The organism is Psychrobacter sp. UBA3483 (assembly GCF_002377905.1).
In the GTDB taxonomy this organism is placed as follows: domain Bacteria; phylum Pseudomonadota; class Gammaproteobacteria; order Pseudomonadales; family Moraxellaceae; genus Psychrobacter.
Genome location: NZ_DFQS01000043.1, coordinates 1 through 55,524, shown reverse-complemented (window position 1 = coordinate 55,524; position 55,524 = coordinate 1). Strand labels below are relative to the sequence as shown.

At 44.3% G+C, this 55,524-nt stretch carries 65 protein-coding genes, 2 tRNA genes and 2 pseudogenes (1 of these 69 only partly in view); 18 read left to right on the top strand and 51 right to left on the bottom strand.

All coding sequences use genetic code 11. The annotated features are described in order from the left end of the window. Positions 1–616, top strand: partial view of an L-threonylcarbamoyladenylate synthase gene (locus tag B2866_RS07490; protein ID WP_296192270.1) — the 3' portion only. 5 nt of this gene lie to the left of the window's left edge; only the last 616 of its 621 coding nucleotides appear in the window; its start codon lies off the left edge, out of view; its stop codon occupies positions 614–616. Between the two features lie 81 nt (positions 617–697). Here the strand turns inward: B2866_RS07490 and rplQ are convergent, their stop codons facing one another. The 34 genes and pseudogenes from rplQ to B2866_RS07320 all read right to left on the bottom strand — a co-directional run bounded on the left by rplQ (position 698) and on the right by B2866_RS07320 (position 21,042). Then, positions 698–1,057, bottom strand: a complete 360-nt coding sequence (rplQ, locus tag B2866_RS07485; RefSeq protein WP_068408443.1) for a 50S ribosomal protein L17 — start codon at positions 1,055–1,057, stop codon at positions 698–700. A 19-nt stretch (positions 1,058–1,076) separates the two neighbouring features. Then, a complete protein-coding gene (locus B2866_RS07480; RefSeq protein ID WP_068408445.1) occupies positions 1,077–2,084 on the bottom strand; it encodes a DNA-directed RNA polymerase subunit alpha in 1,008 nt (335 codons plus the stop codon). Positions 2,085–2,165: 81 nt separating this feature from the next. Continuing rightward, positions 2,166–2,807 (bottom strand): 30S ribosomal protein S4, encoded by a 642-nt coding sequence (rpsD, locus tag B2866_RS07475; RefSeq protein ID WP_068408447.1) that lies wholly within the window; start codon positions 2,805–2,807, stop codon positions 2,166–2,168. 48 nt (positions 2,808–2,855) lie between these two features. Then, positions 2,856–3,245 carry a 30S ribosomal protein S11 gene (gene rpsK / locus B2866_RS07470; protein ID WP_058368279.1) on the bottom strand — a complete coding sequence of 130 codons (390 nt, stop codon included), beginning with the start codon at positions 3,243–3,245 and terminating at the stop codon, positions 2,856–2,858. Between the two features lie 20 nt (positions 3,246–3,265). Beyond that, complete coding sequence (gene rpsM, locus B2866_RS07465; RefSeq protein WP_058025564.1) at positions 3,266–3,622, bottom strand: 30S ribosomal protein S13; 357 nt, start codon at positions 3,620–3,622, stop codon at positions 3,266–3,268. A 254-nt stretch (positions 3,623–3,876) separates the two neighbouring features. Further along, a complete protein-coding gene (rpmJ, locus tag B2866_RS07460) occupies positions 3,877–3,993 on the bottom strand; it encodes a 50S ribosomal protein L36 (RefSeq protein ID WP_011279805.1) in 117 nt (38 codons plus the stop codon). A 32-nt stretch (positions 3,994–4,025) separates the two neighbouring features. Then, a complete protein-coding gene (gene secY / locus B2866_RS07455) occupies positions 4,026–5,357 on the bottom strand; it encodes a preprotein translocase subunit SecY (RefSeq protein WP_197488912.1) in 1,332 nt (443 codons plus the stop codon). 19 nt (positions 5,358–5,376) lie between these two features. Continuing rightward, positions 5,377–5,817, bottom strand: coding sequence for a 50S ribosomal protein L15 (rplO, locus tag B2866_RS07450; protein WP_068408451.1), 441 nt, complete (start codon positions 5,815–5,817; stop codon positions 5,377–5,379). Further along, positions 5,817–5,996: a 50S ribosomal protein L30 gene (gene rpmD, locus B2866_RS07445; RefSeq protein WP_068408453.1), complete on the bottom strand. Its 180-nt coding sequence runs from the start codon at positions 5,994–5,996 to the stop codon at positions 5,817–5,819. Before rpmD ends, rplO begins: the two co-directional genes overlap by 1 nt. A 22-nt stretch (positions 5,997–6,018) precedes the next feature. Continuing rightward, positions 6,019–6,534, bottom strand: coding sequence for a 30S ribosomal protein S5 (gene rpsE, locus B2866_RS07440; protein WP_068408455.1), 516 nt, complete (start codon positions 6,532–6,534; stop codon positions 6,019–6,021). Positions 6,535–6,536: 2 nt separating this feature from the next. Continuing rightward, entirely contained in the window at positions 6,537–6,887 is a 351-nt protein-coding gene (gene rplR / locus B2866_RS07435) for a 50S ribosomal protein L18 (RefSeq protein ID WP_068408457.1), read from the bottom strand. Positions 6,888–6,898: 11 nt separating this feature from the next. After that, positions 6,899–7,432, bottom strand: a complete 534-nt coding sequence (gene rplF / locus B2866_RS07430; protein WP_068408459.1) for a 50S ribosomal protein L6 — start codon at positions 7,430–7,432, stop codon at positions 6,899–6,901. Between the two features lie 194 nt (positions 7,433–7,626). Further along, a complete protein-coding gene (rpsH, locus tag B2866_RS07425; protein WP_102077552.1) occupies positions 7,627–8,025 on the bottom strand; it encodes a 30S ribosomal protein S8 in 399 nt (132 codons plus the stop codon). Between the two features lie 11 nt (positions 8,026–8,036). After that, positions 8,037–8,342 (bottom strand): 30S ribosomal protein S14, encoded by a 306-nt coding sequence (rpsN, locus tag B2866_RS07420; protein WP_102077551.1) that lies wholly within the window; start codon positions 8,340–8,342, stop codon positions 8,037–8,039. Positions 8,343–8,354: 12 nt separating this feature from the next. Further along, positions 8,355–8,891 (bottom strand): 50S ribosomal protein L5, encoded by a 537-nt coding sequence (gene rplE, locus B2866_RS07415; protein WP_102077550.1) that lies wholly within the window; start codon positions 8,889–8,891, stop codon positions 8,355–8,357. Between the two features lie 21 nt (positions 8,892–8,912). Next, positions 8,913–9,230 carry a 50S ribosomal protein L24 gene (gene rplX, locus B2866_RS07410; protein WP_068408465.1) on the bottom strand — a complete coding sequence of 106 codons (318 nt, stop codon included), beginning with the start codon at positions 9,228–9,230 and terminating at the stop codon, positions 8,913–8,915. A gap of 8 nt (positions 9,231–9,238) precedes the next feature. After that, positions 9,239–9,607: a 50S ribosomal protein L14 gene (gene rplN, locus B2866_RS07405; RefSeq protein WP_010196702.1), complete on the bottom strand. Its 369-nt coding sequence runs from the start codon at positions 9,605–9,607 to the stop codon at positions 9,239–9,241. Between the two features lie 181 nt (positions 9,608–9,788). Beyond that, positions 9,789–10,061, bottom strand: coding sequence for a 30S ribosomal protein S17 (gene rpsQ, locus B2866_RS07400; RefSeq protein WP_068408467.1), 273 nt, complete (start codon positions 10,059–10,061; stop codon positions 9,789–9,791). Then, the gene (gene rpmC / locus B2866_RS07395) at positions 10,058–10,255 is read right to left on the bottom strand and encodes a 50S ribosomal protein L29 (protein ID WP_010196696.1); all 198 of its coding nucleotides are present in this window, start codon (positions 10,253–10,255) and stop codon (positions 10,058–10,060) included. Before rpmC ends, rpsQ begins: the two co-directional genes overlap by 4 nt. Further along, positions 10,255–10,668: a 50S ribosomal protein L16 gene (gene rplP, locus B2866_RS07390; RefSeq protein ID WP_068034608.1), complete on the bottom strand. Its 414-nt coding sequence runs from the start codon at positions 10,666–10,668 to the stop codon at positions 10,255–10,257. The genes rpmC and rplP overlap by 1 nt, the downstream gene beginning before the upstream one ends. Then, positions 10,566–11,400: pseudogene (rpsC, locus tag B2866_RS07385) on the bottom strand (30S ribosomal protein S3). Before rpsC ends, rplP begins: the two are co-directional and overlap by 103 nt. A gap of 3 nt (positions 11,401–11,403) precedes the next feature. Then, positions 11,404–11,733, bottom strand: a complete 330-nt coding sequence (rplV, locus tag B2866_RS07380) for a 50S ribosomal protein L22 (RefSeq protein ID WP_068408473.1) — start codon at positions 11,731–11,733, stop codon at positions 11,404–11,406. A gap of 10 nt (positions 11,734–11,743) precedes the next feature. Next, positions 11,744–12,019 carry a 30S ribosomal protein S19 gene (gene rpsS, locus B2866_RS07375; protein ID WP_010196682.1) on the bottom strand — a complete coding sequence of 92 codons (276 nt, stop codon included), beginning with the start codon at positions 12,017–12,019 and terminating at the stop codon, positions 11,744–11,746. Positions 12,020–12,031: 12 nt separating this feature from the next. Next, positions 12,032–12,859, bottom strand: a complete 828-nt coding sequence (rplB, locus tag B2866_RS07370) for a 50S ribosomal protein L2 (RefSeq protein ID WP_068408475.1) — start codon at positions 12,857–12,859, stop codon at positions 12,032–12,034. An 11-nt stretch (positions 12,860–12,870) separates the two neighbouring features. Continuing rightward, entirely contained in the window at positions 12,871–13,221 is a 351-nt protein-coding gene (gene rplW, locus B2866_RS07365; protein ID WP_068408477.1) for a 50S ribosomal protein L23, read from the bottom strand. After that, complete coding sequence (gene rplD, locus B2866_RS07360) at positions 13,218–13,820, bottom strand: 50S ribosomal protein L4 (RefSeq protein WP_068408479.1); 603 nt, start codon at positions 13,818–13,820, stop codon at positions 13,218–13,220. The genes rplW and rplD overlap by 4 nt, the downstream gene beginning before the upstream one ends. A gap of 14 nt (positions 13,821–13,834) precedes the next feature. Beyond that, the gene (gene rplC, locus B2866_RS07355) at positions 13,835–14,473 is read right to left on the bottom strand and encodes a 50S ribosomal protein L3 (protein ID WP_296192241.1); all 639 of its coding nucleotides are present in this window, start codon (positions 14,471–14,473) and stop codon (positions 13,835–13,837) included. 47 nt (positions 14,474–14,520) lie between these two features. Further along, positions 14,521–14,832 carry a 30S ribosomal protein S10 gene (rpsJ, locus tag B2866_RS07350; RefSeq protein WP_010196670.1) on the bottom strand — a complete coding sequence of 104 codons (312 nt, stop codon included), beginning with the start codon at positions 14,830–14,832 and terminating at the stop codon, positions 14,521–14,523. A 428-nt stretch (positions 14,833–15,260) separates the two neighbouring features. Further along, positions 15,261–16,853: an Rne/Rng family ribonuclease gene (locus B2866_RS07345; RefSeq protein ID WP_296192238.1), complete on the bottom strand. Its 1,593-nt coding sequence runs from the start codon at positions 16,851–16,853 to the stop codon at positions 15,261–15,263. Positions 16,854–17,079: 226 nt separating this feature from the next. After that, positions 17,080–17,766, bottom strand: coding sequence for a Maf family protein (locus B2866_RS07340; protein ID WP_296192235.1), 687 nt, complete (start codon positions 17,764–17,766; stop codon positions 17,080–17,082). A 100-nt stretch (positions 17,767–17,866) separates the two neighbouring features. Beyond that, the gene (gene mreD / locus B2866_RS07335; RefSeq protein WP_296192232.1) at positions 17,867–18,352 is read right to left on the bottom strand and encodes a rod shape-determining protein MreD; all 486 of its coding nucleotides are present in this window, start codon (positions 18,350–18,352) and stop codon (positions 17,867–17,869) included. A 180-nt stretch (positions 18,353–18,532) separates the two neighbouring features. Continuing rightward, the gene (mreC, locus tag B2866_RS07330; protein WP_296192227.1) at positions 18,533–19,393 is read right to left on the bottom strand and encodes a rod shape-determining protein MreC; all 861 of its coding nucleotides are present in this window, start codon (positions 19,391–19,393) and stop codon (positions 18,533–18,535) included. A gap of 244 nt (positions 19,394–19,637) precedes the next feature. After that, entirely contained in the window at positions 19,638–20,675 is a 1,038-nt protein-coding gene (locus B2866_RS07325; RefSeq protein ID WP_414706782.1) for a rod shape-determining protein, read from the bottom strand. Positions 20,676–20,898: 223 nt separating this feature from the next. Then, positions 20,899–21,042 (bottom strand): hypothetical protein, encoded by a 144-nt coding sequence (locus B2866_RS07320; RefSeq protein WP_296192223.1) that lies wholly within the window; start codon positions 21,040–21,042, stop codon positions 20,899–20,901. A gap of 335 nt (positions 21,043–21,377) precedes the next feature. Between B2866_RS07320 and gatC the strand changes: the two genes are divergently transcribed. From gatC to B2866_RS07260, 12 genes are all read left to right on the top strand, one after another. Then, positions 21,378–21,692 carry an Asp-tRNA(Asn)/Glu-tRNA(Gln) amidotransferase subunit GatC gene (gene gatC, locus B2866_RS07315; RefSeq protein ID WP_296192221.1) on the top strand — a complete coding sequence of 105 codons (315 nt, stop codon included), beginning with the start codon at positions 21,378–21,380 and terminating at the stop codon, positions 21,690–21,692. A 68-nt stretch (positions 21,693–21,760) separates the two neighbouring features. Then, positions 21,761–23,263: an Asp-tRNA(Asn)/Glu-tRNA(Gln) amidotransferase subunit GatA gene (gene gatA / locus B2866_RS07310; RefSeq protein WP_296192217.1), complete on the top strand. Its 1,503-nt coding sequence runs from the start codon at positions 21,761–21,763 to the stop codon at positions 23,261–23,263. Continuing rightward, a complete protein-coding gene (gatB, locus tag B2866_RS07305; protein ID WP_296192214.1) occupies positions 23,263–24,789 on the top strand; it encodes an Asp-tRNA(Asn)/Glu-tRNA(Gln) amidotransferase subunit GatB in 1,527 nt (508 codons plus the stop codon). The genes gatA and gatB overlap by 1 nt, the downstream gene beginning before the upstream one ends. Before the next feature lie 108 nt (positions 24,790–24,897). Further along, positions 24,898–24,974 (top strand) — tRNA-Pro (locus tag B2866_RS07300). Positions 24,975–25,137: 163 nt separating this feature from the next. After that, positions 25,138–26,379 (top strand): tyrosine-type recombinase/integrase, encoded by a 1,242-nt coding sequence (locus tag B2866_RS07295; RefSeq protein WP_296192210.1) that lies wholly within the window; start codon positions 25,138–25,140, stop codon positions 26,377–26,379. A gap of 116 nt (positions 26,380–26,495) precedes the next feature. Beyond that, a complete protein-coding gene (locus B2866_RS07290) occupies positions 26,496–27,308 on the top strand; it encodes a hypothetical protein (protein WP_296192208.1) in 813 nt (270 codons plus the stop codon). A 177-nt stretch (positions 27,309–27,485) separates the two neighbouring features. After that, the gene (locus B2866_RS07285) at positions 27,486–27,776 is read left to right on the top strand and encodes a helix-turn-helix transcriptional regulator (RefSeq protein WP_296192206.1); all 291 of its coding nucleotides are present in this window, start codon (positions 27,486–27,488) and stop codon (positions 27,774–27,776) included. 4 nt (positions 27,777–27,780) lie between these two features. Next, on the top strand, positions 27,781–28,068 hold the full coding sequence (locus tag B2866_RS07280; RefSeq protein WP_296192203.1) for a helix-turn-helix domain-containing protein: 288 nt from the start codon (positions 27,781–27,783) through the stop codon (positions 28,066–28,068). Continuing rightward, positions 28,069–28,359 (top strand): hypothetical protein, encoded by a 291-nt coding sequence (locus B2866_RS07275; RefSeq protein ID WP_296192200.1) that lies wholly within the window; start codon positions 28,069–28,071, stop codon positions 28,357–28,359. It abuts the gene before it with no gap. Beyond that, entirely contained in the window at positions 28,349–28,864 is a 516-nt protein-coding gene (locus tag B2866_RS07270) for a hypothetical protein (protein ID WP_296192199.1), read from the top strand. The genes B2866_RS07275 and B2866_RS07270 overlap by 11 nt, the downstream gene beginning before the upstream one ends. After that, on the top strand, positions 28,857–29,435 hold the full coding sequence (locus B2866_RS07265) for a hypothetical protein (RefSeq protein ID WP_296192196.1): 579 nt from the start codon (positions 28,857–28,859) through the stop codon (positions 29,433–29,435). Before B2866_RS07270 ends, B2866_RS07265 begins: the two co-directional genes overlap by 8 nt. A 109-nt stretch (positions 29,436–29,544) precedes the next feature. Next, the gene (locus tag B2866_RS07260) at positions 29,545–32,085 is read left to right on the top strand and encodes a DUF927 domain-containing protein (protein WP_296192193.1); all 2,541 of its coding nucleotides are present in this window, start codon (positions 29,545–29,547) and stop codon (positions 32,083–32,085) included. 1,633 nt (positions 32,086–33,718) lie between these two features. Here the strand turns inward: B2866_RS07260 and B2866_RS07255 are convergent. Continuing rightward, entirely contained in the window at positions 33,719–34,021 is a 303-nt protein-coding gene (locus tag B2866_RS07255) for a monooxygenase (RefSeq protein WP_296192190.1), read from the bottom strand. A gap of 142 nt (positions 34,022–34,163) precedes the next feature. Here B2866_RS07255 and B2866_RS07250 point away from each other — a divergent pair, with 142 nt between their 5' ends. After that, entirely contained in the window at positions 34,164–35,105 is a 942-nt protein-coding gene (locus B2866_RS07250) for a DUF1853 family protein (RefSeq protein WP_296192187.1), read from the top strand. A 15-nt stretch (positions 35,106–35,120) separates the two neighbouring features. Here the strand turns inward: B2866_RS07250 and B2866_RS07245 are convergent, their stop codons facing one another. From B2866_RS07245 to B2866_RS07210, 8 genes are all read right to left on the bottom strand, one after another. After that, the gene (locus tag B2866_RS07245) at positions 35,121–35,651 is read right to left on the bottom strand and encodes a DUF2726 domain-containing protein (RefSeq protein WP_296192184.1); all 531 of its coding nucleotides are present in this window, start codon (positions 35,649–35,651) and stop codon (positions 35,121–35,123) included. Positions 35,652–35,976: 325 nt separating this feature from the next. Next, positions 35,977–37,212, bottom strand: coding sequence for an SPOR domain-containing protein (locus tag B2866_RS07240; protein WP_296192181.1), 1,236 nt, complete (start codon positions 37,210–37,212; stop codon positions 35,977–35,979). A gap of 275 nt (positions 37,213–37,487) precedes the next feature. Next, a complete protein-coding gene (folC, locus tag B2866_RS07235) occupies positions 37,488–38,888 on the bottom strand; it encodes a bifunctional tetrahydrofolate synthase/dihydrofolate synthase (RefSeq protein ID WP_296192179.1) in 1,401 nt (466 codons plus the stop codon). Positions 38,889–39,058: 170 nt separating this feature from the next. Beyond that, positions 39,059–40,021, bottom strand: coding sequence for an acetyl-CoA carboxylase, carboxyltransferase subunit beta (gene accD / locus B2866_RS07230; protein WP_296192176.1), 963 nt, complete (start codon positions 40,019–40,021; stop codon positions 39,059–39,061). 287 nt (positions 40,022–40,308) lie between these two features. Continuing rightward, complete coding sequence (gene trpA / locus B2866_RS07225; protein WP_296192173.1) at positions 40,309–41,133, bottom strand: tryptophan synthase subunit alpha; 825 nt, start codon at positions 41,131–41,133, stop codon at positions 40,309–40,311. Positions 41,134–41,151: 18 nt separating this feature from the next. Then, positions 41,152–41,646 carry an HNH endonuclease gene (locus B2866_RS07220; protein ID WP_068408513.1) on the bottom strand — a complete coding sequence of 165 codons (495 nt, stop codon included), beginning with the start codon at positions 41,644–41,646 and terminating at the stop codon, positions 41,152–41,154. A 129-nt stretch (positions 41,647–41,775) separates the two neighbouring features. Then, positions 41,776–43,050: a tryptophan synthase subunit beta gene (trpB, locus tag B2866_RS07215; protein WP_227678716.1), complete on the bottom strand. Its 1,275-nt coding sequence runs from the start codon at positions 43,048–43,050 to the stop codon at positions 41,776–41,778. 99 nt (positions 43,051–43,149) lie between these two features. Further along, positions 43,150–43,833 (bottom strand): phosphoribosylanthranilate isomerase, encoded by a 684-nt coding sequence (locus B2866_RS07210; protein ID WP_296192162.1) that lies wholly within the window; start codon positions 43,831–43,833, stop codon positions 43,150–43,152. A gap of 226 nt (positions 43,834–44,059) precedes the next feature. Between B2866_RS07210 and B2866_RS07205 the strand changes: the two genes are divergently transcribed. Next, a complete protein-coding gene (locus B2866_RS07205) occupies positions 44,060–45,709 on the top strand; it encodes a cryptochrome/photolyase family protein (protein ID WP_296192160.1) in 1,650 nt (549 codons plus the stop codon). A 59-nt stretch (positions 45,710–45,768) separates the two neighbouring features. On the opposite strand, the gene B2866_RS07200 is transcribed toward B2866_RS07205, so the two are convergent. Both B2866_RS07200 and B2866_RS07195 read right to left on the bottom strand, forming a co-directional pair. Further along, positions 45,769–46,017 carry a hypothetical protein gene (locus B2866_RS07200; RefSeq protein ID WP_296192158.1) on the bottom strand — a complete coding sequence of 83 codons (249 nt, stop codon included), beginning with the start codon at positions 46,015–46,017 and terminating at the stop codon, positions 45,769–45,771. A gap of 163 nt (positions 46,018–46,180) precedes the next feature. Next, positions 46,181–46,921 carry a DUF4230 domain-containing protein gene (locus B2866_RS07195; protein ID WP_296192154.1) on the bottom strand — a complete coding sequence of 247 codons (741 nt, stop codon included), beginning with the start codon at positions 46,919–46,921 and terminating at the stop codon, positions 46,181–46,183. Between the two features lie 676 nt (positions 46,922–47,597). Here B2866_RS07195 and B2866_RS07190 point away from each other — a divergent pair. After that, the gene (locus tag B2866_RS07190) at positions 47,598–49,316 is read left to right on the top strand and encodes a proline--tRNA ligase (protein WP_296192152.1); all 1,719 of its coding nucleotides are present in this window, start codon (positions 47,598–47,600) and stop codon (positions 49,314–49,316) included. 102 nt (positions 49,317–49,418) lie between these two features. On the opposite strand, the gene queF is transcribed toward B2866_RS07190, so the two are convergent. The 4 genes from queF to B2866_RS07170 form a co-directional block, all read right to left on the bottom strand. Further along, entirely contained in the window at positions 49,419–50,306 is an 888-nt protein-coding gene (gene queF / locus B2866_RS07185; RefSeq protein ID WP_296192148.1) for an NADPH-dependent 7-cyano-7-deazaguanine reductase QueF, read from the bottom strand. Positions 50,307–50,371: 65 nt separating this feature from the next. Then, entirely contained in the window at positions 50,372–51,145 is a 774-nt protein-coding gene (locus B2866_RS07180) for an ABC transporter permease (protein WP_068408525.1), read from the bottom strand. Positions 51,146–51,277: 132 nt separating this feature from the next. Beyond that, positions 51,278–52,225, bottom strand: coding sequence for an ABC transporter ATP-binding protein (locus B2866_RS07175; RefSeq protein ID WP_296192139.1), 948 nt, complete (start codon positions 52,223–52,225; stop codon positions 51,278–51,280). Positions 52,226–52,614: 389 nt separating this feature from the next. After that, entirely contained in the window at positions 52,615–53,292 is a 678-nt protein-coding gene (locus B2866_RS07170; protein ID WP_296192136.1) for a c-type cytochrome, read from the bottom strand. Positions 53,293–53,662: 370 nt separating this feature from the next. Here B2866_RS07170 and B2866_RS07165 point away from each other — a divergent pair. Then, a tRNA-Arg gene (locus B2866_RS07165) sits at positions 53,663–53,739 on the top strand. 206 nt (positions 53,740–53,945) lie between these two features. Here B2866_RS07165 and B2866_RS07160 read toward each other — a convergent pair. Continuing rightward, on the bottom strand, positions 53,946–54,311 hold the full coding sequence (locus B2866_RS07160) for a hypothetical protein (protein WP_296192133.1): 366 nt from the start codon (positions 54,309–54,311) through the stop codon (positions 53,946–53,948). A gap of 35 nt (positions 54,312–54,346) precedes the next feature. On the opposite strand from B2866_RS07160, the gene B2866_RS07155 reads away from it, so the two are divergent. After that, positions 54,347–55,147: an SIR2 family NAD-dependent protein deacylase gene (locus B2866_RS07155; RefSeq protein ID WP_296192131.1), complete on the top strand. Its 801-nt coding sequence runs from the start codon at positions 54,347–54,349 to the stop codon at positions 55,145–55,147. 93 nt (positions 55,148–55,240) lie between these two features. Here B2866_RS07155 and B2866_RS07150 read toward each other — a convergent pair. Beyond that, a pseudogene (locus B2866_RS07150) lies at positions 55,241–55,524 on the bottom strand (adenosine deaminase); the annotation flags it as partial.

Sequence of the window (55,524 nt, the reverse complement as noted above, 5' to 3'; positions counted from 1 at the left end):
AGTATTTTACATTCATCCGGACAACCCACAACCGCGGCTTATCGAACAAGCGGCAGATTTATTACGTAACGACCAATTACTTATCTATCCTACCGATACCAGTTATGCGTTTGGCTGCCGCTTAGGCGCTAAAGATGCACTAGAAAAGCTTAAACACATCCGCGAGCTTGATGATAAGCATCAATTTACCTTGTTATGTCGCGATTTAAGTGAAATTGCCAACTATGCAACGGTGGACAATGTGCAATTTAAACAGCTAAAAGCGCTTACGCCGGCACCGATTACCTTTATTTTAAACGCCACCAAAGATGTACCTAAGAAGTTGGCGCATCCTAAGAAAAAAACCATTGGTATTCGCGTGCCCAGTAACCCTATTGCACAAGCACTTTTAGCAGCGATGGATGAGCCTATATTGACCAGTTCACTCATATTGCCGCACCGCGATGACATATTGGACGATCCCTTTGAAATCGAAGACTTGCTAGGTAGTCAATTAGATGGTCTAATCAATGCGGGTATTAAAACCACAAAATTGACTACCATCGTCGATATGACCAGCAATCAGCCTGAAATCATCAGACAAGGCGCGGCTGACGTCAGCTCACTAGTGCCATAAATAATAGCTTTTATAAATAAAAGGCATAAAAAAAGCTCCAAATTATTGGAGCTTTTTTAATTATACAATGAGCGTATAAAATTAGTCACGATCAACCAATTCTACATAAGCCATTGGCGCATTGTCACCATCACGGTAACCGCATTTTACGATACGCAAATAACCACCTGGACGAGTTTGGTAACGAGGACCTAACGTGCCAAATAGTTTGCCTACCATAGTTTTGCTACGCATACGGCTAAATGCCAAACGGCGATTAGCAACGCTGTCTTCTTTAGCCAAAGTGATTAATGGCTCAGCAACACGGCGCAATTCTTTTGCTTTTGGTAAAGTTGTTTTGATCAGTTCATGCTCAAATAATGAGTTAGTCATGTTCTGAAACATTGCCTTACGATGACTGCCGGTACGACCCAGCTTGACTCCACTCTTACGATGGCGCATAGTCAAAAATCCTTAAAGTTTAACGGCTACGATAAGAAAAGCGATCATCGACACGAAGGTCAGCTGGTGGCCAGTTGTCTAGGCGCATACCGAGCTCTAAATCTTTAGACGCTAATACGTCTTTGATTTCGGTCAATGATTTCTTACCAAGATTTGGGGTTTTTAGTAGTTCAGTCTCTGAACGCTGTACCAAATCACCGATATAGTAAATGTTTTCAGCTTTCAAGCAGTTGGCTGAGCGAACCGTTAGTTCAAGATCGTCCACAGGGCGTAATAGCACCGGATCAACCTCTTCTTTTTCTTTCACAGGCTCAGGCGCTTCTTCAGCTTCTAGGTCAACAAAGATAGAAATCTGTTGTTGTAAAATAGTGGCTGCTTTACGAATTGCTTCTTCTGGATCGATAGTGCCATTAGTTTCAAGCTCGATGATAAGACGATCAAGATCGGTACGTTGTTCTACACGTGCGTTCTCAACCTGATAAGCAACACGTAGTACTGGGCTAAAGCTTGCATCAAGCTTCAAGCGTCCAATCGCTTTAGTGTCACCATCTTCACGGCGCTGGTTTGCTGGCTCATATCCACGACCCATTACCACACGCAGACGCATCTTAAGATGGCCACGGTCGCTTAATGTACCCAATACCAATTCTGGATTGATAATGTCGACATTATGCGGCAACGTGATGTCTGCAGCAGTAATAGTGCCTGGACCTTGTTTATCCAAGGTCAAGAATACTTCATTTTGGTCATGAAGGGTAATTGCCAAGCCTTTTAAATTCAAAAGCAAGTCAAGTACGTCTTCTTGTAGTCCTTCAAGCGTTGAGTATTCATGGTCAACACCATCAATCTCCGCTTCAATGACTGCAGCACCAGGTAATGAAGATAACAAGATGCGACGTAAGGCATTCCCTAAGGTATGCCCAAAGCCGCGTTCTAACGGTTCGAGCGTGACTTTCGCAATCGTTTCATTAACCGTATCCACGTTAATGGCGTTCGGCGTTAGAAACTCAGTTGCACTTAGCATCATGATGTCACCTCGATTTATTAAACTGGTTTAATTAACGTCAATTGCTCAATGCTATTTTTATAACATCGAGCAGTACGTTACTTACTTAGAGTATAGCTCAACGATCAAGCTTTCGTTGATTTCAGCAGGTAGATCAATGCGATCAGGCGCTTGTTTAAACGTGCCTTGTAGTTTGCTGTGGTCAACATCTAGCCATTCTGGAATACCACGTTGTGTCGCTAGTTCAATAGCGTTTTTAATACGTAGTTGTTCGCGAGACTTCTCACGGATAGCGACGACATCACCATCTTGCAACTGAATTGATGGAATGTTCACACGAACAAACTCATCACGACCAGCTTTTTTAACCATCACAGTGCGATGGCTAACTAGCTGACGTGCTTCAGCGCGAGTTGAGCCAAAGCCCATGCGATAAACGACGTTATCAAGGCGACTCTCAAGCATTGCTAACAGGTTTTCACCAGTAGCGCCACGCTTACGAGCAGCTTCTTTATAGTAGTTAGCAAACTGGCGCTCTAGTACACCGTAGATACGCTTAACTTTTTGTTTTTCACGTAACTGTAGAGAGTATTCTGAGCTCTTATTACGACTGACACCATGTTGACCAGGTGGACGAGCCGCTTTTTTCGTTTTTACGTCATATGGTTTAACACCAGACTTAAGGCCTAAGTCTGTACCTTCACGACGTGATAATTTGAGTTTTGGTCCAATATAACGGGCCATTGTTATGTCTCCTATAAGCTCTTATGATAAAAAGCTTCGTCTTTAATATTAGACGCGGCGCTTTTTCGGCGCACGGCAACCATTGTGTGGGATTGGGGTTACATCAGAGATGCTGTTAACTTTATAACCCAATGCACCAAGTGCTCTTACCGCAGACTCACGACCCGGTCCTGGTCCTTTAACCAAAACGTCGATATTCTTAACACCATATTCTTGAGCCGCTTTACCAGCGACTTCAGCTGCAACCTGAGCGGCAAATGGTGTAGATTTACGTGAACCACGGAAGCCTTGTCCACCTGAAGTGGCCCAAGCCAGTGCATTACCTTGACGATCGGTAATCGTAACAATGGTGTTATTAAAAGACGCATGGATATGGGCAACGCCCTCCGATACTGAACGACGAGTCACTTTTTTGCGACTACGAGTGTCTTTAGCCATCTTTTAGCTTCCTAAGTTAATTATCTTTTGAGAGGGCGTGTCGGACCCTTACGAGTACGAGCGTTGTTCTTGGTGTTCTGACCTCTAACTGGTAGGTTACGGCGATGGCGGATGCCACGGTAACAACCAAGATCAACCAAGCGCTTGATATTCATTGACACTTCACGACGAAGATCACCTTCAGTCATGTAATTTGCAACTTGTGCACGGATAGCATCTAACTGTGTATCATCTAACTGGCTAACTTTAGTAGTAGGGGCAATGCCAACTGCTTCTAAGATTTTCTGAGCAGTGGTACGACCTATACCAAAGATATAAGTTAGTGAAATAACAGCATGCTTATTATCCGGAATGTTTACGCCGGCAATACGAGCCATTGATTTCTCTCCATTAAAGAAAAATATCCTTATTGTTTGAATAAGGGGGTATTCTTCAGATTTGTTGCTGTCGATACCAAAGCTTTTATAATTATTATCGCTGCTTCAACTTGATAACAAGCCTATTCATTGACCATTTTATAAAAGATTTTGCATAAACTACGGCAAGTGGCGGATGATATCGCATCCGCCGTCATTTTTCAAGTATTAATTGTATAAATCCAATAAGCGTGACGCTTTATGTCTTTAAAACATTAACCTTGACGTTGCTTGTGGCGAGGTTCTGCGGTACAAATAACATGTACACGGCCTTTACGGCGCACAACTTTACAGCTACCACAAATCTTCTTAACTGATGCTTGAACTTTCATAGCATACTCCTTTGAGATATCGTACCGCTCATTTAAGGTTGAGTGGGCGATTGAATTAACGTCTGATCATGATATTGATGGGTCATCAAATGCGCTTGGATTTGCGAAATGAAGTCCATTACCACAACCACCATAATCAGTAATGACGTACCACCGAGTTGAAACGGTACACCAAACGATGACTGCACGACCATTGGCATTAAACAAATAACCGTCATATACATCGCGCCAATAAAGGTCAGTCGGTTTAATACATGATCAAGGTAACGCTGAGTTTGTTGTCCGGGGCGAATACCTGGGATATACGCACCACTACGTTTAAGGTTTTCAGCAACTTCACGCGGACTAAATACCAATGCCGTGTAAAAGTAACAGAAGAAAATAATCATTGCGCCAAACAGAACCAAATACAGCGGCTGCCCTGGAGACAACACCAGTGCCATATTTTGTAATATCTTTTGTGTAAAAGTAGGATCAGCCGATTGACCAACCCACTGCCCCAAACTTGCTGGAAACAACAACAACGAGCTGGCAAAAATAGCGGGAATAACCCCTGCCATATTCAGCTTCAACGGCAAATGCGACTGCTGCTGAGCGTAAATTTTGCGACCTTGTTGTTGCTTCTGCGCATAGTTTACTGGGACACGGCGCTGGGCACGTTCAATATAAACGATACCAGCAGTCACTGCGATGCCTAGCAATACAAAGATAAAAAGCACAATCAAGTTCATCTGTCCTTGATTGACCTGTTCGATAGATTGCGAAATCATACCTGGCGTACCAGCCACAATACTCGCAAAGATGAGCATTGAGATACCATTACCCACGCCGCGTTCTGTAATCTGCTCACCGAGCCACATTAAGAACATAGCGCCTGCTACCAATGAGGTAACCGCTGGAATATAAAAAGTCAAACCAGTAGATAAGGTAAGATTCTGACTGATTAAGCCAGCACACATTCCTAATGACTGTACTAGTGCCAATGCAAGTGTCCCTTGACGGGTGTACTTGTTTAGCTTACGTCGTCCCGCTTCGCCTTCTTTTTTGAGGGCTTCAAGCGATGGCAATACCGCAGACATCATCTGAACGATAATAGATGCTGAAATATATGGCATGATGCCAAGTGCCATGATGGACATACGTTCTAGTGCACCACCTGAGAACATGTTAAACATGCTCAAAATGGTATTTTCGTTGCGCGAAAACAGATCAGCCAAGTTAACCGGATTGATACCCGGTACAGGGATATGTGACCCTAAACGATAAACAATCAATGCGCCGATTAAGAATAATAAACGCGTCCATAACTCATCATACTTGCGTATAAAGGCAAATGGATTGAGCGGTATACCAGTCGATGACATTGATTGTTTTGACACGTTACTACTCCTCGATGCTACCACCAGCAGCTTCGATTGCTTGCTTGGCGCCTTTAGTCACTTTGATACCTTTAAAAGTATAAGCTTTAGTGACTTCGCCTGACAACATAATACGAACGCGTTTCATGTCATGACGGATAACGTTAGCAGCTTTTAGTGTTTCAATGCTAACCACATCGCCTTCGACTTTGTTCAGTTCAGACAAACGAACTTCAGCAGTCGTCATTGCCATTTTACTGGTAAAGCCAAATTTTGGTAGGCGACGATATAAAGGCATTTGACCGCCTTCAAATCCTGAGCGAATGCTAGAACCTGAACGAGATTTCTGACCTTTTACACCGCGACCACCAGTTTTGCCAAGACCTGAACCGATACCACGACCACGACGTTGGGCAGTTTTTTTCGCGCCAACACCTGGTGATAATTCATTTAATCTAAGTCCCATTACGCTTCCTCCACTTTTACCATGTAGTTGACGCGATTGACCATACCGCGCGTTGAAGGAGTATCTTCTACTTCAACAGTATGACCAATACGGCGTAAACCCAATCCTTTCAAGCTCGCTTTGTGGCTCTTGAGGCGATGGGCACCCGATTTAAATTGAGTGACTTTCATTTTTTTCATCGTAACTCACCTAGTTTCTAAGTTAACCCAAGATTTCGTCTACAGATTTACCACGTTTTGCTGCCATCTTTTCTGGAGTTGACATATCACGTAAACCGTTGAATGTTGCACGTACAACGTTTGCAGTGTTGGTAGAACCATGAGATTTCGTTAAAACGTCTTTAACACCAGCAACTTCTAATACCGCACGCATTGCGCCACCGGCGATTACGCCAGTACCTTCAGATGCAGGCTGCATGTAGACTTTACTAGCACCATGACGTGCTTTGATCGGATGGAACAATGTTGCACCATCAAGCTCAACAGTAATCATGTTGCGCTTAGCAGCTTCAAGTGCTTTTTGAATAGCAGCTGGTACTTCACGTGCTTTACCACGACCAAAACCAACACGGCCATTGCCATCACCCACTACGGTTAGCGCAGTAAATGAGAAAATACGACCACCTTTAACCACTTTTGCAACGCGATCAACGGTAACTAAGCGTTCTACTAGACCGTCAGTCTGTTCATTTTTATCATTTTTATCATTTCTAGCCATGATTAAAACTCCAATCCGTTTTCGCGAGCAGCTTCAGCTAAAGCTTTTACTCGACCATGATATTTAAAACCACTACGGTCAAAGGCAACTTTAGTAATACCAGCTGCTTTTGCGCGTTCTGCGATCAATTGGCCCACAGACGTCGCTGCATCAACGTTACCAGTTGCACCTGAACGTAAGCTGCTGTCTAAGGTAGATGCCTGAGCAATCACTTCACCACCGTTTGGAGAGATAATTTGGGCATAAATATGTCTTGGGGTGCGGTTAACCGTTAAGCGATTTACGCCTAAAAAACGGATATGTGCACGGGTTTTCTTTGCTCGACGTAGACGAGCTGCTTTTTTATCAAACATTTCAACTCACCTTATTTTTTCTTGGCTTCTTTGCGAATCACATGCTCGTCACTATAACGAATACCTTTACCTTTATAAGGCTCTGGTGGGCGGAAACCGCGGATATTAGCCGCTGCTTGACCAAGCTGCTGCTTATCGTTTGATTTTAAAACGATTTCAGTTTGCGTTGGGGTTTCAGCTGATACACCTTCAGGTAGCGTATATTCTACTGGATGTGAGTAACCAACGTTTAGCGTTACTTTATTACCAGTAGCTTGAGCGCGATAACCAACACCAATAAGTTGAAGGCGTCTTTCAAAACCTTCATTTACGCCTATTACTAAATTGTTTAGTAAAGAGCGCATGGTGCCAGTATGCATCATGGCTTCTTTTGAATCGGCTGCAGGTGAGAGAAGAATTGCATCATCTTCCTGTTTTAGCTCGACCAATTCATGCAGGCGTAAAGACATATTGCCATTTTTGCCTTTAACTTCGACCTGCCGATCGTTCAAAGTAACACTTACGCCGCTAGGCAGTGCTACTGGGGCTTTAGCCACACGAGACATAGGAATATTCCTTAAAAAAATTAACTTGCTTTTATTAGCGAAAAAACTAACAGGCTAAAAAGCGTGTTAGTTTAGCATAATTGACTGCATTAGACACCTATCAATGTTAAAAAATATCTATTATAAAATTGATAAGTGCCTAACAACGATCAAGTAGACTTTATCGTCTCGTTACCGATAGCAATGATTGCTAATTAGGCAACGAATGCAACGATTTCACCACCGATACCAGCAGCGCGTGCAGCACGATCGCTCATGATACCTTGGCTGGTCGATACGATAGCAACACCCATACCTTGTTTAACAGTAGGGATAGCGTCTTTACCGCGATGCTGGCGTAAACCAGGACGGCTATAACGTTGAATCGTTTCAATAACCGCTTTGCCTTCGAAGTATTTTAATTCGATGGTCAAAGTTGCTTTATTGTTGTCTTGCTCAGTTACAACAGCGCTGGCCACATAACCTTCACTAACCAACAGGTCAGCGATTGATTTACGTAGTTTAGAGCTCGGCATTGCTACCGATACTTTATTAGCCATTTGTGCGTTACGAATACGGGTTAGCATATCCCCAACGGTATCTTGCATACTCATATCGTTACTCCTTACCAGCTTGCTTTACGAACACCAGGCACATCGCCTTGCATGACACGCTCACGCAGCATATTGCGTGATAAGCCAAACTTGCGGAAGTAACCGTGAGGACGACCAGTGATAGCACAACGGTTGCGCAGACGTACTGGAGATGCGTTACGTGGTAGAGCTTGTAACTCTAACATCGCTTCCATACGCTCTTCGTCTGATGCGTTGATATCATTGATAGTTTCTTTTAGCTTAATACGCTTTTCAGCATATTTAGCAACCATTTTTTCGCGTTTTAATTCGCGGTTAATCATGCTCTTCTTTGCCATAACGTCTTTACCTTATTTAAATGGGAAGCCGAATGCTTTAAGCAACGCACGACCTTCTTCATCAGTACCAGCTGACGTGGTGATGGTCACATCCATACCGCGGATACGATCAATCTTGTCAAAGTCTACTTCTGGGAATACGATTTGTTCTTTGATACCCAATGAGTAGTTACCACGTCCGTCAAAGGCTTTAGGTGAAAAACCGCGGAAATCACGAATACGAGGAATTGCAATGGCAATGAGACGATCTAAAAATTCGTACATTTGCTCACCGCGTAGCGTTACTTTACAGCCAATTGGCCATTCTTCACGAATCTTAAAGCCAGCAACTGATTTGCGCGCTTTGGTGACGACAGGTTTTTGACCAGCAATAGCGGTCATGTCAGCTACAGCACCTTCAAGCAATTTCTTGTCTTGAGACGCGCCGCCCACACCCATATTAAGTGTGATTTTAGTGATTTTAGGCACTTGCATCACATTCGCCAAACCAAGCTCTTCTTTGATTTGTTGCTTTAATTCTTCGTTATATAAAGATTTTAATCTTGCCATTACCATTACACCCTTAGTGTCTTACGCAGTCGCCACTACTTCACCGTTCGAACGATAGACGCGTTGTTTCTTGCCGTCTTCACCGAACTGATAAGTAATACGATCAGCTTTTTGGGTTTGCGCATTTAAAATTGCGACATTTGAGATATGCAAAAAAGCTTCTTGCTTAACGATGCCGCCTTCAGTACCAGTTGCCTGATTTGGCTTCTGATGTTTGGTGACAATGTTGATGCCTTCAACTTTAATACGATCGTTTTTTACAGCTTGTACAGTACCTTGCTTGCCTTTGTCTTTCCCAGCAATCACGATAACTGTATCGCCTTTACGTAATTTTGACATGGATTACCTCACAATACTTCTGGTGCTAGTGATACAATTTTCATAAACTGATCACCACGTAGTTCACGAGTTACCGGTCCAAAAATACGAGTTGCTATCGGTGCTTTGTTTTGGTTCAACAATACCGCAGCATTGTCATCAAAACGCAGAACTGAACCATCAGGACGACGAACGCCTTTTTTGGTACGTACAACTACTGCATTCATCACGTCGCCTTTTTTAACACGACCACGCGGAATGGCTTCTTTAACCGTTACTTTAATAATGTCGCCAACTGATGCATAACGACGATGAGAGCCACCCAGTACTTTAATGCACTGAACTCGTCTTGCACCGCTATTGTCTGCAACTTCCAGCATCGATTCAACCTGAATCATAGCGTTACTCCACACGTATGAGCAATAAAAACCAGTTGCTGCCGCTAGCACAGAATGAGTAGTCGGCATTTTAATATTAATAACCGCTGCTACTCTTAATGTGAGTGATATACGCTCGGCGCAATCAGCATCCTTAAAAAGGCGGCTATTTTAACAGCTTCTGGCTTTTAATGCAATTTACTTAGATTTTTTCTACTTTTTCAACCACTTCAACCAAAGTCCAAGACTTGGTTTTTGAGATTGGACGCGTTTCTTTGATGCGGACAAGGTCGCCTTGTTGACAAACGTTATCTTCATCATGAGCTTTGATTTTTGTAGAACGACGAAGCTGTTTGCCATACAAAGGATGACGAACCAGACGCTCAATCAAAACTGTGATGGATTTGTCCATCTTGTCGCTGACAACTCGTCCTGTCAATACGCTAGCATTAGCTGTTTGATTGTTATCGCTCATGAGTCGCCTCGTTGTTTCTCGTTAATCAAAGTCTGAATCTGAGCAATCGTGCGACGATTGCCTCTGACTTCATGGGTGTTACCCAACTGACCCGTTGCTTTAGCCATACGAATACGGAAAGCATCAAGTTGCTTTTCATCAAGTAACTGAGTCAGTTCTTCTAATGATTTATCACGTAATTCACTGATCTTCATTACATTATCGTCCGCTTAACAATGGTAGTTTTAAAGGGCAGTTTTGCTGCAGCAAGCGTTAACGCTTCGCGAGCAAGTTCTTCTGAAACCCCTTCGAGTTCATATAGCACTTTACCAGGTTTGATTTCGCATACCCAATACTCGACTGGACCTTTACCTTTACCCATACGTACTTCTAGTGGTTTATTGGTAATAGGTTTGTCTGGGAATACACGAATCCAAATCTTACCGCCACGCTTAATTTTACGAGTGATGGTACGACGTGCTGCTTCAATTTGACGGGCAGTCATACGACCACGAGTCAACGATTTTAGACCAATTTGTCCGAATGCAACGGTGCTTCCACGGTGAGCAAGACCTGTGTTACGACCTTTGTGCATTTTACGAAACTTGGTACGTTTTGGCTGTAACATAGTTTAACCTCTGTCTGTGTTTCGACGGTTTCCGTTTCCACGACCACGGCGTTTTGGCGCACGAGTCTGCTCTTCTTTGACGGGATTATATACGCTGTTCATACCGTCAAGGATTTCGCCACGGAAAATCCAAACTTTTACACCGATAGTGCCGTATGTGGTTTCTGCACGAATTGACGCGTAGTCAATATCAGCGCGGAGTGTATGCAATGGCACACGACCTTCACGGTACCATTCAGTACGAGCAATCTCAGCACCGCCAAGACGGCCAGACAGCTCAACTTTGATACCTTTAGCACCAGAGCGCATGCTGTTCTGTACGGCGCGTTTCATCGCACGACGGAACATAACACGGCGCTCAAGTTGGCTGCCGATACCGTCTGCTACCAAACGTGCATCAAGATCAGGTGATGTGATTTCTTCAATGTTGACCTGAGCAGGTACGCCCATAATTTTGGTCAATTCTTTTTGAAGTCTTTCGATATCTTCGCCTTTTTTACCGATAACAATACCAGGACGCGCAGTGGCGATGGTAATCTTAGCAGCACCAGTAGGACGCTCAATCATGATGTTGCTGATCATAGCGTTGTCTAGTTTTTTGCGTAGATACTCACGAACTTGAATGTCGTTGATGAGGTATTCTGAGTATTGTTTAGGGTTAGCATACCAGTTTGCGTTATGCTTTTTGACAACACCAAGACGAATTCCGATTGGATGTACTTTTTGACCCATAACTTATTCTCCTACCTTTATAGTGATGTGACAAGTACGCTTACTGATACGATCAGCGCGACCTTTAGCACGTGGTAGGATACGTTTTAGCGTAATGCCTTCATCAACGTAGATGGTTGATACTTTAAGGGTATCGATATCTAAACCGTTGTTGTGTTCGGCATTGGCGATGGCTGAGTCAAGACATTTCTTAACGAAGACAGCACCTTTTTTATTACTATACGTTAGGATATCCAAAGCACGCTCGATAGATTTGCCACGAACTTCATCAGCAACGAGTCTAACTTTTTGTGCCGATATGGCGGCACCGCGTAATTTTGCAGTTACTTCCATGGTAAGCACCTTATCTCTTAGCTTTCTTGTCAATGCCATGACCACGATATGTACGAGTCGGGGCAAATTCACCTAGTTTATGACCAACCATCTGCTCGCTTACGATAACCGGTACGTGAGTACGGCCGTTGTGAACAGATAAGGTTAGGCCAACCATTTGTGGCAAAATCATCGAGCGGCGCGACCAAGTTTTAATTGGTTTGCGTGAGTTGGTGTCTAATGCATTCTCAACTTTAGCAAATAAGTGCGCGTCTATGAATGGACCTTTTTTCAATGAACGAGGCATGAAATTCTTCCTTTATTTCTTCTTGGCGCGGCGGCGGATGATCATACTGTCAGTACGCTTATTATGACGCGTTTTAAGTCCTTTAGACTTCTGACCCCAAGGGCTGGTTGGATGGCGACCTTTGTTACGACCTTCACCACCACCGTGTGGGTGATCAACCGGGTTCATCGCGACACCACGAACAGAAGGACGAACACCGCGCCAACGTGAAGCACCGGCTTTACCAAGTGATTTCAAGTTATTTTCAGTGTTAGAAACTTCACCAATAACAGCACGGCAGTTCACGTGTACGCGGCGAGTTTCACCTGAGCGTAGACGTAGAATAGCATAAATACCGTCACGACCTAGTAGCTGAACGCTGGCACCCGCAGAACGAGCTAGCTGTGCACCTTTACCGATTTTAAGTTCGATATTGTGAATCACAGTACCCAATGGGATGTTTTTCAGTGGTAAGCAGTTACCTGGACGGATTGGAGAGTTCTCTCCTGACATGACGGTATCGCCAACTGCTTGTTTTTTAGCAGCAATGATGTAGCGACGTTCGCCATCAGCGTACTTAAGTAAAGCAATGTGTGCAGTACGGTTAGGATCGTATTCGATACGCTCAACCACAGCTGGGATATTGTCTTTAGTACGTTTAAAATCGATAATACGATAATGTTGCTTATGACCACCACCAACGTGACGAGTCGTGATGCGACCATTATTGTTACGACCACCTGACTTACTTTTTGATTCGAGAAGCGCTGCAAAAGGACGACCTTTGTAAAGGTGTGGATGCACCACTTTTTCAACAAAACGACGGCCTGGTGATGTTGGCTTTGCTTTTACGATAGGCATGAGTGTAATCCTTATTCGTTGTTCGCTGTTTCACTAGTAGAAGCAGTCGTGTTTGCGACCTCTTCACCAGCATCAGCCATTTGTACATCTTGACCAGCTTTTAAGGTAACGTAGGCTTTTTTATAGTCATTACGACGGCCGATATTTTTACCAAAACGCTTTGTCTTACCTTTAACATTCAAAGTGTTTACTTTTAAAACTTCAACGCCTTCGAACATCATCTCAACCGCTTTTTTGACTTCAAGCTTAGTAGCATTAGAGTCAACTTTAAATACCTGTACACCAAGTGAGTCGCCAAGCATTTGAGATTTTTCTGAGAATACAGGCCCTCTTAAGACCTGATAAAGTCTTGCGTTATTCATGCTAGTGCTTCCTCAAATTGTTTCGCAGCTTCAACTGACATGATTACTTTATCAAAAGCAATCAAGCTCACTGGATCCACTTCGTTTGTACCAAGTACATTGACGTGTGGGATGTTGCGCGCAGCTAAGTATAGATTTTCGTCAACTTCTTTGGTGACGATGAGTGCACGAGGTGCGCCCAAATCATTTAACTTTGCAATCAGCTCTTTGGTCTTAGGACCAGAAACGCTTAGCTCTTCAACCAAAATCAAACGCTCTTGGCGAATCAATTCGGCTAGGATGCACTGCATCGCACCGCGATACATTTTGCGGTTAACTTTCTGTGACCAATCTTGTGGTTTGGCTGCGAATGCACGACCACCTGAACGCCAGATTGGGCTACGAATAGAACCTGCACGAGCGCGACCAGTACCTTTTTGGCGCCATGGCTTGATGCCACCACCAGAAACTTCGGCACGGGTTTTCTGAGCGCGTGTACCTTGACGAGCACCAGCAAGATATGCGGTGACGACCTGATGCACTAATGCTTCGTTGAATTCACGACCGAAAGCCGTATCAGAAAGCTCAACTGCCGCCCCTGTAACTGTTTTTAAATCCACGTTAATCCCCTTGCTTAGGCTTTGACTGACGGACGTACGATGACATCGCCACCGGTGGCACCTGGGATAGCACCCTTGATGACAAGTAACCCTTTTTCAACATCAACCGATATCACTTCTAGGCCCTGAACGGTAACGCGTTTGTTACCCATTTGACCTGGCATTTTTTTGCCTTTGAAGACTTTACCTGGTGACTGGTTTTGACCAGTTGAACCAAGGACACGGTGAGACACTGAGTTACCATGAGTGGCATCTTGCATGCTAAAGTTGTGACGCTTTACGCCGCCTTGAAAGCCTTTACCTTTACTCTGTCCTGTGACATCTACAATCTGACCTTGTTCGAACAAGTCAGCTAGGATCTCACCACCAATTTCACGACCTTCAAGATCGCTGTCATTGGCACGAAATTCCCATACACCACGGCCAGCTGCAACGCCAGCTTTAGCGAAGTGACCTTTCTGTGCAGCAGTTACGCGGCTGTCACGACGAGTACCTGTGGTAACTTGAATGGCTTGATAGCCATCTACATCAGTATTTTTTACTTGAGTAATGCGGTTAGCATTGACCTCAACCACTGTAACAGGAATAGATTCGCCTGCTTCAGTGAAGATACGGGTCATGCCGCATTTTTTACCGACTAAACCGATCGCCATTTTAGACCTCTTTATATCTTATATTAATGGGTTGGGTGTGTTTTGCATTAACCCAAAGCAATTTGAACGTCAACACCCGCCGCTAAGTCTAACTTCATTAGCGCATCCACAGTTTTGTCGGTAGGCTGAACGATATCAACCATACGCTTGTGAGTACGGATTTCGTACTGGTCACGAGCGTCTTTATTAACGTGTGGTGAGGTTAGAACGTTGAAGCGCTCAATGCGAGTCGGCAACGGTACAGGACCACAAACTTGCGCACCGGTGCGCTTTGCAGTATCAACGATCTCTTGTGCAGATTGATCAATCAGACGATGATCAAAAGACTTAAGACGGATACGGATTCTCTGGTTAGCCATGCCAGCAAGCTCCTAATATGTGCTTTTGTCATTCTTGCTTTGCAAAGATATGAGCAAAAGCCGTTTGGTTAAATATTCACTTTAAGCGGCCTTCTGTTCTTAACCAGAATGAGTTCGTTACCGGAACTTATAGCGTGCCAAAAGCAAAATAGTTTAAAGCCCCGCCGACCCTTCCATTATAGGATGTCAGCAAAGGCATAATGAAATAGTGCTAGAAACGATGCTCTAGCTGTCATAGCGCCAGCTGTTTAATTGGCTGCGCATATATAATTCAGTGGTGTGTATTATACATAGTATTTCGCTCATTGCAAGAGTAATATCGGCGGTGTTTTGAGATATCCCCCTTTATAAACAAGCGCTTTTATCAATAATTTTCTTATCAAAACCTCAATTAAGATACTTTATAATGGTATAAATTTACTCTATCATTAATCTAAAACGATGTCATATTGCTCTTGGGTATAGAGATTTTCGACCTCAAAGGTAATCACTCTACCTAATAGATACTCTAAATCTGCGACGGTGTCTGATTCGGTGGTCAATAGTAAGTCAATGACGGCAGCATGGGCAACCACAGTGAATTTCTTGGGCGAGTTATAAGTTCGCGCACAGCGCATAATCTCGCGAAATATCTCAAAGCAAACGGTTTCGGCCGTTTTAACAAAGCCGCGACCCTGACAGGTTGAGCAAGGTTCACATAGCTGCTGTCCAAGCGACTCACGGGTACGTTTACGCGTCATTTCAACCAGCCCAAGCTCACTGACTTGGGTGATTTTGGTTTTGGCGTAGTCCTGCGCCAACTGCGCTTGCAGGCTCTCTAAAATATCGTCTTTATGCTGCTGCTCAAGCATATCAATAAAATCTAAGATAATAATGCCGCCAAGATTACGCAGGCGTAGCTGGCGTGCGATGGCGTGAGTGGCTTCTAAATTGGTTTTATATACCGTATCTTCTAACGAGCGCCCACCAACAAAAGAGCCGGTATTGACGTCAATGGTGGTCATGGCTTCGGTTTGATCGATAATCAGATAGCCACCAGACTTTAAATCAACACGGCGTTTTAGGGCATCACGCAAATCATCCTCGACACGGTGGACATCAAACAAGGAAGGCTCGGCGGTATAATGCACAATACGGTCGTAGACGAAAGGCACAAACTCTTTAGCAAAATAACGGACTTGCTCGTAGATTTGCGCGTTATCAATCACCACTTTTTCGGTATCGGCATGCACCAAGTCACGAATGGAGCGCAGCGGCAGTGATAATTCTTGATAAATAAGCTCAGAGCTTTGATTTGGTTTTGTCTCTTGGCGACGGGCGCAAATGGTGCGCCAGAGCTGTAATAGATAGTAGATATCTTCTTCGAGTTTATTAACCGGCACGCGCTCAGCGGCGGTACGCGCGATCAGGCCACCTTGTAGGTTGACCGTTTGCATCAGGCTTGCCAGTTCAGTCTTTAGACGAGTGCGTTCTTCTTCGCCATCAATACGCTGCGAGATACCGATATGATCGCTCGATGGCAGATAGACCAAGTAACGTGATGGCAGCGATATATTGGTGGTTAAACGCGCGCCCTTGCTACCAAGCTGGTCTTTAGTGACTTGTACTAAGATACGTTGGCCTTCGTGCAGTCGATGCTGGATAAGAGATTTTGTAACGGCTACCACCTCAGTACTGTGTGCGCTGACCACAGGCGGCGTTACCGCCAAATCATCAGCGGTAGCTTCGATAACAGGACGTTGGTTATCGGTGTTTTCTGAGGTCTTATTTTTGCTCTCACTGACGGGACGCGGTTCGCGCTGCATATCATTGACATGTAAAAACGCGGTGCGTGACTGGCCGATATCGACAAAAGCTGCTTGCATGCCAGGAAGCACGCGTACTACCGTACCCAAATAAATATTACCGACCAAGCCAAGTTTATGATGACGCTCGATATAAATCTCGCCCAACACCCCGTTATCTAACACGGCGACGCGCGATTCCATGGGACTAATATTAATCAGCAGCTCTTCGGACATAATATTTTCTCTTAGCACTCAGCTTTCTTGTGAAGCGTTCATCGTTTGGTAGCCTCACAGTGTACCAAATGCACCTTGGGTTTGCCCATTATCCTAGCGTGTCATTATGTGCAGATGATTGAATGATAGCCTTTTGCCAGTTCATTTAAAACCACGCGTTTAATTACCCTAAATCAAATACGCTCTACTCTCACCTATTTATTTGCTCAGTTTATTTCTTCAGTGCTTAGGCTTTCTTGTTGGCGCTGACAGCTGTGATATTTTTAATTAACGCCACGGTTTGTGCCAACGGTAAACCAACCACATTGGTATAGCTGCCATTAATGCGGCTTACCCAGGCGGCGCCTAAACCCTGAATACCGTAGCCACCGGCTTTATCAGCAGGCTCGCCACTGTCCCAGTAGTGAAGCATCATCTCTTCGGTTAAGGGGATAAAAGTTACATCGGTACGCTCAGTAATTTGTTGTTGATTCACGATTTGAAATGCTCTGCCGGAGGTTGGAGAGCTTGCAGGCTTAGCTGATAACAATACTTGAGTTGCTTGCACCGCTGTCCATACTTGGTGAGTATTATCGGACATCTGCTGCCACATACGATAAGCGTCTTTACGGCTGTCGGGCTTGACCAATACCGTTTTGCCATCGGCTAAGACGCCAATGGTATCAGCAGTTAAAATAATTAAAGATGCAGACAAATCAGTTTGACTGTCGTTTAACTTTTTATTTAGCTCTTTATTCAATTGCTCTAGCGCCGCTTCTGCTTTGCTAGCAACCATACGTTCAATGTAATCTTTAGGAGATTCATTCATCTGCGGCGTTTCATCAATATCGACGCTCATGACCGTAAAGTTTAGTTGCGCTCTGGTTAGCAGCTCATGACGACGCGGTGAACCAGACGCTAAAATGAGATTCATCGTAATACTCTTATTTTATAAAATTATGGTTTTGCGGCTGTTTAGTTTTGCAGGAAAATGGACAATACAAAGCTAACAAAAAACCTAGCAAGCAAAAAATCTAGCGGGCAAATTTGCGTAATGCCAATAGCACCAACGGCCAGCTGATGATACTCATGAATAACGATAGAGCAGATTGGGCAACAAAGGTATTTTGGATAAAGAGTTGCAATATCCATAAGCTGACTTGAAAAACAACCAATCCTAAGCTCGCTATGAGCCAAGCACTCATTGTGTTGAGTTGTCTGATATAAATACTGGTGATTTTTATGACCATTGCGACCATCACGGCGGCGAACGCTTGCTGACCTAGGTGGGTATCCATTAATAAATCGGCGATAATGCCAATAGCAAAGGCGCTGAAAATCCCGACATAGCGCGGCTGAAACAGTAACCAAAAAATCAGCACCATGACCATGACCATCGGGCGCAGTGCTGCCATACTTGGGCTTAAAGGATAAACACTCAGTGATGAAGCAACAATAAAACTCAGTATGATCAAGGCCGGGAGCACCCCAGTTGCATTATCAGAATCAGCATATGCCATGAATACTTACCTTTAGCGAGAGTTTAGCGGCTGCTATTTAATGGTGCATTTAATCTTGGAAAAATAGCGGCGCTGATTAAGCAGATAGCTTTAAATACTATTTATCTTATCTGTCTATCAAAATGTCTATGCTATAAACGATGGCGAGCGATGCAGACTTATGAGTAAGTCGACACGCTCTTAGTTTTCTTTAATACCCGCATTTTTTTTATTAACCAGCTTATCTTGCAGTACCAAGACATAGGCGTTATCGATAAAATTTGCCGCCGGCGTGACTTCAATACTTCTAAAGTTATCCTCTTGCGTGTCTTCGACATGGGCAATACGACCAACGCGGTAGCCTGCCGGAATACGTCCGCCCAAGCCTGATGACACCAGCTCATCGCCGACGCGCACATCTGAGGTTTTAAAGACGTAGTTGAGGCGTAATGAAGTCGGTATGCCCTCGCCTGTGACGATAGCTCGCTGTCCGGTGCGTTTGACGGTCACGGCAACCGATTGCTGCTCATCGGTAATCAGCAATAAGCGACTGGTATTGGGATAGACATTAATAATCTGACCTAAAATGCCCACTTCATCGATGACTGTTTGACCAACTTGTACGCCATCTTGCTCGCCTTTATTAAGTACCACGATTTGCCTGAGCAGATTGGTATCTGTTCCAATCACTTGCGCGAGATTTAAATCAAATTGCTCAGGGCGCGTGGTCGATAAGATACCTTGCAAGCGCGCGTTTTGTGCCAAGATATAATCCTGCTGCTGCAGCTTAGCTTGGGCATGGATGAGTTGCGACTTTAGCTGCATGTTTTCGCGGCGTAGCGCCTCTTTTGACTGCAAGCTACCACTTGACCAGTGTTTTGCATAACTCGGCAATAACGACAGCTCATAAATAGGCTGCATGGCGGCATGGGTGGTCGAGCGTATCGGCTTAAACCATTCTGGATTTTTACTGTCAAACCACATCAATACCAGCGCCACTATCAATACGATAGCAGTCTTACGAAGCGCGAGTGGCTGACGAGCAAAAATACTTGGAATCATAATGGGTCTAATCTAGAGTTTTTAAGGTAAGCAATAGTTGCGACTGTGCTTAACAGCAACAAATATCAGCCTATAGCGTCAGTTTAAAATAATGTCGATATATTATTAGCGACGTTTAGCTGATATCGTTCTGCTATTGCATTTTGGTATGGCTAAATGTCATTAAAGGCAACCTTATTGGCTACCTTTAATAGGAAAAAAAAATAGGATCAAACAATTTTTATAGCGCGCTAATATTCACAACTTAAACAAAAATCATATTTAGGCTTTTGTTGTTGATAAAATCAAGCGCAATACCGCCGCCACGGCTGACACAAGTCAATGGCTCTTCAGCGACCGTTACAGGCAGACCGGTTTCTTTAGAGATAAGCTTGTCTAAATCACGCAGCAATGCACCGCCGCCGGTTAAGACAATACCGCGCTCAGCGATGTCTGATGACAGCTCAGGTGGCGTCTGTTCAAGTGCTGCTTTTACCGCGCTCACAATGCCACTTAATGGGTCGCTTAAAGCTTTTTGTACTTCTTCTGAATTGACCGTAAAGGTTTTTGGCACGCCTTCTGCCATGCTGCGACCGCGAACTTCAACTTCTAGCTGGCTGTCTTCATTTAATGCCGAACCCACCTCTTGCTTGATACGCTCAGCAGTGGTTTCACCGATCACACAGCCATGCGTACGGCGCACATGGGTAATAATTGCTTCATCAAACATATCGCCGCCGATACGAATCGACTCGGCATAGACGCAGCCTGACAGCGCGATAACAGCAATCTCAGTCGTGCCACCACCGATATCAACGACCATTGAACCACTGGCTTCATGCACGGGCATGCCCGCACCGATAGCGGCGGCCATAGGCTCTTCTAGCAACAATACTTTGCTCGCGCCAGCCGACGATACCGCTTCACGAATCGCTTTACGTTCAACCAACGTCGATTTGCATGGCACACAAACCACTACGTTAGGCTGCGCCATAAAACGCTTGGCTTTTACTTTAGTGATAAAATGCTTAAGCATTTTTTGTGTCACTTCAAAGTCTGCAATCACGCCATCTTTTAATGGGCGAATAGCCGTGATGTTGGCAGGCGTACGCCCTAGCATCTGTTTGGCATCAATACCAACGGCGGCGACAGTAGGGTTTTGGGTACGATTACTACGTAGCGCGACCACTGTAGGCTCATCGAGCACCACCCCTTTACCAGGAATAAAGATAAGGGTGTTCGCAGTACCGAGGTCGATTGCGATATTATTTGATAAAAATCCAAACGGGTTCATGGCTAATATATCCAGCGTATTACAAATGAGGCGAATGAGGCGAACGAAATTGACTGAGGGTTACTCGTCAGTGTTGAGCAGGTCGTCGTTAGACATGACCTATGGCGCGAGTTTATCATCGCAGCAAGTCAAACCGAAGCAATAATGATGAAATGAAAAAACTGAGCTAAATTATACCGATTTAGCTCAAAAAAAACACAGATATTTGCATCAGTACGCTAGGATTTTGCCGTTAAACGCGAAAAGATGTTACAAAGTTTGAAATGACAGAGCAGAGCATGCCATTTAATGAAACATCATTTAATTCAAACACTAACAAGGCGCGATCACCAAGTATTATTGCTGCGGCAGGTTTTGCTAAGTCATTTAAAGTCATTTAAAGTCATTTAAAGTCATTTACTTAACGTTTCGCTGAGCAGTGGCTGCATACTGTAACGTATTTCTGAAGGCAATGCTGAGCAATTGACAATCAATCCATAACTATTCGGTCAATTTTGTAACGCTCTTTATTTGAGTAAAGTTAGTAAAGATACAGCAGCAATCGATGCCCCGCTCTGTAATCTTCGGTGAGATGCTTTATAATAAAGGCACTCTTTATAAAATACTCAGATAGATTGTTTATTTGCGTGTATTTTAAACATTATTACTTTATTTAGTTATTACCTATTTTTATCCCTACTCTAATAAAAACCATCCTTCACTGGAGAAACTATGTCACAGCCAACCCTCGCCGCTGAAAACAATGTCAGCCGCCAAGAAATCTTAGAAGTTGCCCGCCTTGCACGCCTCGGTGTCGACGAAGACACCGCCAGTAGCTACGCCGACGATATCAGCGACGTATTAAAATTGATGCAAACGCTTGGCAGTGTCGACACCACGGGTATAAAACCTTTATCAAACATTCATGAAGTTTGCCAAGATCTGCGCGCCGATGTCGCCAAACACGATATCAATCGCGAGCGCAATCAATCGGTCGCGCCTGCCGTAGAAGCGGGTTTATACCTTGTGCCCCAAGTGATTGAATAATTGCCTCAATAATTTTTACCGTATTCCACTTTATTTAATGTTATTCACATTTTGACGGACGACACCTTATGTCTGAACTTCACCTTTTAAGTACCCAGCAGCTGATTACGGGCTTGCAAGACAAACAATTTAGCAGCGCGGAATTAACTGAGCACTATATTAAGCGTATCGACGCGCTAGATAGTAAGATTAATAGCTTTATCACCCATACCTCTGAAACGGCGCGCGCACAAGCACAAGCCGCTGATGAGATGCGTGCCCAAGGTGACAAGCGTCCCCTGCTTGGTGTGCCGATGGCGCATAAAGATATCTTTTGTACCCAAGGCGTCTTAACGACTTGTGGCTCAAAAATGCTACATAACTTTATTTCACCTTATGATGCCACTATCGTCACCAATATCGATAAAGCCGGCATGATTAGCCTTGGTAAGCTCAATATGGATGAGTTTGCGATGGGCTCGGATAATGAGAGCTCGTATTATGGCGCGGTACACAATCCTTGGAATCTTGAGCGAGTGCCAGGTGGCTCATCAGGTGGTAGTGCCGCTGCCGTTGCTTCAGGATTTGTTCCGGTTGCTACTGCCAGTGATACGGGTGGTTCTATTCGTCAGCCTGCGTCATTTTGTGGTTTAACCGGTATCAAACCGACTTATGGTCGTATCTCGCGCTTTGGCATGATTGCTTATGCGTCAAGTCTTGACCAAGCCGGTAGCATGGGCCGTAGTGCTATGGACTGCGCGTATCTGCTACAACCGATGATTGGTCATGACCCACGCGATGCTACTTCTATCAAACATGATATGCCAGATTACGTGCAAGACTTAAACAATGCCGTCACTACTGCTGGCGACAACGCTAAGCCATTAGAAGGCTTACGTATTGGCGTTGCAAAAGAGTACTTTACCAAAGGTTTAGATACCGAAGTCGAGCAAGCCGTACGGGCAGCGCTAAAACAATACGAAGCGCTTGGGGCGACGATTGTAGAGGTCAACATCACTGACCCTGAAATTACCCTAGCCACTTATTATATGCTCGCACCAGCTGAAGCATCATCGAACCTATCACGTTTTGATGGTGTGCGTTTTGGCTATCGCTGTGAGAACCCAACTGACCTGCTCGACTTATATACGCGCTCACGCTCAGAAGGCTTTGGCCCTGAAGTACAACGCCGTATTTTGACCGGTACTTACGCGCTATCAGCCGGTTACTTTGACGCCTATTACACTAAAGCTCAAAAAGTACGCCGACTCATCGTACAAGACTTCGAAGACGCTTTCGCTAACTGTGATGTCATCGCCAGTCCAACCGCGCCGACCGCGGCTTATAAGCTCGGTGAAGACCTTGATCCTGCAACCATGTATTTGGGTGACGTATATACCATCGGTGTCAACTTAGCCGGTTTGCCTGCGCTTAGTCAGCCGGTTGGTTTAACCTCAAACGGCTTACCAATTGGGCTGCAATTGATTGGTCAATATTGGCAAGAGAGTAAACTACTCTCTACCGCGCACCTATTCCAGCAGCATACTGACCACCATTTACAACACTCTACCATCGCGAAGGAGACGGTATAATGAACACAGCAACTACTACTGATAATGCCGCTCAGCAAGAAATCGTCCGCAAAGAGCTGTTCGTCGATGGCTATGAAGTGGTCATCGGGATTGAGATTCATTGCCAGCTCAATACCGAAAGTAAAATATTCTCCAGCGCGCCGACTGACTTTGGTCATGAGCCAAATACCCAAGCCAGTATCGTTGATTTAGGTCTGCCTGGCGTATTGCCTGTACTTAATACTGGCGTGGTAGATCGTGCCTTAAAGTTTGGTATTGGCGTCAATGCTGAGCTGGGCTTATTCAATACCTTTGACCGTAAAAACTACTTCTATCCAGATTTGCCTAAAGGCTATCAAATCACCCAAATGGCCAACCCTATCGTTGGCAAGGGTTATATTGACGTGGTGGTCAATGAAGGCGAGAAAAACGAATACCCGAAACGTATGGGCATCACCCGCGCGCACCTAGAAGAAGATGCGGGTAAATCCGTGCATGATGCCGTCGATGGCATGACGGGCGTTGACCTTAACCGCGCAGGCACGCCACTTATCGAAATTGTCTCCGAGCCTGATATGCGCTCAGCTGCCGAAGCGATTGCTTATATCAAAGCCATTCACCAGCTGGTCACATGGCTTGGTATCTCAGATGCGATTATGGCAGAAGGCTCATTCCGCTGCGACTGTAACGTCTCTGTGCGTAAGCCGGGCGCAGATTTGGGGACGCGTACGGAGCTAAAAAACCTCAACTCATTCCGCTTTATCGAACGCGCCATCAATCGTGAAATCGAGCGTCAAATCGACATCATTGAGGACGGCGGTAAAGTTATCCAAGCGACGATGCTATACGATCCTGAGCGCGATGAAACCCGCACCATGCGTACCAAAGAAGACGCCAATGATTATCGCTACTTCCCTGATCCTGACTTGCTGCCAGTACGTATCGAGCAGCATACGGTCGATGCCATCAAGGCTGCGATGCCCGAATTACCTGTTGCTCGCCGTGCACGCTTTGAAGAGGCACTTGGGCTATCAGAATACGACGCTCGCATCTTGACCGGTAGCCGTACGCTCGCCGATTATTTTGAAAATGTCGTCGCTGAGGTCGGGCAACAAGACGCCAAAATGGCCGCTAACTGGGTCATGGGCGATCTACTCGGTGCGCTCAATAAAGATGATAAAGACATCGCTGACTCGCCTATCAGCGCCAAACAGTTGGCTGGCATGCTGGCACGTATCAAAGATGACACCTTATCGGGCAAATTAGCCAAAAAAGTCTTTAGTGCGCTTTATGAGCGCGAAGGCGGCGATGCCGATGACGCTGCTGATAAAATCATCGAAGAAAAAGGGCTTAAGCAAGAAACCGATACGGGGGCGATTAAAGCCATCGTTGAAGAGGTTATCGCCAAAAACCAAGCGATGGTCGATGAGTATCGCGGCGGTAAAGAAAAAGCCTTTAACGGTCTGGTTGGGCAAGTGATGAAAGCCAGCCGCGGCAGTGCCAACCCGCAACAAGTCAACCAAATCCTAAAAGAGCTATTGGGTTAACTGTTCATTGGTTATGCTGACTGTGATAAGTAAAATACGATTGCAGATTTTGGCTAAAATAAATAGCCCTTGCAATATGCACAATTTTGCGTAAAATAGTCAGTCATTCGGGGCGTAGCGCAGTCTGGTAGCGCACTACACTGGGGGTGTAGTGGTCGCAGGTTCAAATCCTGCCGTTCCGACCAAACACAATATTAGGGCATACCGTCATTGACCGTATGCCCTTTATTTTGGGCGTTTTTCAGGTATTGAGCGTTATATAGGTGTATGGCGTTCCATATAGAATGTTGGTATTATTGTTGGTATTGAGCAGTACCAACATGGACAATACCAACAAAGGATAACCCCATGCCCCTAACCCATACAGGTATCAACAAGCTACAGCCTAGTAGCACCTCTATAGCCACAAAACGACCTGACAAACACAGTGATGGTAACGGGCTGCAATTATGGGTGCGTTATACGGGCGTTAAGTCATGGATTAGCGCCTACAGGTGGCAAGGCAAACAGCAAACCCTCACTATTGGCACTTATCCAGTAATGAGCCTACAAAATGCACGCCAGCGCAATATTGAGATTAAAAGGCTCATAGCTGATGGTATCAATCCAAAAGACGATAAGAAAAAGACACAAGCAGATAATGACGGTTCAAGGGCGTTCGATACCATAGCCCAGCGTTGGCACGATGACCGCAAGGCGCACATTGCCGCTACCACCTATAGCCGTGACTACTCACAATACCAGCGCGATATTAAGCCCATCATTGGACACATGAACATAGAGGACATAACCGCGCCTGATGTTTTGGCTATTGGTAAGGCAGTAGAAGCAAGGGGCGCTAGTGACATGGCAAGGCGTGCAATGCGTCAAACAGGGCAAATCTTTAAGCAAGCAATCCGTGAGGGCTTAACCAATCTCAACCCAGCCAACGACCTAACCGAAGCATTAAAACCTCACAAGGTGAAGCATCATAGCCGTATCACCAGCCAGCAATTACCAAAGCTACTACAAGATATTAACGCCTATGAGGGTGACCTACTGGTGAAACTAGGCTTGTGGTTTATGTGCTATACGTTTGTAAGGACGCAAGAATTGCGCTTTATGGAATGGAGCGAGATAGACTACAAAGCTAAGTTATGGCGCATACCAGCCGACAAAATGAAAATGGATAGACCTCACTTAGTACCGCTTGCCCCTCAAACAATGGCAATCTTAGAGCAAATCAAGGCGCTAGGGTTTTCGGACAAGTATGTTTTCTTTAATACCTCAACCCGTAAGCCATACAGTACAAACGCTTTTATCACTGCCCTATGGCGCATGGGTTATAAGGGCAGAATGACGGGGCACGGTTTCCGTGGACTTGCCAGCACTACCCTACACGAACAGGAATACATGCACGAAGCGATAGAGCTACAGCTGGCACATGAGAAAGAGAACAAAATCAGCAAAGCCTATAACGGGGCGCAGCATTTACCCTATAGAACCAAGATGATGAATGAATGGGCAAACTTCATTGATAATGCTTACGCTGGCAAGATTGATAACTTAATACGTGCAGACTTTAAACAACAAGCACAAAAGCTAGGTTAAGGCTTAGCACCAACTATGCAAGGCTAGGACTAATTACCCGAACGACAGCTATTTACACACCTTTGAGCTGTCACTGCCTTGCACCTATTTTATTAAAGGGTGTGTAAAGGTGTGTTATGAATATTATTTCAGACATAGATGTAGCTAAATTGATGCAACATTTAAATATCATTCAAGCTGCTAGTCTTATAGTAGGAGTTTCTCCTGCTACCATTTATAGAAATGATGATAATCAAACGCCATTTCCCTATATGCACGATGATTATAATACGGCTGAAAAATTTAGCGATGTTTTAGAAGCTGTTACTCATGCTGTAAAGTTCGGTTCACTAGAAGCTACCATTGCTTATAAAACTCCTCCTCTTATCCAGTATAACAATTTCAACAACCCCTCATTCTTATATCAAGATGACTTAACTGGGGATTGGTTCAAAACTGTTGATATTGATATACACAACACATTCATTCAACGTTCTAAATTAAAGCACTGGCTGTTAAGCCATGACGTAAAGCCACCCTCTTTGTTTACTAATAGCGAGAATGATAACGCTGATTATCTAAATAAAGAGCACGATAGATATGTGCCAAAACTAGCATTATGTATAAGAGCGTGGCAATCAAGCCAATACTTGCCTGATAATGTAGCAGTAGGGCTATGGTTGCAAGATTACATAAAAGACCATGCAAAAGAATACGGCTTAAGTAGCAGTGATACTATGGTGCAAAGCCTAGCTACTATATGTAACTGGAACTCAAAGGGAGGTAATAAGTCAACATTCCCATACCTTAGGGATAACATACCTAATGATTATAGCCAAATGCCGAATAAAGCTAATGTAAGTACAGAAAATGATAATTTTTTACCTGAACTTAAAGAGTTTTTAGAACCAAAACCCGAGGAGAAAGACAATGGGGACATACCTTTCTAGCCCTTTAATACTAATGCTTTTATAGAAAAATATAAAAATAATCACTTATAACTACCCCTAAACATACACCCGTGTTTAGGGTTAGTTTGCTATCTATTACCCCCTTGTCTTTAGTGCCATTATGAGTATGTCCGATACACGCTGTATCGTCTCAATACACTACATGGAGCTATGAACATGACACACCCCACCCAAAGCGCGCCAGTTATTCCCTTTACTGGTGACACCTCGAACGACACCGAACCAACCACCGCAAATAGTCCAGCTATGCAACTGCCTACTACAGGCATGGGCAGGGCTAAAGATATTCTGCCATTCCTACCATTTAGCAAAACCACTTTGTTTGAATGGTCAAAAGATGGACGTTTCCCAGCTGGCAAGAAGTTAAGCCCCACTATGACCGCATGGAGCTATGCAGACATTCACGAATGGCTTAATTCTCACACCTCAACCACTAGCGAGGTATAGAGCCATGACTACAACAGCCACCGCTACCGCCCCAGTAACTAATGAGCAAGCACCTAAGACCCAAATTGACACCATACGGGCACACTTGATGACAGGGGCAACTATCAGCACATGGGACGCATACCGCCTTTATCAAATCACATGCCTAGCACAGCGCATACATGACTTGCGCCTAACAGGGCTAGTTATTCAAAGTGAAATGGTCAAACACAATAAGAAATGGTTTGCCCTTTATTGGCTTGATGAACAAACCTTACTTGAAAGTGAACTGACTAACAGCGAGGTGAACTAAATGAATAACCACCCCAGCATATCAAGCGACACACCAGCCGAACGCCTAATGACTGTAGATAGTTTGTACTTACGGCTTATGTATGACCGCATACAAGATATTTATAACGATACCGACCACCTAGCCACCGCGCTAGATGCTATCAATACAAAAGATGATGTTAGTCAAGGCGTACTTGTGGCAGTCAAAGCCGCACTTTATGCCAATAGCGAGCTGGCAGGTATTGTTAGTGACATGTTTTGTGAACACGCATTACCGTACCAAGCGGAGGTAACAGACCATGACGCATAATCACACCAAACCCAATCTAAAAGCCCGTGACGGGGCACACAATCGCACGCAGCCACATAAGCGCGGCTTACTACTTAGCTTTATCATATTCATAGCATGGGTGGCAGGTATTGGCTTGCTACTGTCATTAATCGCTTGCCAGCCAGTCAATGCAAAACCGATTGCAACCGATGATAACAGCGGTTATCATAACCACACTACTAAACTAATAGCGGTTAAGCCAAGCCGTCATTCATTGGCTATTTTTGTGCCTAAAACTTGCCTGACTACTAATCAGCAAGCTACTACGGGCATGAATAAAAATACGTCTGTCTTTATACAGGCACGTCATATATTTAGCGCCGTCACTGGTGCGAACATCTATGACGGGTTGATAGAGCCTAATACAAAAGCCTTTACGGTAAATAAGCTCAACCGTCTATTAGCGGTAGTTAAGACCCGTCACCCTATTTTTATGGGTGACAACAAACTAACTAATCTAATAGGAGGGCATAATCATGCCTAATTCAATCCGTACGACCTCAAACACTCAAACCACTGCTAATAACACACCAGCCACATTCAAAGCAGGTGACAGCGTGCTATGCCCATCTGTAGGCAATGGCACTTATCAGCTATTCAACGATAAAGAATACGGCTGTTTAGGCTTTACTGCCAACGGCAAAACATACCATTACTGCAATGACGGCAAGGTAAGCCGCGATGATGCCGCCCCGTCATTATTCCATGACACCAAAGCCAACCGCCAAGCGATAGCCACGCTATACAATGGCAGCCAATCAAGCCAGCGCAAAGTAATAGACATAACCGAACCGAACGACAATGAAGTTATTGTTATATCGTCTTTTGAGTTATCAGATATTGCTTGTGATATGGAAAGCGCAGCTATTGTTATAAGTGACATTGGCAAGCTATTAGCACTTATTCATTACAAAAAAATAGAACCTGATGTTGCTATATCAATGGCGCGATTGACGCATGACACTACAGAAACGTGGCATGAGCTACTGCAAAGCCAGTTAGGTTCAATCAAGAAAACCTTAGCCATGACTCGCTACGGCAGGGAGGGTAAATAATGAAAACCTATCCACCAAAGCAAAGCCGTAAGCACGCCAAGCGCAAAAGCTACTACAAGAAGTACAGAGCCACGCGCCAGCCTAAACAGTCACAAGCAAGGGGGACTCGATGACCACACCACCACAAACAGCCACCCATGAAAAAGCCCGTGCGTTTAGCACAGGCTTTACAGTGGTAATAAATAGTTTTGATGCAGTCACACGGCAAGGACTGGCAAACGATAAGCTATTGCTCAAACTATATGACCTACTACCGCCCAATAGCTTGCTTAACGTTACCGACAATCTTACTACAGATGACGCGGCATTAGTACCGACCGCTGGCACGATAGCCCTAAGATTGACCGATAAACAAGGCGATATTGTAGGCGCGGTATTCTACACACCGAACAGCAAAGCAAAGCCCATTGTCATTGACCCTACAGGGTATGGCGCTATCGTCATGGGTGAGCTAAACAAAGCCAATGAGGTGATAGCACTTGATACTATAGATGATGGTATCGAGGTTCATTCATACTTAATGGCTAGCGATAAGACAATCATTGTTAGCCCTCAAAAGACAAATCAGCACCTTAAAAAGATGGTTCAGCATTGGAGTAGCACCGCGCCCGTTACCGTGCCTATGACACTTGATAATAAGGGTTTAATAAACCTATTGGCAGGTGTGAATGCTAAGGCAGTGATTACCGTGGCTCATATCGTCACAATGCTACAAGATGACAGTTATGAGGCAATACTGGCAGCTGATGACACCCAGCTAATCAATTTACAAGATACCGCCTACTATCCTGAATGGCGCGATGACCCACAGCTGAATGAACCGATGATTTATGCTGATGGACGTTTTGAGCTATACCATGATGGGCTGTTTTTTGTGAAATATAACGATGACGACCCAGCAAACATAACCTTTAAGTTTAAGGCGTTTGTTTGTTCACCGATTGAGGTTATCGCTAAGACTAGGGACACCAATAGCGGTACATGGGGGCGGTTATTGCAATGGCGTGATGATGACAATATCAAGCATCAATGGTCAATGCCGTTATCACTGCTACAAGGTGACGCAAGGGAATACCGCAAGGAGCTTGCCAGTCAAGGATTGAACATTACCACCAATCCCAAACAGCGCAGTTACTTAGATACCTATATTCAAAACTACCCTATTCATAAACGGGCGTTATGCGTAGATAGGTTGGGCTGGCATGAGGCACAATATATATTACCTGATGGTGCAATAGGTGGCGATGGTAAGCAGTTAATCGTCTATCAGGCAGCCCATGCAATCAACAGCACCATTGCCCAGCAAGGCACACTAGAACAATGGCGTGATGAGTTATGCAAAAAACTTGCTGAACAGAGCCGTTTTGTTTTCTCTATTGCTTGCGCGTTTGCTGGTCAATTACTCGCACTGTTAGATGATGACGGGGGCGGCTTTCACCTTTTAGGTTCATCAAGCATGGGTAAGTCTTTATCGCTTAAATTGGCTGCTAGTGTATGGGGCAAGCCTGACAGCTACACTAAGACATGGCGCAGCACTGATAACGCCTTAGAGGGCACAGCAAGTGAACATAACGACAGCTTTTTACCACTCGATGAGATTAGCGAATGTGACCCCAAAGTAGTAGGTAAAGCGGTTTACATGCTGGCTAATGGTCAAGGCAAAGGTAGGAGTACCACTACAGGGCATAACCGAACTGCTAAGACATGGCGCATTATCTTTTTGTCCAATGGTGAGGAGTCACTACAAAACTTTATGGCGCAAGCAGGACAGAAAACCAATGCAGGTATTGAGGTTCGAGTAGCGCATATAGATGCTGATGCTGGCAAAGGCTTAAAAACCTTTGATAGTTTGGTACTGGCAGACACGGGCGCAGCACAAGCCGATAAGATAAAAGAGTTATCACAGGCTTACTATGGCGTGGCTGGTATTGCATGGCTAGAACATATCACCAGTGACAAGGCAGCGACCACAGCCACCGCTAGGCAGCTTGTGAATGACTTTATGAGCAATTACAGCGACCTTGCCCCACAAGCGTATAGAGTCGCTAAACGGTTCGCTATTGTGGCAGCGGCTGGTGAAATGGCAACACTGGCAGGTATTACAGGCTGGCAATCAGGACAAGCAACCACCGCCGTTATGACATGCTTAGATAATTGGCTTGATAACTATGGGCGTGATGGTGAGCATGAGCAGCGCCAAATCATAGAGCATATCAAGGCATTTATTGAACAGCATGGTAGTAGTCGCTTTCAACCTTGCCACATTCACATGCACCAAGATTTTGAAACTAAGATAACAAACCGTGCTGGCTATCATAACTACGACACTGGGGAATATTATTTCTCTACCAGTACCTTTGATGAAGTCTGTTCACCATTCAATAAAAGCAAAGTATTGCAAGTGTTAGATGAAGCTAGGCTATTGAACGTGACAGAAAGCGACCGCAAAACGTGTAGAGTATCTTTACCATTCAAGAAAAACCGTACGCGCGTTTATGCAATCAAAAACGATATATTAAGTTGTGAAACTACAAAAAGCACTGGGACAGCTGGGACAACTGGGACAACCCATACGCAGCAAGGGCTAGGCACTGTCCCAAGCATTAAAACCCCACTGGGACAGCTGGGACAAAGTGGCTCAATTTGTTAATCTGTCCCAAGTGTCCCAAAGGCTAAAAAGGAGCTGGGACAGCTACAAGCCAATAACCACGGGCGTTGTCCCGTTGTCCCAAGTGTCCCAAGCAAAAAACTAAGGTACAGCAAAAATAATCAAAGGTAGGCGTTTATCGTCTGCCTTTTTTATGGGCTGCAAAAACCTAATGGAAACCTAAGGGTAGGCGCTCAATACTCACTTGCAAATCATGGGCAGCATGTTGTCATTTGTTGACATTCAAACCAGTTTGATGACTGCCAGCATGTTATCAATTGTTATGGTTTAAAAGCATAATTACCTTTACTTAGCGATACGGATTGCATAACCCCCAATGGGGTAAGTTAAGCCCAAAGTATGACCATCATTAGCCTACAGCCTTACAACACCATCAAAACACCATAGAGCCGTCAAACAAAATAGATAAGTCCATTTTTGGACGCATTAAGCATGATTTAGGTTTACCAGTGTTTACGGATTGCCAAAACATCAATGGAGCGCAACCGCTGGCTAGTCATGGGCTATAAGGCAGTTTTAACGACAAATCAGCAAGGAGCTGTAAACCTAAATTAATGTGAGCAGTTTTGCGCGTATCTCATACAAAGGGTAGTTTCTTGAGTCCATAAAAAGGAGTGATTTTCTATACTGTTTAATACGAGCTGACCACTTTAAAACACTAGATAAGTGACTCAATGGCAGCCCGTGAAAGGCTCATAGTAGATATGCACTGCAATAGCTGTATTAAAAGATAGATAGGCTCAAAATCGAGCGTATTAAACGTGGTTTAAGTTAACTATTTGTTTACGGATTGCCAAAAAGTGAATGAGCCGAAAACGATTGCTAGGCATGGGCTATAAGGTAGTTTTAGGGGTAAATTATAGGAGGGCTGTATCGGATTATAGATAAATCCTATTTTGGTTATATCGCATATCAAAGGGTAGGAATAACGGCAAGATTACGGCTAGTTTTCGGACACGTTAGAACCCAGCAAAACCTTACATTCAAAACCTGATAAAACCTGAACCCAAAACCTTATAAAACCTTACATTCAAAACCAAGTTACAGGGGTTTTTGGACATCGTAGAGGGTAGTTTTTGGAGTCCATAAAAAGGGACTTTATGCACAGGTATCGTAAGGGACTTTTCGGACATCTTAGAGCGCCGTTAAAATAATACTTGGAGTCCATAAAAAGGGTTAATTTTCGGACATCGTAAGCAGGGTTAAAAATGAGTTGTTGGACACGTTAGAGCGAGTTTATGGAACAGTACGCGCACGGGGTATATTTTGCCCATGATATGTAGTTTCTTAACAAGTACGAGGCAGCATAAAGGACTTTATGCACAGGTATCGTAAGCGAGCATCGCCCTAGTATGTTGAATAATGTTGAAGCAGTAAATAATTACAAAATAATATCCAATGAAGCAGCAAACAGTCAAAAACAGCACTATTAAAATCTATTGTTGGTATTATTGTTGGTATTGATGATAATTTAATTAGTTAAACCTATAACCATCAATGCTTACGGCTTATACTTTACTTCCTGCCGTTCCGACCAAACATAGTAGTTAAACAAAAAAGCCAATCATTGAATCAATGGTTGGCTTTTTTTATGCTCATTATTCTTCACTAAGTATCATAAAGACGCTTTGGTTATGGCACTTAGCGCTTCGTTAATGATAAATACTTTAGATTTGATATCTTTAAAACCAAATGAAGTCAGTCTTTGGCTATGCTTGCCTAAATATCTGTTGGCATCGTCCAGATTATCAAATACATAAATCCCGCCCGCTTCTTGCGTCTCTTCATTTTCTGTCCATAGCTTATAGACCAAACCATTTTCGGTTGCGATATCTGCGGCTAGCTCTTTCATGGCATCAAAAAACGCACTACCAAAAGGGCCACTATAAGGAAAGTCGATTTGCAAAAGGTATTTCATAATTTAATCCTCTTTATTATTGAAAGGTTGGCAATCATATATTCTGCCAGATGACTACAATCTTAACATATTACGATTCGCTATAGACTTTTAGTAAGCAAGTCGCTAGGGTAAATACTTTATATTTACTCTGGTTTGTCCTATGTCTGAGCTTACACCACACCTTGTTACTTATGCATCTTGGGAAGCTTATCGGCGACCTTTTGTGCGTGATTTGGCGTATGTGCTCGCCTGCCCTAACGTCTTGACGACGTGGTTAGATTTCGCACCGCATCAAACTACCCACAAAGTTGCAATACATAGCGCAGCATTTTGGCAACAGCAGTTTGAAGCTTATAAACCGCGTTTAAAAGAGTTGGATACTACCAATGCTTATCAGTCGCTGACCCGCTACTTATTAAAACGTCCTAGCCCCAATCGCTTGGGGTTTCATTTTGAGGGTTTATTGTCATTTTGGTTAGAAGACGGCTTTGCGCGCAAATTGCATCGGTACGAGACGCTCGCTAATAATGTGCAGTTATATAATGGCAAGCAAACAACAGGCGAGCTGGATTTGATTTTGTATAATCACGAGAACAATCTGGTTGAGCATTGGGAATTAGCGATTAAGTTTTTTATGGGTTCAGCGCCGTTTGCACCGATAGATTGGGTCGGTATCAACTCCAACGATAATTTACAGCGCAAAATGACCCACATGCAAACCAAACAGTTTCGTACGGTGTGGGTCGAGACTAAAAGTCATGGCCAAGTGAAGATTGATAAACGTTATGGCGTTATTAAAGGACGCTTCTTTTTACCAATGAACATCGCTAATTTCGTCTACCCTCATTGGCTAGCGCCAAGTTTTCCGATGCACGAATGGTGCGATAAAACTGATAATGCCACGCTTGCAACGATTGATGTAACTGCATTACGCGCCGCTCATTATATTGAATGGTTTAGCAAGCGCGACTTTTATGACAATCGTCAGTTAGCCCTTATGTATTCTGAAAACGGTATTTTAAGAACAGGGCTATATTTTGAAGGTGACAGGCCGATTGTGATTTATCCTAAAAAGTCTGGCCAAGAAAAAGAGATACGTTAAGCTTTTATTATAAACTTAGTAACTTTCAATTACCTGCATCAGCTCATATCTGAGCATATCGGCACTTGGCATGCGCTCGGCATGAAAGCGCACAATGGCAATACCGGCACTGGCAAGCGCTTTGTCTTTTTTATCGTCCGCCTTTTGCCGCGCTTTACTATTATGCGTCCAATCATCAAGCTCGATGGCAAGCAAGGTAGTCTGCGCATCGATATCCACGATGACATAGTCGACGCTTTGGCGACAAATGCGGTTAAACCAAAAGCTGCGCTCAGACGTCTCACTGCTATTGGCTTCAATGATACGAGACAGCTGAACTTGAACAAAGATATGATATTCAGGCAGCGCATTTTTCAATTTTTTAAAAAAGATCACTTCCGTATCGGTCATAATAGGCATCGGCGCAAATGGCCAAATAGCCAGTTCATCACCGCGCACAGGTGGCGGCTCAGGCTCAGTGGTCTGCTTATTAGAAAACAGTTTTGGTAGGGTGATCAGCCCGACAAATCCAACTGCCAATATTAAAAATATAACGCCAAATGACATGGTTTTACCTTATACATAATGAAAGCCGTCAGCTACGTAAATGATGTCAGTTAAATAAAATGACGACACATAGCTAACCGCGACAGGGCAGCCTTTATAGGCTGACAGGTTATACAGTACAGAAAATAACTGGAAGAAACAGAAAATAGCGCCGCACATCGTAACCAAGCTGGCACCAATCGGCAAACGATAAAACAAAAAACACGACAATAGATGTCGTGTTAAAAAAGATAGTGAGAATGATAAAAGTGAAAACGGACGTAATTAAAATTGTGCGGTTTATTTAGCGCTAATGGTTATCAGATTGCAGCAATTTAAATCCATTTTAGCGCCAGTATAAAACCCAAGCGCTGGTGGTATTCACTTTCGGGTCGCTATTAATCTTATCTTTTAGCGCCAAAGCAGCCACTTTACCGCGTTCAGGACCGACGATGACGCGCACACCACGGCTGGTAGGACTGGTTTTGACTTGATAGCCCGCTGATTGGAATTTTTTTGCCAACTCATCCGCTTTGGCTTGGTCATTTGCGAGTGCCACTTGTACGCCAAAACTGCCTTTAGCATCGGTTTCTTTCACCTCTTTACGCGCCTCACTAAGTTTCTGCTGCGCTTCACGCTTGGCATCGGCCGATTTCTTGGCCAACGCTTCTTCTTTTTGACGCTTTTCTTCACGCGCTTTTTCAGCCGCTGCTGCTTCACGCGCTAAGCGATCTACCTGCTGACGCGATGGGATGGTGATATTTTGACCCAGTTGTAGCGAGGTCGATGGCGAAATATTATTCGCTTGTGCTAAGACTTCTACGGGCATATTGTGTTGCCGCGCCAGTTTAATCAGCCCATCACCCTTTTTCACTTGATAATCCGTAGGCGATTTTGGCGCCTCATTTTTAGCGACTTCTGCAGCTTTTTGTTTTTTCTCAGCTTCAGACTGTTTTTTAGCTTCAGCCTGTTTTTTAGCTTCAGCTTGTTTTTTAGCCTCTGCCTGCTTTTTTGCTTCCGCTTCCTTTTTACTCTCTGCTAGCTTTTTAGCAGCCGCTTGCTCTTTAAGCGCGGCTTGGCGCTGAGCTTCTTGTTGCGCTTGAACCGTTTTTTGCTGCTCGCGTGCGCTGCTATCATTCTCAGTTGCCGTGGCAGTATTATTGCTATCCGTACTAGATTTGGTCGCCGTCGCCGTGTCTTTTTCAGCGTCTTTAGTGTCCTCGGCTTCTTTATCTTTAGCAGGTGCGGTGCTTGCCAAATATTGCTGACTTTCGGCGCGTGCTTTGGCCAATGCTTGCGCTTCAGCCGCCTCTTGCTCGCTTAAGAATTGCTGCGCACGTCTTTCTTGCTCTGCAACGCGGGCGGCGCGCTCTTTTTGTTTTTGTGCCAAGATGCGCTTTTCAGTTTCGATATCAGTCGTCAATGGCTGTGGAGATTCTTGCGCCGGGCTTTGTTTTTCTATCATCGCTGACGCAGGTTTTGTTTTATTGCTATCACCAATTTGTTGTACCATGGCGTATAGCATCACGCTACCGCCAATAATCATCCCAATGCCCAATAAGGCTTGTCTCGAAAAGTTCATCCGTTTACGTCTCTTAGTTGGTAATAAGGTTGATTGAGCGGCGCAACTGTCGTCCCAAGCTATATTTATATGGCTTTAATAAACAATTTTGAAACTTAATCTCGCCGCCAGTTACGTCCAGCCATTTTTAAATGCTAAGTTAAGCTGTACATAGCCATTTTAATCTGTATATAACATTGTATAGCAGTATGGTAAATCAGTTTGATTATAAAGCATATTTTTCATACTGTCTGCCATCACACTCCTGCTAAGACTAACATTAAATCAGTATGATTTTAATTTAAATTATCAGCAGCAAGAGCCGCTAGCGCCTCGCCAATCGTATGGAACGAGCCACATACCACGATTAAGTCTTGCGCTTGGCTGCCCTTTATAACGGCAGCGGTGGCTTCTGATAAACGTTTAAACTCATGTATTTGTGCCTTATCAACATAACTCGCTAAGATACCTTGTAGCTGCTCTGTGCTTGCTGCACGTGGATAATCAATCTCAGCGATAAACCAATCGCTAATAGGCAAGCCCGCGTTAGTCAAACGCTGCACGACTTTATTGATATCTTTATCGCCCAACATAGAAAACAGCATTTTAATGCTGGCAGGTTTACGGTTGGCTTGATTGCTGCTTTGATTGCTGCCTTGATTGAGAGCATCAGCGCTATTTTGCGTTGCTAAATGCTGCTGCCAAAGCGGTAATAATTGCGCCAACAAAAACTCAACGCCTTGCTCGTTATGCGCCACATCAAACAGCCAATGACGGTTATGGGTCTCACGATAGTCAAAGCGACCGGCAAGCTTGACCGTCTGCAAAGCCTGTTCGATAGCCTTTTTATCAATATTTAATGGGCTTGCCAACACCGCTGATAAAGCATTGGCAGTATTGGTCAATGACAGTGCGGGGCGTGGTAGTTGCATAGTGACAGCGGCATTACTGTATTGCCAAACGTCGGTATCTACTTCACGATAATCAAAGTCTTGCCCAGCTTGATAACAAGTTGCCTGATGCGTATCAATCGCTTGCTGTACACTCGCTGGCATCGCCTTATCGCCATAAATTAAGGTAATGCCATCGCGTAGGATCCCTGCTTTTTCACGGCCGATATCTTCGACATTATCGCCTAGCCAATCGACATGATCGATAGCGATATTGGTAATCACTGCCATATCAGGGTCAATAATATTGACCACATCTAAGCGACCGCCGAGTCCCACTTCTAATACCCAGACATCACAATCTGCTTCAGCAAAGATTAATAACGCTGCCAATGTTGTCATTTCAAAAAATGATAAGGTTAAAGCGCACTGTAACCTTGCCGCCTCTACTTTGCTAAAGGCATCAATCAAGGTCTCATCACTGACCATCTCGCCATTGATACGCACGCGCTCATTAAACACACTCAGATGCGGTGATTGGTACAGCGCGGTTTTATAACCTGCCGCTTGGCACATTTGCGCGATGACCGCAGTCGTTGAGCCTTTGCCATTGGTGCCCGCTACGGTAAATACATAAGCATCGTCTTTGGCTGACTGTACCACACCTAACGCCTCAGCAACCGGCAATACGCGCGATAAGCCCATATCTATCGCTGAGACATGAATTTGCTGCATATAATCAAGCCATTCGGTCAAACTCGAGTGCTCATTAGGAATATTAGAATTAGATACGATAGAGTCAGACATGGGCAGAACCTATATGGAATTTTTCGGGAAAATAGAGAATGAGAAAATGGTTAAATAAGAAATAGAGACAGTATATAACTACCTAGCCAAAAAGCAAAAATAGCATTTATCGTGATTGACGATAAATGCTATTAAGTAATAACGAGCTCAATTACCTGTTTGCTAAGCTGCTAAGCATCAACATTAGGCACGCGGCATAGTTTTGCCAGCAGACGGTAAATGGTATCAATAAGCTGATGACGGTGCACCACTTCATCGACCACGCCATGCTCTAATAAGAACTCGGCACGCTGGAACGGCTCTTCTAGCGTCTCACGCACCGTTTGTTCAATCACGCGCTTGCCTGCAAAGCCAATCATGGCTTTTGGTTCTGCCAAATGAATATCACCTAGCATAGCAAGCGATGCCGTCACCCCACCATAAACAGGATTGGTCAATACTACAATATATGGCACGCCAGCAATTCGTAAGCGTTCAATCGCCGCCGCAGTACGAGCCATTTGCATCAAGGATAGCAGTCCCTCTTGCATACGCGCACCACCAGAAGCAGCAAAGCAGACTAAGGGTACTTTATCTTTAAGTGCTTTTTCAGCGGCCTCTACAAAACGGTCGCCAACCACCGAGCCCATAGAGCCGCCCATAAAGCGGAAGTCAAAGGCACACGTCACGATATCAAGATTGCGCAATTTACCGTACATCACAATCAGTGCTTCAGACTCGCCGGTTTTGTCTTGTGCTTCGCTCATACGCTGCGGATACGGCTTACTATCCACAAAGCTTAATGGGTCTTTGGCAGTGAACTGCTGTCCTAGCTCACCGTCTACTTGATCGAGTAGCCAGTTTAAACGCTCACGCGCACTCATCGGTAAATGATGGTCACAATGCGGGCAGACATAACAATTAAAAATCAGCGCCGTATTGGTAATCATCGAATGACAGCTACTACACTTGGTTGACGGTTCGGTCTCTACCGCCGTCAAAGGTGCGGTCAATTGCTGTTTAATGCCCGGTATCGGGCGCTCAAACCATGATTGCCCAGCGGAACTGCCATTTTTTTCAGTCGTGTTTGTTTCAGTATTATTTGCAGTGGTCATATCAGGTTTTGTTATCGTATCAGTCATAATATTCGCCATTATCAAAGGCTTATCGACAAGTTAGCCAGGTTGGTTTAATTGGCTTAGTCTCTTGTCCCTAAGAAGTCCGTTTATAAGAATCAATTTAAAAGTCACATATCGTTATAACATCAGCAGTTATAAAGCACGCTTATGCGCAACTGTAACAATTTATATGTGATGTTAGTTTACACACGTAAACTAACTTTAGCAAAGTCATTTGCCTGTGTCTTTACAAACATTGTTATAAAAATTGCGCTGGCCTTCTAATTCTCTCAAATTTTGATATCAATAAACTCGATATAATATTAGGCGGTTAAACTATTAAGTGCGCCGCGTAGCTCGTCCATTTTTACCATAATTTTTTGCTGAGCAGTTGCAACCGCAGTCGCATCTTTAGCATCTATATCAGCAAAGTTTTGCACCAGCGCACTTCCAACAATAATACCATCGGCGTGCTGACCAATTGCTTTGGCAGAGGCTGCATCACGAATACCAAAGCCCACACATACTGGCAAATCGGTTTCGGCTTTAATCGCTTGTACTTGGGTTGCTACATCATCGGTATCGAGCGTCGCCGAACCGGTCACGCCTTTTAACGACACATAGTAAATATAACCACCGCAATGGGTCAGAACTTGCTCGCGGCGCTCAGGCAAAGTGGTCGGCGATAATAAGAAAATCTCATTCATCGCATGCTCAGTCAAATGCTGCGTGAAGCTGCCCGCCTCGGCTGGTGGCAAATCAACCATTAAAATCCCATCGACGCCTGATTGCTCGCATAAAGCGACAAAATTGTCATAACCGATGATTTCCACGGGATTCAGATAGCCCATTAGGATAATCGGCGTTTGCGTATCTTGCTTGCGGAATTCTGCCACCATGTTTAGCGCATCACGCGTACTGGTACCGGCTGCTAAGGCGCGCTCGCCAGCTAATGCAACAGTTGGGCCATCGGCCATTGGATCAGAAAACGGCAAGCCTACTTCAATCATATCTGCGCCATGCTCAACCAAGTCGTGTAGTAAGCCAACAAAGTTACCAGGCGTTGGATCGCCTGCCATGACATAAGGAATCAGGGCTTTTTTATTTTGGGCTTTTAAGGTTTCAAACGTACTTTCAATTCGGGTCATAGTGGTTCTCTTATAATTTTAAAATGAGTTTGTTGTCATTGAATCGCGTAAAGCTCGCATCTGTTTAATAGACTTATCAAAACTCGCTTGAGCGGTTTCTATGATGGCATCGATTTGAAACAATATGTCAGCATCTAACTGACTAATAAGCGATTTCTGATGCCAAGTCTCAATATGTACTAAGCGTTTTACATAAACCGAATCTGGTAAGTTTTGGCATTTATTAATTAAGAATTCTCGCCAAGGCATTTCTCTTTTTTCATCACCATTGCAAATATTGCATGCCAGCACAAAGTTATAGATTTCATTAGTACCGCCATCTTTTACAGCCTGCAAGTGGTCAAGATGACCTTTGCGACTATTCGGATCAATTACTATATCGCAATAGGCGCATTTATTATCAAAATAATTCCAAACTTGCTGCTTCTGAGATTTGTTAGGGTGAGTATCTATAACCTGTAGTAGGCTACGTTTAATCTGGTTTTTCGCCATAGAGGGTGTGACTTTTGCCATCTTACTAATTCTCTGATTTTTCAAAATTAAATAATATAAATATATATTGTGAACCCTCTATTAAACTTAATAGAGGGCATTATCAAACTAAATGAAAAATATTAATGATTTTTAAGCTAGAAAACGAATCTACAACTCAATCCCTTCTGCCTTCATTACTGAATGCAAATCCTTATCACCGCGACCTGACATATTGACGATAATACTTTGCTCAGGCGTCATGGTTTTAGCCAGCTTCAGCGCGTAGGCGACCGCATGAGCAGATTCAAGCGCTGGGATAATCCCTTCTTTACGCGTCACTTCATGAAAGCCCTCCAATGACTCTTTATCGGTACAGCCAACATATTCAACACGCTTCATGTCTTTTAAGAAGCTGTGCTCAGGGCCAACGCCCGGATAATCAAGACCCGCTGAGATAGAATGCGTCTCTTGGATTTGACCTTCATCATCTGCCATCAGGTAGGTACGGTTGCCATGCAGCACACCGATACGACCAGCGGCCAATGGTGCTGAATGACGACCTGATTCAATACCGTCACCTGTCGCTTCGACGCCATACATTTTGACCTCAGTATCGTTTAGGAAATCAAAGAATAGACCAATCGCGTTTGAGCCACCGCCGACACAGGCAACCAAGGCATCAGGTAACTTGCCGGTTTTTTCTAAATGTTGAATACGCGCTTCTTTACCGATAATCGCTTGGAAATCACGTACCAGTAGCGGATAAGGATGCGGCCCTGCAACGGTGCCGATAATATAATAGGTCGTATCAACGTTAGTCACCCAGTCGCGCATGGCCTCGTTCATGGCGTCTTTCAGCGTCCGCGAACCTGAAGTCACTGGCACCACCGTCGCGCCGAGCAAACGCATACGATAAACGTTCATCTTTTGGCGCTCGACATCATCAGCACCCATATAAACGATACACTCTAACCCTAGGCGCGCAGCAATCGTTGCCGTCGCAACGCCATGTTGTCCTGCCCCAGTTTCGGCGATAATGCGTTTTTTACCACACATCTTGGCAAGTAGTGCCTGCCCGATGGTGTTATTCACCTTATGCGCGCCCGTATGATTTAAGTCTTCACGCTTAAAGTAAATCTGCGCGCCGCCAATCTCATCACTCAAACGTTTGGCATGATAAAGCGGGGTTGGACGACCGACATAATTGACCAAATCATTATGATATTCTTCCCAAAACGCCGGATCGGCTTTTACTTTGGTATATAAGGTTTCAAGCTCTTCAAGCGCTGCCATCAGCGTTTCAGAAACAAAACGACCGCCGTGAACGCCGAAATGTCCACGCGCATCAGGATATTGGTTAAAGTCTTGCACGTTTTCTGGATTGGTAAAGGTATTGATGGCTTTAGCCGTGGCAGATACATCTTTGCTTGCGACATGACTCATGATAATTCCTACTATAATAAGTGGTATTTTTTAGAATAAATAAAGAGAGAGATTTTAGGTAATGAGCTATTTAACAAATAGAAATTCACCGTTAAAAAGCTAGTTACTAATATTCGAAGGTTCGCTCGGCGTCTCGTTTTGCCATCGGTCGCGTTTAACCGCTTTCATAAAGGCACGCATTTTGGCAGCGTCTTTTTTACCTTTGCCCGACTCAATCCCGCCGCTGACATCGACGGCATAAATCGGCAAATCAAGAGTCGCAGCGACATTGTCGGCATCAAGCCCGCCCGCTAAAATAATAGGCAGCGAGCTGTCTTGCGGTAGCAAGCTCCAGTCAAAACGTGCACCAGTGCCGCCATACTTATGCGGATGGTAAGCATCGAGCAAAATACTGTTCGCGCCAGCGGCAGCAAACTCATCAATTTGAGCACTTACGCTAACAGTGGTGTGCTGCTCAGTATTGATACGCAAGGCTTTTATCCAGCGTTTATTGACCGCGCTTGCCAGCTGCTGACACTGCTCGGGTGTTTCATCGCCATGGAATTGAATGATATCAAAAGGGACATGGTTTGCCAGTTCAATCAGTTCTGCTCGCGGCATATTTACCACCAAGGCCACGACACTTATAAAAGCGGGCAAAGAAGCACTTAGCAATTGTGCCTGCTCAATAGTAACAGCGCGCGGACTCGGTGCATAAAACACCAGACCGACGGCATCGACACCCAACTGAGCAGCCATCTTGATATCACTAGGCTGGGTAAAACCACAAAACTTAACCTGCATAATGTGACCTTATATATAACACTAAATAGAGATAACACTAGATATGACGTGGATAAATTGCCTTGGCTAAGGTAGCCGACCGTAAATACTGCTTAGCTATGCTAAATAGCAAATATGATGATTTGTTAATTGAATGGCAAATCCATTGCATCCAAAAACTTATCCTAGCATACTTTTATTCACAGTTTTGTTTATGATTGCGATTGATTAATATAGGAAAGATGGAATGTCTAAAACGGTGGCGGCAACGTCTCAGCACACTGCTAGCAATAATACGACGAGTGCAAACCCTGCACATTATTTAATGTGGTTTCGTCGTGACCTGCGAGTTCATGATAATACCGCATTGGCAGCGCTTTGCGAGCGTGCAAATGCGAATAATGCGCGCATCAGCGCTATTTTTTTTATGACGCCTGAACAATGGCATGCACATGATATGTCACTCACCCAGCTCGATCATATCGCCCGCAGCTTGCCAATCTTAGCAACCTCTTTGCAAAAACAATTGAATATCAACTTAACCGTACAGCTCTGTGCCAGCTTTTCTGATTGTATAGAGTCGCTCACCACCTTGTGTGAGGTAAATGATATCAGCCTTGTCATGGCAAATCATGAGTACGAAGGTAATGAGATTGACCGCGACCAAGAATTAACCAAACAACTTGCTAAATCCGATATCGAATTTATCCGCTGGCACGACCAATGTATCTTGCCACCAAAAACCATTACCACCAATGACGATAGCATGTATCAAGTCTTTACCCCATTTTATAACAAATGGCGGCATACCTTGGAGGTTAGCAGCTTACAAATGCACCAAGCCATGGCGGTAAACTCTCAGTCAAAAAGCAGCCAGTCAAAAATCACCCTAAAAACTGCAAGAGATAGCGCTCATACTGTTAAAGACATAGAACAATTAAGTAAAAAAGCCGTCGAAGATTATCAAAAAGGGTTAGAGACTGCCGTAGAGTATCAGCACATTGATTTTGGTGCTCAGCTTGAGCACGCTAGGATGGCTTATCTAGCGGGTGAAGGGGCTGCGTGTCAACGTTTAGAGGATTTCATCGCGGATGATATTGATAACTATGACATCAGCCGCGATGTGCCAAATTTGCAAGCGACCAGCCAGCTATCAGCTTACCTCACTATGGGCGCAATAAGCCCAAGACTTTGCTATCTGCAAGCTACAAAAGAATTAGAGAGATTACAGGATAATGAGAACGGCAACTTTAGCAGCTCTGATAACAACGATATTAATCGCTGGATAAGTGAGCTGGCGTGGCGAGACTTCTATCGCCATGTCTTAGCGGATAAACCAGAGCTTATCCAGCATCAGGCTTATAAGCATGAGACCGACACTAAGATTAATTGGTCGTACAATGAGGATGATTTTGGTGCGTGGTGTACGGGCAGGACGGGCGTGCCCTTAGTCGATGCCGCGATGCGTTGCTTAAATGCCACGGGCTTTATGCACAATCGCCTGCGTATGGTGACGGCGATGTTTTTGACCAAGGATTTACTGATTGATTGGCGCTTGGGTGAGGGTTACTTTATGCAGCAACTGATAGATGGCGATTTTGCATCCAATAATGGCGGCTGGCAATGGAGCGCGTCGACAGGCACGGACTCTGCGCCCTACTTTCGTATTATGAACCCTTTTAGCCAAGCTAAGAGCCATGATGCTGATGCATTATTTATTAAGACTTGGCTGCCAGAATTAAAAGACGTGCCAAGCAGTGTTTTGCATTCAGAAGAGAAGCTCCGTAAAGCCATCAACAGCGCCGATATGTTTGATAAAATTGATTATCCAGCCCCCATGGTTGAGCATAAAGTAGCCCGGCAACTAGCGATTGCTGAATTTAAAAAACAATCATAAATTTAATAAAGCCTTGAGCTTAAAGATGCTGCAAAGCCAATGGGTTTGACAAGAGAGCGCTAGCTATCTACTTGAGCTACCTTTTGCGTCACACTGCCAGTTTGTACCAAACTGCTTTGTGCTGCACCATCTATATCGATAGCTGGCTTTACTATTCGCGTCTGAATCGTATAAATGGCATACGCAAGACAAGTAAAGCTTATGATGAGCAGCACCCAGGTTGCGAAAGATAGCGATTCTTTTGCTTTAGAGTGCTTGGTTAATTTACGCTTCTCATGAACAGAGGGCTGATTATTAGGAGTTGTCATATGCGCCACCTCATATATCATATAAGCTCATTTTAGCGACAGTATTTATAAGTCTATCGCCAATAATAAATAAGTCCTGCTATATAATATAGTAACCTTATTGCCCATAATTTCAAGCGACATCTGTTAACTAGCGTAGCGGTTCGTTAGTCCATTTTAAATATTAAGTCGTTGGCAATTGACACGCCCCTGCGCCCTGCGTGGTGACCGTCACGACTGCACCGGTTAATGAAAATAACTGCTGCAATTGGGTTTGCGCATTTTCTAATGCCAGATTCATCACATCACCGCGGCAAGCACGCTCAAGCACTTCTTTTTTCGCCATACTTTGCGCTTGTTGCAAGATCTTTGGATCGACCTGCATCATACCAAAAGCGCCCGTTTGCCAATCATAGATTTCGATATCGTCTAAATAAACAGAAAATATTTCTGACGGCGGCAAGGTGATATTGATTTGCGGCATCATTGACACAGGCGTATTAGCATCGGCTTTTTGTAACTTGTTAACATCAATCTCTGGCTGCACCACCTGTACCATCTCAGGCGTTAATGCACTCAAATCAATCCCTGCTTCTACGCGCCCGCGTGCAATAAACAAACCCTTTTGCTCATCTTGCCACAGCTTCATCCAACTGCCTGGTTTTTGGCTAGTGATAACGGTATCGACACTAAACGCCACCGTCTCTAAACGATTTAATTTTTGGACTTGCATCACCACCCCTTCACGGGTAATGGTTTCTATCGGTTCTTCCTTGGTGAGGTTTTGCAGGCTATAAATCGCAAAAGCGAGCGCGGCAAGACCGATAAGTAATACCAGCCACGACAGCATGGAGATGGGTTTTTTCGCTTGCGGGCGCTTGGCATTATTACTACCCGCAGGAGAGCGGTTATCAGGGTTGACCATGTAAACTACCTCAAGGTTTTATATTAATTGTTATCAGCATTGAATTGACTGGTATTTAATTGCTAAACAGTACACCTTAAATGCTATTTGTTTGTAACGATTTCAAGCAGTTACTACCAATCGCCAACACAATTAAGTTTACCCTGTACTATCGCCAAACTGTCTTTAAATAACTACTTATACTTCTCTATCTATACAAGAAAAGTGACCAATTATTCTTTTGCATCAATTAAGCATAAATTTGACTGTCAACTTGCCAAAAAGTAATTGATTTTTAGCCCCATAAACGTCCTAATTTTAATAAAATATGCGCGTTTATATAATGTTTGGGATGAAACAACAAAAAGTCATTGCGTCTTAGGCGAACTTTACCTAACATAGTCAGATTGTATAAGCAAAATGTTGGCATGCAGCCATTTTTCTGGCTTTTTTGCTAAAAATATGACGCTGTCAATATCGATGTATTCATACAAAAACAAAAGTTCCACCCTTTTTGTAAGGCGTTTTATAAACGCACTTTCTAATAACGTGCTGCTTGCTGCAGTACTTTTTAGCTAGGCAGGTCCTAGACTATTACCAAGTGATAAAAGGTAAGCTTGCGTCGGCCATTAAAGCACACGCTCAATATCCTCCTATTTCTTATTTATTTTATCGTTGATAAGGTTCCGCTTTATTTATGAAAGCCAGTCAATTTTTGTTTGCCACGCTAAAAGAAACGCCCAGCGACGCTGATATCGCCTCAAGCCAATTAATGGTAAGAGCAGGTCTTATTCGTAAAATCGCTTCTGGATTGTATATCTGGTTGCCGATGGGGCTGCGCGTGTTGCAAAAAGTCGAACGCATCGTTCGCGAAGAGATGCAAAACGTCGGCGCTCAAGAAGTGCTGATGCCAATGACCCAGCCTGCCGAGCTTTGGCAAACGACCGGGCGTTTTAATGACTATGGTCCTGAGCTACTGCGCTTTAAAGACCGTCACGACCGCGATTTTGTCTTGGGGCCGACGCATGAAGAAGTCATCACCAACCTTGCTCAAGGTGAGCTGCGCAGTTATAAGCAGTTGCCGATTACCTTTTTCCAAATCCAAGGTAAGTTCCGTGACGAGATTCGTCCACGTTTTGGTGTGATGCGTGCGCGTGAATTTACCATGAAAGACGCTTATTCATTCCACGCTGACCAAGCGTCACTCGCCAAGACTTACCATGAGATGTATGACGCTTATACGCGCATCTTTACCCGTTTAGGCTTAGATTTCCGTGCCGTGCAAGCGGATACCGGTTCTATCGGCGGTTTTGCGTCGCATGAGTTTCATGTGTTGGCAGACAGCGGTGAAGATGATATCGCTTTCTCTGACGTTTCTGATTATGCAGCCAACGTTGAGCTTGCCGAATCGGTCAGCACCGCTGAGCGTCAACCACCAAAAATGGCGCGCGAAGATGTTTTAACAGAAAACATGACCAGTTGTAAAATGGTTGCCGAGCATCTAGGCGTACCCTTAGAAACCACGGTAAAAACCTTAATCGTCCACGGTCATACCGAAGATGATGAGGCGCAATTAATCGCGATTGTCTTACGCGGTGACCATCAGCTCAATACCATTAAAGCGGAGAAAATCGAAGAAGCCAATGTACCGCTAACGATGGCTTCTGATGAAGAACTCAAAGCCGCTGGTTTGCATAAAGGCTATATCGGCGTTGATTTGGATATGCCCGTATTTGTCGATCGCTCTGCAGCGTCTTTGTCAGATTTTGTCTCGGGTGCAAATGAAGTCAATAAACATACCATCGGTATGAACTGGGCGCGTGATGCGAGCATTACCCGCGTCGTTGATGTGCGCAATGTACAAGAAGGCGATCCCTCTCCTGATGGTAAAGGCAGCCTAAAAATCAAGCGCGGCATCGAAGTCGGTCATATCTTCCAGTTGGGTGATAAATACTCGCAAGCGATGAATGCAACCGTTTCTGGTGAAGATGGCAAGCCCGTGACCATGATGATGGGTTGCTACGGTATTGGGGTTAGTCGTATCATCGCGGCGGCTATCGAGCAGAACAACGATGAAAACGGTATCATGTGGCCACAAACGCCAAGCGTTGACGATTCAATTGCGCCGTTTGAAGTCGCTATCATACCGATGAAGTCAAAAGAAGACACCGTCATGCAGACGGCGACCGCGCTGTATGAAGAGCTAAAAGCCCAAGGTGTTAACGTCTTGCTAGATGACCGTAACGAGCGTCCTGGCGTGAAGTTTGCCGATCTTGAATTGATTGGTATACCGCATCGTATCGTGGTTTCAGACCGTAACTTGGCTGAAGGCAAATACGAATACGTCAATCGCCGCGAAACGGAAAAGCAAATGCTGAGCCGTGAAGAAGTGATGGCGAAAGTAAGCGGCAAATAGTTTTTGATAAAACTTGCTCAATAAAAAAGCGCCTATCTGATTCAGATAGGCGCTTTTTTATCAGTTGAATGCTACAAAACCGATTTAAATAAAACCATTACCTTACTGGCGAATTAAGCGGCTTGGCTGCGGTAATAGTTTTATATCACTGACGCGGCAAGGATTGATATCGATACCGCCGCGACGTGTATACCACGCACGAACCATCAACTCGCTTGGCTCATAATGTTTGCTTAAATCAGCAAATATTTGCTCGACACACTGCTCGTGAAAGCCATTATGCTGACGGAAACTTAAAACATAACGCAGCATGCTCGCTGCATCGACTACTTTATTACTAGTAATCGAAACCGCTAACGTACCCCAATCTGGCTGATTGGTCACCGGACAATTACTGCGCAGCAAATTAGAATAAAAAGTATAAGGCTGCGCAACTTCCGCCGTATTGCCGCTTGCTACATTATTATCATCTGCCTTGCTCTTTAGCAATGACGCGTTAGGATGTTTCGTTAGCGCTACTTTCTCGCTACTATTGGCAAGTGCCTCATCAATACAAACGCCTTCAGGTTGAGCAATCAATAAGCCTGTTCTTTTATTGTTCAAGTCATCATCTAAGCCAAATAACTCAACGGCTACTTCTGCTTGTACGCATGCTGATAAATCTTTAGTAATCAGCGTTTGCACCTCGTCCCAGCTAGCAAATTCAGTAAAGTTGATACTGTTCAAATACAGCTTAAGTGATTTTGATTCGACGATAAATGGTGAGCGGGCAGGAATAGCAAAGCGCGCAATCGCCACTTGCGAAACACCTTGAGGATTGAGCCAAGACAGCTCGAAGGCGTGCCACCAATCGACGCCCACTGCTAGCTTATCGTCTTGCCAGCCGATAACGTCGCGGCCTAGACTACGCGCTATCGGATATAAAGTCTCGGGACTATACTCAGTTGGATAATCAGTGGTTTGTTCGCCTAAAATACCGTGAATACTCATGAGTACTTCCTAATAGTAAAACTGATGATAGTTAAAATGTTAGAGATAGTAGCGTTCACAGCAGCTTATAAACGAATACGCGAACCATCACTTAACAGTCGATAAGAGATGATATAAAAAATGACGCAAAAAGCAAAAATAGCTGCCATCGAATACCACACATTGACATCAGAATAGCCAAGAATGCCGTAGCGGAAAGAGTTCACCATATAGACAATTGGGTTTAACAGTGAAATATTTTGCCAAAATGGCGATAAATTTTCCATCGAATAAAACACCCCGCCAAGATAGGTCAGCGGCGTCAACACAAAGCTTGGAATAATAGAAATATCATCAAATGAGCGCGCAAATACGGCGTTGATAAAGCCGCCAAGCGAGAATAAAACCGAGGTGCCAATCACCGTAAATAAGGTGATAAATAAGTGCTCAATACCCAGCTTGGTAAAAAATAACGCCACAATAAAGACGATGACCCCAACCGCCAGTCCGCGGAAAATACCGCCACTGATATAACCCGTCAAAATAGCGTGCTTAGAGATTGGAGATACCAACAGCTCCTCAATGCTCGAGTGAAACTTAGCACTAAAAAAGCTCGAAACCACGTTTGAGTAACTGTTGGTGATAATTGCCATCATAATCAAACCGGGCACGATAAACTGCATGTATGGCACACCGCCCATCTCGCCCACGCGCGAACCGATCATTTTACCAAAGATGACAAAATACAGGCTCATCGTAATGACTGGCGGCAATAATGTCTGCGGCCAAATGCGTAATATGCGGCGAATCTCTTTAATCAGCAGGGTGCGAAAAGCAATCCAGCGTTGTGCGAAGTTCATGCGTTATCTCTCCTAAGCAATCTGCGGGCTAATATCAAAACGCTATCATTGCCCGCAGTGTTGCCTATATGGTTGCTATATTTGTAGTGGTCTATTTATCTGGGTAAATTGGAAAATTATGAATAAAACAGCCTACGAGCTCAAAGGTTCATGCAAGCTTTTATCGACCAAGCGCATAAACAGCTCTTCTAAGCGGTTGGCTTTATTACGCATGCTCGCCACCAAAACGCCTTGCTTAGACAACTGCTCAAAGACACCGTTTAGCGACTCACCTTCGGTCAATGTCACCTCAAGCGTTAAATCATCGGGCTGTAGCGTATCAGTGACCCCTGTTAAAGCAATTTGTTTGGTCAATGGCGTTGCTAAATCAAAGACAAAAGTTTCGACCGATAACTGCGCAAGTAAATCTTTCATTTCCGTATTAATACGAATTTCGCCATGATCTAAGATAGCGATACGCTTACAAAGCTGCTCTGCTTCTTCCAAATAATGGGTGGTCAAAATAATCGTGGTATTTTCTTCAATGTTAATCTGCTGCATAAACTCCCACATCGAACGGCGCAGCTCGATATCGACCCCAGCCGTTGGTTCGTCAAGAATCAATAGCTTTGGTTTATGAATCAAGGCGCGCGCAATCATCAATCGGCGCTTCATACCGCCTGACAGCTCTCGCGCCTTATTATCGCGCTTATCCCATAAACCCAATGCCTTGAGCAGTTTTTCTGCCCGTGGTTTGGATTCTTTCGCCGCAATACCAAAATAGCCGGCTTGAGTAATCAAAATATCTTCAACTTTTTCAAACTGATTGAAGTTAAATTCTTGCGGTACCACGCCCAAAAACTGCTTGGCCTTTGAAGGTTCAGCCAATAAGTCGGTACCAAAGATATGCACACTACCCGCCGTTGGCTTAAACAGTGAGCTAATGATACCAATCATCGTTGATTTGCCCGCACCATTTGGCCCAAGGAGCGCAAAAAATCCACCTTGTGGCACTGTCAAGCTGACATCTTTTAATGCCGAAAACCCGTTGCCATAGGTTTTAGATAGGTTCTGAATAGATAGCGCTGGCACCTCAGACATGAATACCTCTTTATTAATGATGTATCTATAAAGGAATATAGAAGACGATTTAGGGAGATTGGTTTTTCTACTATTTGCTTTCGTATCTTAATACGAGTCTAGTGTCTTAATGTGAGGCTCATGGCAGGCGATTTCAACGTTAGGATGATATAACCACGTTATTAATAATATCAATCGTCGCCCACAAAAAAACGCCTACCTCATTAGATGAAATAGGCGCTCTATAAGCTTCTATATATGATTGCTGTTATCCGCAATACTGTAGCGTTTTTAGAATATTTTGACTATATTAAGCAGAATAATGATAAAAAAGCAAAATAGAAGACGATAACTACTTTACCGTCTCCTGCTGTTTTTTATTACTGTTGCATATAAGTCAGCCAATTAAATTAGCTTGCTTCACCAACCATATAATCCACTGCGTTTTGTACTTCTTCATCAGGAATATCAGCGCCGCCTTTGGCAGGCATAGCGTTAAAGCCGTTGATAGCATGGGTATACAAGGTATCTTTACCTTTAGCGATACGAGCTCCCCAAGCGCCAGCATCACCTAGCATAGGCGAGCCAAGTAAGCCTGATGCGTGACACGTTTGGCAGACAGCGCTGTAAACGGCTTTACCATCACGCGGACCATCGCCTGCTGCTGGACCTGCAGAACGTGCAGTGACGTCGCACACTTCGTCGTCTTCAAAACAGACTTTAGCAACCGGCTGAATACGAGCAATCAAGTTAGGATACAAAGCGATGAGCTTTTGTACTTGTGGCGTATCTTGCGGGATAGGCTCTTCTTCAGCCGCAGGTGCAGCAGCGGCTGTTTCTTCAGCGGGCGCCTCGGCAGTGCTTGCGTCTGCTGCCGCAGCTTCATCAGTAGCTGCAGCGCCGTCTGTGGTATCGGCAGCAGCTTTGGTATCGTCACCCAATTTTTCAGGCAAGTTATCGACAACCTCTTGCCCTTCTGCGACATCTGATACGGTTACAGGCGTGTCTACAACACTTTCGGCTTGGCTCACAGCGATACTAGCGATTCCTAGAATGGCAGCTGCCGATAACATAACTACTTTTCTCATTCGTCACGTTCTCTTATTGCGTATACAAGGGCCGACACGACTTGGACATTCTGTTTGTCCTCCTTTGATAACCAAGCAGTTATCAATAGCAAACAGCCATCCCGCATACGGGCGCGCTTGTAATCGGTGATTATAAATATGAATTCTCCCTGACATTATAAGGGAAAAGACAGGTAGATTGCCATGCCTGTTTGCCGACTATGGTGTTTTTTCTTAAAAAACGTCAATAGCGGTCTTCATTCATTGGCTTTATGACTTTTATTTGTTAGACTAAGCGGTCTTAATTTTTAGACGCCTTATCGTTCTAATAACGGCTAATTACCCATAGTTATATATCATGGCATTAGTTGAGATTTAGTCGCTAAATGACGCGCTCGTAGCTCAGTTGGATAGAGTATCGGTCTCCGAAGCCGAGGGTCGTGGGTTCGATTCCCGCCGAGCGCACCAATCATCATAATCACTCATGTTTTACCCTTTTCTAGTCCTACCTATTATCTCATAACACTTTAACAGCAAGGCGTTACGCTCTTAACTGCGGCCTATCACTGTGCGTTAACAATGATAAAATGTTGTATATAAAGTTGTTAAATTTACCTAATAGCCTTCTCTACCATACTCGTACACGTCGATATTCTACATTCAAACTTATAAAATTATTCTGCATCTTGCAAATTCGCTGTTAGCTGAGTGCGGCTGGGGACACGGTGATAATTAATCACGGGTACGTCTCCCAAACGGCGCTGACCGGCGTCAAGCTTTTTATCAATGGTAATCATAGCCACTTTTTTATCTTGCTTGCTAATCAGTAAATGATTGGCTTTACGGTTGACACGGTAGTCAGGAAAGTACTGCTTAACCAATTCTGCAGTTTTTTGTAGCGCATCATTGAGTGGTGTTTTTGCGTGCCCCGACTTTAGGTTGTGCTTATCGGCAGTTTTAGGCGCGCGCGATTTTGCCAATACCCATAGTCCGATGACAACCGCGAGCAATATGACAAGCCACCAAATACCATCTATCATAGAAGTCTATATCCAATCTTAAAAAGGGATGGCTCATGTTAACAGAATTATCACCTGCGTTAATAGCCGAAGTCGAAGGCGCTGCCAAATTGCTGGGCTCAAAACAGCGCATCTGTATTTTAACGGGCGCTGGTATTTCAGCAGAAAGCGGCATTCCAACGTTTCGAGATAAGCAAACAGGCCTTTGGGAAAATTATGTGGCTGAGGACTTGGCAACGCCTGAGGCTTTTGCTCGCGACCCAAAACTGGTGTGGTCATGGTATCAGTGGCGCCGGCAGTTGGTCGCTGAGAAAAAACCGAACCCTGCTCATGATGCTTTAGCGCAGTGGCAATATCATAGCCAATCTACCGAGCAGCAATTGACGCTTATTAGCCAAAATGTCGACGATTTGCATGAGCAGGCTGGTAGTAATGTCACCCATTTACATGGCAATCTTTGGCAAAATCGCTGCAGTCAATGCGATGCGCCCTACCAAGCGCAATCTAGAGGCTCATATAGCAGTGCCGATACCCTAGATTATAGTGACACTTTGATTACTTGCTCACATTGTGATGGCTATATACGCCCTGATATCGTGTGGTTTGGCGAAGCGCTGCCCGTACAAGCATGGCAGACAGCAGAGGACGCGGCAGCCAATTGTGAGGTCTTTATGAGTATTGGCACCTCAAGCCTCGTTTATCCTGCGGCAGGCCTAGCGCAATTGGCAAAAGAAAACGGCGCTAAAATCATCGAGATAAACCCACATCCAACACCGAATACTATCGTTGATATTACCTTAGCAGAAAAGGCTGGGATTATTATGCCGTTATTAATCCAAAAAATTACGGCCATGTAGCTATCACCTAAAAAGCACTTTGTAAAAAAGAAAAAGGCTTAACGATTTATATAACCGTTAAGCCTTAATCATTGAAAATATCTTTAATCACTTCTACCGGAGAGCAAGATCCACTCGCGCTAAGTATTGCTCTTTTAATTCATTATCTATAAATGAAGATCTAAAAGAGTTTTTTACCAAAGTAACGATATCGTTTTCTGTCAGAGGCAGATTGTCACATATATTGATAAAGTTTTGATTCATATAGCCTTTAAAATAAGCAGGGTCATCAGAGTTGACGCTGACATTCAAGCCATAATCGAGCAGCTCTTTAATATTGTGCTGTTTGTAACTCTCAAATACCTTGAGCTCAATATTATACCAAACCCAAAATATAT

What these genes read in the sequence shown, in the direction of transcription:
- rplQ (WP_068408443.1), bottom strand. Translation starts at nt 1,057, where the DNA reads ATGCGCCATCGTAAGAGTGGAGTCAAGCTGGGTCGTACCGGCAGTCAT.
- B2866_RS07480 (WP_068408445.1), bottom strand. Translation starts at nt 2,084, where the DNA reads ATGATGCTAAGTGCAACTGAGTTTCTAACGCCGAACGCCATTAACGTG.
- rpsD (WP_068408447.1), bottom strand. Translation starts at nt 2,807, where the DNA reads ATGGCCCGTTATATTGGACCAAAACTCAAATTATCACGTCGTGAAGGT.
- rpsK (WP_058368279.1), bottom strand. Translation starts at nt 3,245, where the DNA reads ATGGCTAAAGACACTCGTAGTCGCAAAAAAGTGACTCGTCGTTCAGTA.
- rpsM (WP_058025564.1), bottom strand. Translation starts at nt 3,622, where the DNA reads ATGGCTCGTATTGCCGGCGTAAACATTCCGGATAATAAGCATGCTGTT.
- rpmJ (WP_011279805.1), bottom strand. Translation starts at nt 3,993, where the DNA reads ATGAAAGTTCAAGCATCAGTTAAGAAGATTTGTGGTAGCTGTAAAGTT.
- secY (WP_197488912.1), bottom strand. Translation starts at nt 5,357, where the DNA reads ATGTCATCGACTGGTATACCGCTCAATCCATTTGCCTTTATACGCAAG.
- rplO (WP_068408451.1), bottom strand. Translation starts at nt 5,817, where the DNA reads ATGGGACTTAGATTAAATGAATTATCACCAGGTGTTGGCGCGAAAAAA.
- rpmD (WP_068408453.1), bottom strand. Translation starts at nt 5,996, where the DNA reads ATGAAAAAAATGAAAGTCACTCAATTTAAATCGGGTGCCCATCGCCTC.
- rpsE (WP_068408455.1), bottom strand. Translation starts at nt 6,534, where the DNA reads ATGGCTAGAAATGATAAAAATGATAAAAATGAACAGACTGACGGTCTA.
- rplR (WP_068408457.1), bottom strand. Translation starts at nt 6,887, where the DNA reads ATGTTTGATAAAAAAGCAGCTCGTCTACGTCGAGCAAAGAAAACCCGT.
- rplF (WP_068408459.1), bottom strand. Translation starts at nt 7,432, where the DNA reads ATGTCTCGTGTGGCTAAAGCCCCAGTAGCACTGCCTAGCGGCGTAAGT.
- rpsH (WP_102077552.1), bottom strand. Translation starts at nt 8,025, where the DNA reads ATGAGTATGCAAGATACCGTTGGGGATATGCTAACCCGTATTCGTAAC.
- rpsN (WP_102077551.1), bottom strand. Translation starts at nt 8,342, where the DNA reads ATGGCAAAGAAGAGCATGATTAACCGCGAATTAAAACGCGAAAAAATG.
- rplE (WP_102077550.1), bottom strand. Translation starts at nt 8,891, where the DNA reads ATGGCAAGATTAAAATCTTTATATAACGAAGAATTAAAGCAACAAATC.
- rplX (WP_068408465.1), bottom strand. Translation starts at nt 9,230, where the DNA reads ATGTCAAAATTACGTAAAGGCGATACAGTTATCGTGATTGCTGGGAAA.
- rplN (WP_010196702.1), bottom strand. Translation starts at nt 9,607, where the DNA reads ATGATTCAGGTTGAATCGATGCTGGAAGTTGCAGACAATAGCGGTGCA.
- rpsQ (WP_068408467.1), bottom strand. Translation starts at nt 10,061, where the DNA reads ATGAGCGATAACAATCAAACAGCTAATGCTAGCGTATTGACAGGACGA.
- rpmC (WP_010196696.1), bottom strand. Translation starts at nt 10,255, where the DNA reads ATGAAGATCAGTGAATTACGTGATAAATCATTAGAAGAACTGACTCAG.
- rplP (WP_068034608.1), bottom strand. Translation starts at nt 10,668, where the DNA reads ATGTTACAGCCAAAACGTACCAAGTTTCGTAAAATGCACAAAGGTCGT.
- rplV (WP_068408473.1), bottom strand. Translation starts at nt 11,733, where the DNA reads ATGGAAGTAACTGCAAAATTACGCGGTGCCGCCATATCGGCACAAAAA.
- rpsS (WP_010196682.1), bottom strand. Translation starts at nt 12,019, where the DNA reads ATGCCTCGTTCATTGAAAAAAGGTCCATTCATAGACGCGCACTTATTT.
- rplB (WP_068408475.1), bottom strand. Translation starts at nt 12,859, where the DNA reads ATGCCTATCGTAAAAGCAAAGCCAACATCACCAGGCCGTCGTTTTGTT.
- rplW (WP_068408477.1), bottom strand. Translation starts at nt 13,221, where the DNA reads ATGAATAACGCAAGACTTTATCAGGTCTTAAGAGGGCCTGTATTCTCA.
- rplC (WP_296192241.1), bottom strand. Translation starts at nt 14,473, where the DNA reads ATGGCGATCGGTTTAGTCGGTAAAAAATGCGGCATGACCCGTATCTTC.
- rpsJ (WP_010196670.1), bottom strand. Translation starts at nt 14,832, where the DNA reads ATGGCTAACCAGAGAATCCGTATCCGTCTTAAGTCTTTTGATCATCGT.
- B2866_RS07345 (WP_296192238.1), bottom strand. Translation starts at nt 16,853, where the DNA reads ATGTCCGAAGAGCTGCTGATTAATATTAGTCCCATGGAATCGCGCGTC.
- B2866_RS07340 (WP_296192235.1), bottom strand. Translation starts at nt 17,766, where the DNA reads ATGAATCTCATTTTAGCGTCTGGTTCACCGCGTCGTCATGAGCTGCTA.
- mreD (WP_296192232.1), bottom strand. Translation starts at nt 18,352, where the DNA reads ATGGCATATGCTGATTCTGATAATGCAACTGGGGTGCTCCCGGCCTTG.
- mreC (WP_296192227.1), bottom strand. Translation starts at nt 19,393, where the DNA reads ATGATTCCAAGTATTTTTGCTCGTCAGCCACTCGCGCTTCGTAAGACT.
- B2866_RS07320 (WP_296192223.1), bottom strand. Translation starts at nt 21,042, where the DNA reads ATGACTTTAAATGACTTAGCAAAACCTGCCGCAGCAATAATACTTGGT.
- gatC (WP_296192221.1), top strand. Translation starts at nt 21,378, where the DNA reads ATGTCACAGCCAACCCTCGCCGCTGAAAACAATGTCAGCCGCCAAGAA.
- gatA (WP_296192217.1), top strand. Translation starts at nt 21,761, where the DNA reads ATGTCTGAACTTCACCTTTTAAGTACCCAGCAGCTGATTACGGGCTTG.
- gatB (WP_296192214.1), top strand. Translation starts at nt 23,263, where the DNA reads ATGAACACAGCAACTACTACTGATAATGCCGCTCAGCAAGAAATCGTC.
- B2866_RS07295 (WP_296192210.1), top strand. Translation starts at nt 25,138, where the DNA reads ATGCCCCTAACCCATACAGGTATCAACAAGCTACAGCCTAGTAGCACC.
- B2866_RS07290 (WP_296192208.1), top strand. Translation starts at nt 26,496, where the DNA reads ATGAATATTATTTCAGACATAGATGTAGCTAAATTGATGCAACATTTA.
- B2866_RS07285 (WP_296192206.1), top strand. Translation starts at nt 27,486, where the DNA reads ATGACACACCCCACCCAAAGCGCGCCAGTTATTCCCTTTACTGGTGAC.
- B2866_RS07280 (WP_296192203.1), top strand. Translation starts at nt 27,781, where the DNA reads ATGACTACAACAGCCACCGCTACCGCCCCAGTAACTAATGAGCAAGCA.
- B2866_RS07275 (WP_296192200.1), top strand. Translation starts at nt 28,069, where the DNA reads ATGAATAACCACCCCAGCATATCAAGCGACACACCAGCCGAACGCCTA.
- B2866_RS07270 (WP_296192199.1), top strand. Translation starts at nt 28,349, where the DNA reads ATGACGCATAATCACACCAAACCCAATCTAAAAGCCCGTGACGGGGCA.
- B2866_RS07265 (WP_296192196.1), top strand. Translation starts at nt 28,857, where the DNA reads ATGCCTAATTCAATCCGTACGACCTCAAACACTCAAACCACTGCTAAT.
- B2866_RS07260 (WP_296192193.1), top strand. Translation starts at nt 29,545, where the DNA reads ATGACCACACCACCACAAACAGCCACCCATGAAAAAGCCCGTGCGTTT.
- B2866_RS07255 (WP_296192190.1), bottom strand. Translation starts at nt 34,021, where the DNA reads ATGAAATACCTTTTGCAAATCGACTTTCCTTATAGTGGCCCTTTTGGT.
- B2866_RS07250 (WP_296192187.1), top strand. Translation starts at nt 34,164, where the DNA reads ATGTCTGAGCTTACACCACACCTTGTTACTTATGCATCTTGGGAAGCT.
- B2866_RS07245 (WP_296192184.1), bottom strand. Translation starts at nt 35,651, where the DNA reads ATGTCATTTGGCGTTATATTTTTAATATTGGCAGTTGGATTTGTCGGG.
- B2866_RS07240 (WP_296192181.1), bottom strand. Translation starts at nt 37,212, where the DNA reads ATGAACTTTTCGAGACAAGCCTTATTGGGCATTGGGATGATTATTGGC.
- folC (WP_296192179.1), bottom strand. Translation starts at nt 38,888, where the DNA reads ATGTCTGACTCTATCGTATCTAATTCTAATATTCCTAATGAGCACTCG.
- accD (WP_296192176.1), bottom strand. Translation starts at nt 40,021, where the DNA reads ATGGCGAATATTATGACTGATACGATAACAAAACCTGATATGACCACT.
- trpA (WP_296192173.1), bottom strand. Translation starts at nt 41,133, where the DNA reads ATGACCCGAATTGAAAGTACGTTTGAAACCTTAAAAGCCCAAAATAAA.
- B2866_RS07220 (WP_068408513.1), bottom strand. Translation starts at nt 41,646, where the DNA reads ATGGCAAAAGTCACACCCTCTATGGCGAAAAACCAGATTAAACGTAGC.
- trpB (WP_227678716.1), bottom strand. Translation starts at nt 43,050, where the DNA reads ATGAGTCATGTCGCAAGCAAAGATGTATCTGCCACGGCTAAAGCCATC.
- B2866_RS07210 (WP_296192162.1), bottom strand. Translation starts at nt 43,833, where the DNA reads ATGCAGGTTAAGTTTTGTGGTTTTACCCAGCCTAGTGATATCAAGATG.
- B2866_RS07205 (WP_296192160.1), top strand. Translation starts at nt 44,060, where the DNA reads ATGTCTAAAACGGTGGCGGCAACGTCTCAGCACACTGCTAGCAATAAT.
- B2866_RS07200 (WP_296192158.1), bottom strand. Translation starts at nt 46,017, where the DNA reads ATGACAACTCCTAATAATCAGCCCTCTGTTCATGAGAAGCGTAAATTA.
- B2866_RS07195 (WP_296192154.1), bottom strand. Translation starts at nt 46,921, where the DNA reads ATGGTCAACCCTGATAACCGCTCTCCTGCGGGTAGTAATAATGCCAAG.
- B2866_RS07190 (WP_296192152.1), top strand. Translation starts at nt 47,598, where the DNA reads ATGAAAGCCAGTCAATTTTTGTTTGCCACGCTAAAAGAAACGCCCAGC.
- queF (WP_296192148.1), bottom strand. Translation starts at nt 50,306, where the DNA reads ATGAGTATTCACGGTATTTTAGGCGAACAAACCACTGATTATCCAACT.
- B2866_RS07180 (WP_068408525.1), bottom strand. Translation starts at nt 51,145, where the DNA reads ATGAACTTCGCACAACGCTGGATTGCTTTTCGCACCCTGCTGATTAAA.
- B2866_RS07175 (WP_296192139.1), bottom strand. Translation starts at nt 52,225, where the DNA reads ATGTCTGAGGTGCCAGCGCTATCTATTCAGAACCTATCTAAAACCTAT.
- B2866_RS07170 (WP_296192136.1), bottom strand. Translation starts at nt 53,292, where the DNA reads ATGAGAAAAGTAGTTATGTTATCGGCAGCTGCCATTCTAGGAATCGCT.
- B2866_RS07160 (WP_296192133.1), bottom strand. Translation starts at nt 54,311, where the DNA reads ATGATAGATGGTATTTGGTGGCTTGTCATATTGCTCGCGGTTGTCATC.
- B2866_RS07155 (WP_296192131.1), top strand. Translation starts at nt 54,347, where the DNA reads ATGTTAACAGAATTATCACCTGCGTTAATAGCCGAAGTCGAAGGCGCT.